This window comes from Bifidobacterium phasiani (assembly GCF_019331775.1).
GTDB lineage: Bacteria > Actinomycetota > Actinomycetes > Actinomycetales > Bifidobacteriaceae > Bifidobacterium > Bifidobacterium phasiani.
Genome location: NZ_JAHBBD010000007.1, coordinates 1 through 57671, shown reverse-complemented (window position 1 = coordinate 57671; position 57671 = coordinate 1). Strand labels below are relative to the sequence as shown.

Genomic DNA, 57671 nt, shown 5'->3' with positions numbered 1-57671 from the left:
ACTCGGTGGACGAGATCCCCTTCCGATGCCGCGGGCACTTCCTCGACTCGCTGTCGCGGCTGATCGCCAGCGGCGACTACGCCGTCGGCCGCTACGTCATCACCAGCCGTTCGCTGGGCGGCGCGGAGGAGGCGGCCGTCGACCGGCTGTGCGGCGAGGGCCCGCGCGCCGAGTTCGCGCCGTTCGACGAGACGCGGCAGCGCCGGCTGTTCTCCATCCTCAACGACGCGTACGGCGGCACCGCCGCCGCGGGCTTCGACGCGATCCGCCGCACGCCCGGCTTCGACGCGCTCATGGGCAACCCCGGCATGCTCGCCGCGATCGTGGAGGAGCTCAAGAAGCCGGGCGCCGACGCGTCCGGCGGCACGCTGGCCAATCAGTGCCTGGCCAACATCGAGCGCATCCTGCCCAAAACCGGCGGAGCGATCCCAAGCTGCGACCGCGTCGCCATCGCGCACCTCGCCTACGACGCGATCGTGGCCGACCGCATGCGCTTCGCCGACGGCGCCGAATGCCGCGCGGCGAACGGACAGGGCGAGTTCATGCGCCCGCGCTTCCTTGAGCTGTTCAACCGGTACCGCGAGCAGGACGGCGGCGACCGCGCGCAGTCCGAGGAGGCGCTCGACCGCACGATCTCGCGCTGCGGCATCTTCCGCGAAAGCGCCGACACGATCCGCTTCGAGTACGAGGGCATCAAGGCGTACTTCGCCGCGATCTGGCTGTGCCGGCAGCTCGACGGCGGCGCCGACCCCGCGGTCGTCGACCGCTTCCTGGCCGGCAACGGGCACGAGAGCGTGGCCGTGGTCGTCGCGGCGCTGTGCGTGTTCCAGCGCATCGAGGTGGCCGTCGGCGACAGCTCGGCCCTGCGCGGGTTCTACCGGCATGTGGTGTTCTCCGCGTTCGCGCGCGACGACTACCGGCACACGTCCGGCGTGGTGGGCGCGGCGAACGCCCAGCAGGTGCTGCGGCTCATGCCGGTGTTCGACTTTGGCGGCCCGGTGCGCCAGCCCGAGCCGGTGCGCACCTGGCGGGCAGGGCTCGACCGCTTCCTCGTCCTCGCGGCGCGCGGCGCGGGCGTCGGTGTCGGCGGCGTCGGAGCCGTGGCGGGTGGCGTCGGGACCACGGCGGCCGGGGCCGGCGGCATCGGCGTTGCGGGCGGCGGGATTACCGGCGTGCCCGACCCGATTACGGGCGTCGGTACTCCGGGAATCGCCACCAGGCTCGGCGCGCCCGGTCCCGCCACCGGATTCGGCGTGCTCGACGCCGCGATCGGCACCGGCGCGTCCGGTCCGGGCACGACGATCGGCGCATCTTCCGGCACGTCGGCGTTCGGCGCCCCGTACGGCGGCGGTTCCTACGGCGATGCCCCGTACGATCGCGGCGTCTATGGCAACGGTCCGTACGGCGACCCCCACGGCGGCTCCTATGCCGGCGGCCGCTACGGAAGCGACCCCGGCGCCGTCGGCCCCTACGGCGGCGACCCGCCCGATTCCCCGGACTTTCCCTACGACGGGCCGTCCTATTATGACGGCATGATCATCCGATGACGCGACCAAGGAGTGCCATGACCACCGCATACGCAGACTCCCCGCAGCCCGTCGCGGCCCCCGACGCCGACTCCGCCCGCGCCCGCGAGGTCTGGACCGCCATCAAGCGGCGCGTCAAGGCCGAATACCGTCGCGTGTTCGCCAGCGACGACGAGGGCGACGAGCCGTGGATGATGCAGTACGCCGTGCGCAACGGCGCCGACGCCGCCACGATCCGCGTGGTGTACGAGCCCGACGTGCACAGTGTGCAGATCCGCGTGATCTACCCGTTCGAGATCCCCGCCGACACGCTGCCGTTCGCGCAGGCGTACGTGTGCGCGCAGGCGTATGACGCGCGCTTCGTGGCGCCGCGGCTCGCCGACGACGGCGAGATCATCTGCGGTTGCGTGGTCCCCTTCCGCCCGCAGGACGAGTTCCCGCTGGAGCTGTTCTGCGAGCTGCTGCGCATGGCCGCGCACGTCGGCCTGCGCCACTACGGCCGGCTCCGGGCGTACGCGGAGGGCGAGCTTGGCGACGACGAGGTCGCGCGGTTCCTGGAATGGCTGCCGCAGGCGCGCGCGCTGCTCGAACGGCGGGCGAACGGGCAGCAGGAGGGCGGACGGCATACGGCTGGGCGGCATACGGACAGCCAGCATATAGCCAGCCAGCATATGGCCGAATGGGACTGACATGACGCGACTGTCGCAGCTCTACCGCCGCCTGGCCGTCGGCATACCCGAGATCGCGCGTCCACGCGCCGCCCGCCGCCTGGCCCGCGACGCCACGGTCCGCTGGTTCCCCGACCCCGACATCCGCTTCCCCGTCGCGCTGGTTCCGCAGTCGCCCGCCGCCGGGGCGCGCCCCCGCGGTACCTTGTCCGCTGACCAGGCCGCCCGTCTCTCGGCCATCGCCGACCTCATCGGCGCCATGCCGGCCTCCGCCCTGCCCGGCGACGATGCGCCGCACGCCGGGGTGCCGCATGCGCCTGCGTCGATCGGCGTTCCGCGCGCAGGGGGCGCCGGGCCGGCCGCGCTCGCCGACGGGTCCGTTCCGTCCGCCGGCGAGCCGACGCGGGAACCGCGCCGCAGCTGCACGGTCGTGGAGTTCCCCGACTCGCTGTCCGCGATGGTGCCGTTCCTCCGGCAGTCGCTGGTGTCGCTGCTGTGCGCCGAACCGGACGCCGACCTGGACGCGGCCGATCTGGCGCGCCTGCGCCGGAGGTTCTTCGCGCCGCTGCGGCTCGCCCCGCCGCCGGCCGACCCCGAGACCGAACCCGTGCTGTACGTCACCGGCGAGGCGCTGTGCCGCGAGGGCAGCGGACGGTGGGTCGTCGACGCCGACCTGCTGGCCCGCTCGGCCCGCACGCTGGCGGACGCGCCGCTGCAGCCCGCCGACCTCGACGACATCGAGGCGTCCGCCACGCGGGACTGCTCGGTCTGCATCGTGGACTGCACCGGACGCAATGCGCGGGTGCTGTCCCTGGCGACCGCGTTCGGCATGATGCAGTGGACGATGGCATACCGCGAGGGCTTCAAGAATCTGATCATCCTGGTGGACCGGCCCGACGGCGCCGCCGACGTGGGCCGCGATCTGGTCGACCGTATCCGGCGCGGCGGGTTCCCGGGCATGGAACACGCGGATGCGCGGGTGCTGGCGCTGGAGCCGATCGCCGACGCCACGGCGCTGGACCGCTTCGCCGACGTGTGGTGGCAGTGGTTCGGCATGGGCGGGGTCAGTGACGGATTCCGCCACGAACTCGACTATCTGGTGCGTCAGTTCGACCTCATGCCGTCGGCCGCCGCCACGGCCGGGCCTGATACGGACGGCGGGTCTGCCGGCGGTGCCGCCGCGGCGAACCGCATGACCGCCGTCGACGGCGCCGGCCGTGCGGACGGCGGAGCGGACGCGGCCCCGGGCCCGGACGACGGGGCGAGCCGCGCCGAACGTCGCGCGGCCGCGGCGGCGGGCGGCGACATCCTGCTCACGTTCGCGTCGCTGCTGTGCGACGGCGTCTACGTCGACGACCTGTACGAGTTCGTCGAGGCGATGGACGCGCGGCTGCTGCGCGGCGGGGAACGGCGTGAGCTGTACGCCGCGGTGACGCGGCTGCTGCACGGCTACCGCGCCGACAACGCCGCCGGACCGTCCGGCGCGCCCGGCTTCGGCCGCCGGTGGCGCGCCTGCCGCACCGAGGCCGAACGTTGGGCGCAGGCCGCCGACGAGCCGGCCGGAACCCCGGAACGCCGGCCGTTCCCGCGCTACCTCGACTGCCGCCTGCAGGAGCTGCCCCGGACCGCGCTGTACCGCGAACGCACGGTGCTGTCGCCGTTCTCGCTGTGCTTCCTCGCCAAGGCCGTGGTCGACGCGACGTACGAGACCGGCGACGGCGCCGCGGTGCCCGTCGACGTCGTCGCGATGCTCACCAACGACCTGTCGTCCGAGCAATGGCTCACGCTGGTGCGATACGTGCTGCGCATGATGCTCGGCGTCAAATCCCAGCAGCGCGAGGGGCAGGCCCGGCTGCTGCTCGAGGCCTGCTACCGGGCGCTGACCGCCGGAGACGGCCGCCGGCGCAACGGGTTCGACGAGGCCGAGCGCCGCGACGGCCGGCTCGTCGCGCCCGCGCTGGTCGAGCTGTCGCTGGAATGCGACATGAACCTGTCCGGGCGCTGGTTGGCGATGTGGCGGGACTTCTTTCTGCACGGGCTGACCGGCCGCCGCCAGCCGCGGACCATCGAGGCGGTGCGCCGCGAGGCCCGGCTGGTGCCCGGCAACCTGCGGGCGCTGCGGCGCATGGCGGAGGCGTGCTTCGCCGACGCCTGCGCGCGGTACGGGCGCAGCGGCGACGCGGCCGACCTGGCGGAGGTGCAGAACGCCGTGTGGATGGAGCTGGTCGCGCGCGACGGGGACGGAGCGGCGGCGGAGGTCGCCGACGAGCTGCGGCGGGCGCTGCGCGATGTGGACGCCGACGGGTGCGATGGTGGTGCCGGGGGCGTCGGCGGCGCGGAGAGCGATGGCGGCGCGGGTGCTGGGCTGGGCGGCTGGGGCCGACGGCTGCACGCGATCCATCTGATCGATTTGGCGGCGTGGAGCGCGCGCGAGGGCATCGACCTGCCGTATCGGATGCCGCGCGCCGTGGTGCGGGCGTGTCTGACGGACGCCCGCTACGTGGACGCCGTGCTCGCGGCGCTGGCGGTCGGCGGCAGTGGCGACGGTGAGGATGACGCCGCGCCCGATCCGTGGTCGCGCGCGCTGTATGCGGCCGCCGCCGGCCCGTTCCGGCAGCTGGTGCTGCGCGGCATGTTCGCGGCCGACCCTGGGCGGCTGGACGCCGTGCTCGCGGGCGCCTGCAACCGGCTCGCCGGTCTGCGCGTGGCCGACGGCGTCGTTGTCGAACCGACGGCCGCGCTGGCGGCGATGAGCGTGTTGGCCAGCGCGCTGTACGCGCAGGCCGACGCGGCGTCGGCGGGCGAGCCGTCGACGGGTGCGGCCGCGGTACCGGGCGGTGGCGCTCCGCAGTCGTCCGAAACGCTCGACCGCGTGCGCGCGGTGTGGCAGGCGTGCCTGGGGCGCGGCGCCGATGGGACAGGTCCGTCGGGCAAGCTGCGCATGTACTGCCTGGTCGTCGGCTACTATCTGGGGTTCATCCCCGAATCCGAGCGCGACCGGATGCTGGCGACGATGCCGTTCCGCCGGATCGGCGCCGACGAGCGGATGCTGTGCGCGGCGTTCCAGCGTCTCGAATGCAGCACGGACGTGACGGACGCGGCGGCTGCGGACGCGGCGGAAGCGGCGGCGTCATGCCCGCGGAATGCGCCGGACGCCATCCGCCCGACGGAAGCCGACGACGCGACCGATATGGCGGACGCCGCGGATGCCGCGGACGCCGCCGGCGTGCCGGGCGCAGGGATGTGACGGGCCTGTAGGCGTGCCGCCGGGCTGACAACTTCCCCCGACCCCGGTAATATGGAACAAGCCCCTAAACGGAACCCGACGACGCAGTGCGCCGATACGCAGTGGTGTCGGTTCGCATGACCAAGGAGTCGCCGTATGCACATCATGTTCGTCTGCACTGGCAACATCTGCCGTTCCCCGATGGGCGAGCTGCTGCTTGCCCGGTACCTGGCGAACACGACGGTGCGGGTGTCCAGCGCCGGCACGCGCGGCCTGCCGATGCACCAGATCGACCCGTCCAGCGCGCGTCTGATGGACAGCGTCGGCATCAACTCCAGCGGCTTCCGCTCCCGCCGCCTGACCCGGCAGATGGCCGAGGAGTCCGACCTGATCCTGTGCTTCGAGGCGAGCCAGCGCAAGGACATCGTCACGCTCGCGCCGGCCGCGGTGCGCTACACGTTCCTGCTCAACGACTTCGCCAACATGTGCGAGTACTGCGCCAAGAACGGCCTGGTCAAGGGCCTGACGATCCAGGAGCGCCTCCGGTCCGTCATCGACGCCTCGTCGATGATCCGCCCGATGCTGCCCGCCCCGGGCGACATCGAGGACCCGCATGGCAAGGAGTTCGCCAAGTTCCGCAAGGCCGCCGACCAGACGAACCAGGCCATCCGCACGATGCTGACCAGCATGCGCAAGCACTACCGCGTGGACGCGGCGCCGGTGCGCCAGCAGATCACCCGGCAGGACTTCGCCTCCGCCTGGTGAGGGCGCGGGGCGGACGGTCGGAGGCGCGGCCGCCGCGGTGTCGTGCGTGGCGAGTCGGTTCCAATCGGCTATTGGCCGTCACGGATACGGAGGCAGTGTGTCGCGGTCCAAGCGGGCGTCTGTGTGACGGCCGTACGTCAGTCGCCAGCCCGCCCGTTTATGCGGATTCTGTTCGGATGCGTTCCGGCGCGGCCCGGCTTGCGGCGCTTCCCCATGCCGGTGTGCAAGAATGACCCCGAACCATGGTGAGGGGGTTGTGGTGTACGACGATTTTGACCGCTTCCTGTCCGAGTTCGAGGAACCGGACGACGACGGCGCGCGCCCGCGTCCGCGCTCGCATGCGCGCGGCGGCGGGGTGTCCGAGTTCCCCGACACCGACGCCGTCGGCTCCGGTTCCGACGCCGCGTCCGCGCCCGCGCACGTCCCGGCCGCCGCGCCGCGCCGCACGCCGGCGCCGTACAACCGGGCGGTCCGCGCGCTGACGGCGCTGCTGTGGCTGGCCACGCTCGTCATCCTCGCCGTGATGGTGCTGCGGATGACCCCGAACTGGCTCGACGGCCGCCGATACATCCCGATCGCGGTCGCGTTCGTGCCGTGGATGGCCGTGCTGTCGGCCATCGTGCTCGCCATCGCGCTGGCGATCCGCAAGCGGGCGCTCGCCGTCGTCAGCGTCGTGTGCCTGCTGGTCCAGCTGTGCTGGCATGTCGGCTACCTGTATCCGCGCGAGGCGCTGTCGCCGGCCGCGCGCGCCGCGGTGCAGTCCGCGCAGGTCGACACCACCGACCGCTACGCCCGGATCATGACGCTCAACACCAAGAACGGCTGCGCCGACGCGGAGCAGATCGTGCGGACCGTGCGCGACGAGCATGTGGAGGTGCTGGCGTTGCAGGAGGTCAGCGCGGATCTGGTCGACCGGCTGAACGCGGCCGGCATCCGGGAGGTGCTGCCGTATGCGACGGTCGCCTCGCCGGCGGCGAACGACAACGGCGGCGTGAACGGGCTGTGGAGCGCCGCGCCGATGAGCGACGCGACCGGCGACCTGATCCCGATCGAGGCGTCCAGCATCCCGGCCGCGTCGATCGACTTCGGCGGCACTGCGATCAGGTTCGGCTCGGTGCATCCGTTCTCGCCGCGCCCCAGCAACCAGGGGCTGTGGGACCGCGGGCTGGGCGCGATCAGCCAGCTGCGCGGCGACGAGCACACCTTCGTGCTGATGGGCGACTTCAACGCGACCTGGGACCATGCGAGCTTCCGCTACCTGCTGGGCGACCGGTTCGTGGACTCGGGCGAGAACGCGGGGGAGTGGTTCCACATGACGTACCCCGCGAACAAGACGCTGTTCGGCGTGATCCCGGTGCCCGCGGCCGTGGAGATCGACCACATCGTGCACGACAGGGGCGTGGTCGTCGGGGATCTGGATACCGTGTCGATCGCCGGCTCGGACCACAAGGCGCTGCTGGGCACGCTGGAGGTGCCGGGGGAGTAGCGCGGGCGCACTGACGATTCCGGCAAGTTGTCTGAATTGGTTATTGGCGCTGGGCGGAATGGCCACGTTTACTTGATGCTGTGGCTGTTCGATTGATTGATGGGGTTCCTTTTGTTCGGATAATCGAACAAAATGGAATGTTCGATTTTTCGAACATGAGGGTGCGTGATTTTGCGGTCCGTTATTGGGTCCATTGGTTAAGGTCATCGTCGCAGTGGGGGCTTGCCGCGTTGACATGGTGGCTACATAATTCGTTATGCGGTGTGTGCTTGTTATGGTCTAATCCATGAAGCGGTACCACTGGTGGAGAAACGACTTTTCTGGTAGATTTGTCTTCGGTAAAAGCCACCATTGCCTCTCTTGGATGCACACCAGGGTGGCATTTTTTATCTGTTGTGCAATGCCGGATGATTTGTGCCTGGCCGGTAATATTTCGGGGCGACCGCGCCGGAAACGCGATCACCCCGGATGATTGTGCGTTGCGATTCCACGACGGGATACCGCCGCGTTTCGTCATTACTCGCCTTGATTCGCTTCGCCCTCGTTCTCGTTCGCGGCGGGAACCTCCGAGGCCTTGCGGCGGCCACGCTTCTTCATCGTGCCGGCCTTGGCGTCGTTGATGTCGAAGATGATGGCCTTGTCGTCCGGCTGGCTGACGCCCTGGATGGAGCGGTAGTCGATCTCGTCCTCGGAGGGGTTGTGCAGCTCGAAGAACGAGCAGATGGTGACGAGCACGGCCGGGGCCTTGATGCTGACGGAGCCGGTCTGCTTGTCGGCAGGCTTGCTGAACTTGATGGCGTTCTCCTCGTCCGCGGAGCAGGCCTGGATTGCGACCTGCTTGGCGGATTCGTTGACGAGCACGCGCACGTGCGAGGGGTAGCCGAGCTCGGCGGCGGTGGCCTTGTTGAAGCGGATCGCGGCGCTGGTGATGGTCATGACGGCCTTGCTGGCGGGTGCGGCCAGCGAAATCTCATGAAAACCCTGCAGGGAAGCCATGTGCAATTCCTTTCGATATTTGGATGGGTGTTATGTGTTGAATTATATGGCGCGTATTGGGCAAATTGCTGAAGCAATGATTCGGCAATAAGACAATAAATATTATGCGCTAGATTGATATGTGATGCAATTGCCGGTGGTATTGCCTGAATGAAATAACTCGAATTAATGTGATGTTGTTTGCCGATAGTGGTGACGTTTGTGTGGTCGACCAGTATTTTTGCTCGGGTTTGCGTCGAATATGGCGATTATGACATACGCGCCGTCGTATGTGTCGGGAATCTGAGGCGTAGTTGCATTACGTGCGGTAGATTCGGCGCGCTGCGGACATCGAATTGCCTTACGTGAGGTTGGGTATACGCGATGCGCCGGGTATGGATGGCGGTATTGCGCCGGATCTATCGCCGGTATCCCGGCAAAGTGACCGCACGTAATGCAGATGGATGTCCGCAGGCCCTCATATCCGCTACACATAGCCGACAACATGGCCCTCCTGTGCTCGCGTACCACCCAATACCGGTATTCCGTGCGGCCGATCGCTGTCGTGTTGTTCTCGTGTGGTTCCTCGTCCTAAGCGCCACGTCGTCCGCGGCGGCGTAGGCGCGGGGCGGTCTTCCGGTGAAAGGCATGGGGTGACGAGGGCATCGAAGTCAGGCGCAGGCATACGAGGGTATGCGCTGAATTGCAGCCCAATGCCGGCCGGTTTGTGAGAAAGCAGTGAAAAGTAAAGCGGCTGGAAGCGACGCCATTCCCCCTTACTGTGAACGCTGTGATTAACGTGAGTGGGTATGCCGGCTTGTTGCCGGGGGCAACATGAGGGACTGCCCTACGGGGTACCCCGTATGACCTGGGGGGTATGTATACTGAACCAAGCGTATGAATCGAAGGAAAGAAGGGCCTTGATGTGCGTATGTTCGTCTGATAAGCGCCGTTATGTTCCTTCTGTGGTGGGCCGTCGGGACGCGCAACTGTAGGCGCGGTCGGGCCTGGAGGGGAATGTCTGATGAAGGGTATCGTTCTTGCCGGCGGGTCGGGCACGCGGCTGTATCCGCTGACGTCGGTGACGAGCAAGCAGCTGCTGCCGGTGTATGACAAGCCGATGATCTACTACCCGTTGTCGGTGCTGATGATGGCGGGGATCCGGGACATCCTGATCATCTCGACGCCGTCGGATCTGCCGAATTTCGAGCGGCTGCTGGGGGACGGCTCGCAGTACGGGGTGAGCCTGTCGTATGCGGTGCAGCCGTCGCCGGACGGCCTGGCGCAGGCGTTCGTCATCGGCGAGGAATTCATCGGCGGCGACGCGTGCGCGCTGGTGCTGGGCGACAACATCTTCTACGGCAACGGGCTGAAGAAGCGTCTGCGCGCGGCGGTGGAGCGCGCGGAGCGTGAGGGCCGGGCGACGGTGTTCGGCTATCACGTGGACGATCCGGAGCGGTTCGGCGTGGTGGAGTTCGACGAGGCCGGCAACGCGGTGTCGATCGAGGAGAAGCCGGCGCAGCCGAAGAGCTCGTACGTGGTGACGGGCCTGTATTTCTACGATTCGCGCGTGTGCGAGTACGCAAAGCGGGTGAGGCCGTCGGCGCGTGGAGAGCTGGAGATCACCTCGCTGAACCAGATGTATCTGGATGACGGCAGCCTGTCGGTCATCACGTTGGGACGCGGGTTCGCGTGGCTGGACACGGGCACGATGGAGAGCCTGTACGAGGCGGGCGAGTTCGTGCGGTCGGTCGAGCGCAGCCAGGATCTGCCGGTGTGCGTGCCGGAGGAGATCGCGTACGAGAACGGCTGGGTCGGCGTGGACGAGCTGCTGGACGCGGCCGAACGGTACGGCAAGTCGCTGTATGGCAGGCATCTGCGCAACGTCGCCGAAGGCGGAATCGTGAAGGAGGAGCGGTAGCGATGGGTGAGGTGTTCGAGCCCCGGAACATTATTGTGACTGGTGGTTGTGGGTTCATCGGTTCGAATTTCGTGCATTACGTGGTCGACAACCATCCGGACGTGCATGTGACGGTGTTGGATAAGCTGACGTATGCGGGCAATGTCGAGAATATCGCGGGCCTGCCGTCGGATCGTGTGGAGCTGGTGGTGGGCGACATCTGCGACGCTGAATTGCTGGATCGTATTGTGCCTGGTCATGATGCGATCGTGCATTATGCGGCGGAGTCGCATAACGACAATTCGATTGCGGATCCGGAGCCGTTCCTGCGTACGAATGTGGAGGGCACGTTCCGCCTGCTGGAGGCGACCCGCAAGTATGGGGTCCGGTATCACCACATTTCCACGGATGAGGTGTATGGCGACCTGGCGTTGGATGATCCGGCCAGGTTCACGGAGTCCACCCCGTATCATCCCTCGTCGCCGTATTCGTCGACGAAGGCGGCGTCGGATCTGCTGGTGCGCGCCTGGACGCGCACCTACGGCCTGAGGACCACGATTTCGAATTGCAGCAACAATTATGGTCCGTTTCAGCATGTGGAGAAGTTCATCCCGCGTCAGATCACGAACATCCTGACGGGCGTGCGCCCGAAGCTGTATGGTGACGGCCGGAACGTGCGCGACTGGATCCACACCGAGGACCACAGTTCCGCGGTGTGGATGATCCTGACCAGGGGCCGTATCGGGGAGACGTATCTGATCGGCGCGGACGGGGAGCGGTCGAACATCGATGTGCTGCGCGCGATTCTAGTTGCGATGGGCAGGTCGGAGGATGATTTCGACTGGGTCAAGGACCGTCCGGGTCATGACCGCCGGTACGCGATCGACGCGACGAAGCTGCGCACGGAGCTGGGCTGGATGCCCAAGCACACGGATTTCGCGTCCGGTTTGGAGGACACGATCCGCTGGTACACGGACAACGAGGCGTGGTGGCGTCCGGCGAAGGCCGCCACCGAACGGAAGTACGCCGAGCAGGGACAGTGAGGCGCGTCATGGATTTTGAGAAGGATCTGAGGGTTTCGGAGACGAATATTCCCGGTGTGCTGGTGTTCGATCTGAGCGTGCATGGGGATAATCGTGGTTGGTTCAAGGAGAACTGGCAGCGCGCGAAGATGACGGCGTTGGGTCTGCCGGATTTCGGTCCGGTGCAGAACAACATCTCGTTCAATGCGAAGCGTGGTGTGACGCGCGGGATTCATGCGGAGCCGTGGGACAAGTTCATTTCCGTGGCGACGGGTTCAGTGTTCGGCGCGTGGGTGGATCTGCGGCCCGGAAGCAGCTTCGGCCAGGTGTTCACGACGGTGCTGGACCCGTCGAAGGCGATCTACATCCCGCGTGGTGTGGGCAACAGCTTCCAGGCGTTGGAGGACGGCACCGCGTACACGTATCTGGTCAACGCGCATTGGAGCGCGGAGCTGAAGAGGACGTACACGTTCGTGAACCTCGCCGACCCGGATTTGGGTATCGAGTGGCCGATCCCGCTTGACGAGTGCGAGCTGTCCGAGGCGGACAGGCACCACCCGATGCTCAAGGACGCGCTGCCGATGGCCCCGCGGCGCACGCTGGTCACCGGCTGCAACGGGCAGCTCGGCCGCGCCGTCCACGCGCTGGCGGACGAGCTGGGGCTGCCCGGGTTCGACTACTGCGACATCGACACGTTCGACATGTCCGATCCCGGGCAGTACGGCCAATTTGACTGGAGTCTGTACGGCACCGTCATCAACTGCGGCGCGTACACGGCCGTGGACAAGGCCGAGACCGACGAGGGGCGTGTGGCGGCGTGGAAGGCGAACGCGACCGGGCCGGCGCTGCTCGCCCGCGTCTGCGCGGAGCATAACATCACGCTCGTGCACGTGTCGAGCGATTATGTGTTCGATGGGACGCGGGAGACGCACGACGAGTCGGAGCCGTTCGGCCCGCTGGGCGTGTACGGGCAATCGAAGGCGGCGGGCGACCTGGCGGTGGCCGGCTGCCCGCGTCATTACATCCTGCGTTCCAGCTGGGTGATCGGCGAGGGGCATAACTTCGTGCGGACGATGAAGGCCCTGTCGGATCGGGTCGCGGACCCGGATGACCAGCTTTCCCAGGCGACGGTGGTCGACGACCAGGTCGGCAGGCTCACGTTCACCTCGGACATGGCGCGCGCGATCCTCCATCTGCTGGGCTACCGGCAGGGCGATATGGAGCCGACCGCCCCGGCGCCGTACGGCACGTACGACCTGACCGGTTCGGGCGAGCCCGCCTCTTGGTGCGAGATCGCCCGGATGGTGTTCGACCTGGCCAACGGCAACGGGGACAAGGTCAGGCCCGTGTCTACCGGCGAGTACTACGCGAGCGCCGCCGGCCCCATCGCGCCCCGGCCTGCGTACAGCACCCTCGACCTCAACAAGATCGAAACCACCGGCTACCAGCCCGCCGACTGGCGCGAATCGTTGAAAGCCTACATCGAAAAAGGAGCGACAGCATGAGTTGGGGATTGTGTGACCGCATACGGGAAAGAGGTCGTGTGCTGGCAAATTCCAGAATCGTGCAACGGCTGTGGCTTTTAGTGTTTTCGCGGTATATGTCAGGTTCATGCGTTAAGCAATCGAATACCCTTCCGAAGCATTCGGCACTTACATTTCTGACGTTTGCTATGCCGGCAACTCGAATGACGTCACCATTGGCGTTTCGCTGGTCAATGTTGCAGGAGTCCTGACCATGACGAATGCGGTGAATGTGGCGATGCCTATCTCATTATCGGTGGTTTTGTATCGGGACTATCGTACACCGGCGGCCATGATACGGTCGCTGATGCAATTCACTGATTCCCGATTGCAATTCCAGATTATTGCTGTCGACAATAGCAATCTCAGTTCCGGGGATCCCCTAATAGAGGAACGCAACCGATTCGTCAGCGAGTTTTCGAATGATGGCTTTGGACCTGGTTCTGCTCTCATCGCTCATCGATTTCTATATGTAGACGTGCACGAGAATCTTGGTTTTGGCCGGGCGAACAACGTGGCGCTGGACATGGTGAACTCACAGTACCATGCTTACGTCAACCCCGACATTCTTTTCATCGGCGACACCCTGACTGCGTTGAAGTCGTTTATGGATGCACACCCGGACGTGGGAATGTGTATTCCGCGAATGGTGGACGCCCAGGGACATCCTTTGAAGGTATACCGTCGTAACATCACCGTTCTCGACGCATTCAACCGCATGTTCCTTAAAAATCGGTTGCGCAAGCGTGATTACTGGCACACCATGAGCGACAAGGATTATTCCAAGCCATTCCAGGTTCCCTTCGGTCAAGGCAGCTTCCTGTTCGCCCGTACGAAATTGCTTAAACAACTTGGCGGCTTTGATGACTCCTATTTCATGTATTTGGAAGATGCCGATTTGTGCCGCCGCGTTAATCAGGTGTCTCAGCTCGTCTACTGCCCTGATGCAGTTGTAGTCCACAAGTGGGAGCAAGGATCGCACAAGAATCCGCGATTATTCAAGGAACATCTGAAATCGTATGCCATCTACTTCAGGAAGTGGGGACTGAGCCTTGCATAGCGATGTTGTCTCATCAAAACAGTCAACTTCACAGGATGCGATAGCTTCACGAGAACAAAGCACCATCGCTGTGCAGCCGGAGGGCGATCCGGCCATTAGCATCATCGTCCCGGTTTACAACGTCAAAGATTACCTACGTGCGTGCGTGGACTCGGTGCTTCGACAGACATTCGACGATTTCGAATTAATTCTTGTTGACGATGGCTCCACGGATGGGTCAGGAGATCTATGCGAGGATCTATGCGAGCTGGACGATAGAATCATTTGCCTGCATAAGAAGAACGGTGGTCTATCAGACGCGCGAAACTACGGCATTGAACGTATGCGCGGTACATATGTTACGTTCATCGACTCCGATGATTGGGTGGAGAGCACCTATCTGGAATATCTCCATACCAACATCCAACTCCAAGACTCAGATGTCTCCACTTGCATTTTTATGATGCAGTGTGGTGACATGGCAAAACCATGGAAACAACTGCCCAAGAAACCGGTAATGATGACAGGACATGACGCATTACTTTCGATGCTCTATGGGGAGTCTGTCAATGTTTCCGCACACGGCAAGCTTTATCGTTCTAAGCTGTTTAACGATGTGCGATATCCTGTCGGAAAACGCTATGAAGACGTAGGCACTACTTATAAACTGCTACATAAAGCTAAGTCAGTCGCTGTTGGCGGTGCACCACTTTATAACTATGTAATGAGACAAGGTTCCATCACACATGAGGGCAGCAAAGGGATTTTTGATCGCTACCAACTTGCTAGGCAAGCATATTCAAATTTGAAAAGATATGATTATGATATTGCTCATGCTGCAAGGCGTTATTTGACATTTCATGAACTTAGTGTATTGAAATCATTTGACCGTGACGATTTCCAACAGAAGGCACGAGCGATACAGATTAAACAAGATGTACTGAAGCACTGCAAAACAGTTTTTGGGGATGCGCGAACACCACGTAAGGATAAAATCGCTATATGTATTCTTTTCCTTGGATTTAGTATCTATCAATGGTCATGGAATGTATATACACGATTTGTGCAACGAGGACGGCAATGAATAATCGTATCTTCATAAGTATTATTATGCCAGCTTACAATACAGAGCAATATATTGGCAATGCCATCAGTAGTGTTCTTAAACAGAACTATGAAGATTACGAATTGATTATTATCGACGATGGATCGACAGATGGCACGTTTCAGCGGATTCAAGAGGCTATATGTAACCACCCGCAGTGCAAAGTATTTCACAAGGCCAACGAGGGAGTATCCAGTGCGCGTAATACTGGCCTTTCGCATTGTAAAGGACAATATGTTTATTTTATGGACTCAGATGATGCATTGCTTCCCGATGCTTTGCAAACACTTGCCGCGTGCGTTGCGGATTGTAAATGTGACGCATTGTTAGTACGAGGAATATTACAATTATCAAATCAAACCAAGAAACAAAAAGTACCTAATGTAACTAATGAAAATCTATCACAATATGGCCCCATTGCTTGCGGATGGCCCACTTTTGTGTGGAATATACTCTTTTCAAAGGAAATAATAGGAAACAACAAATTTAATGAAAGAATACATATTCAAGAAGACACAGATTTCATTTTTGCAACATGCAAACCAGGTCTGGTATATGGAAAATGTTCCAAACCCATTTATGCATACAGGACCGATAGACAGGAATCTGCTCTATCAACAATATCAAGAAATGATGCCATAAATTGTAAAAATATTCGTTACCTCATCATGGTGAATTCTGATATCACCGCGCCGCATTGTAAATTAGTAAAGGAGTATGGTGACGCATGTTTTGGTGTGTTGAGAAGAACTGCGTCTACGCCAGATTTATATTACAAGGAAGCGCATCTAACTCAAAAACAAAAGTTGTATCTTAAAAAAAGATTATCGATAAAAAATGCAATTGTATTACTTGCGAATAGATATAAATTCTTGATTAACATGTTTAAATTATTGAATTATTTCCTAAGTTGAGGATTCATGAGAACCAAGTATATAAATTTACTGTCTCTTGTATTTGGAATCTGTGCTTTCTCTTTGTTTTTTACGCCTCAATCATATGCCGTAGGTGTTTTAACTTATAGAATATTTGAAATTGGAATTGTACTTGTTTCGATTTCAATAACATTGTTGTATTTTCTTTGCTATAAGTTAGATAAACAATGGTTATTCTTTTCTTCTTTCTATGTTTTTTTCTATTTTACGTCATCAATATTATCTCAGTCGGATGGGAGCATATATGCTTATATATTCGGCACAGCAAAAGGCATTGGGTTTATAACATTAGTCAGATTTCTATTTAACTACAATAAAAAAATTATGCTGTTAGCCTTTTGTTGCGCTGGCTGCATGATGTGTTTTTTTCATTTTATCAGTATATTTAGATATTTTAATGTGGTGGGGGGGATGCGACATGGTTATATTCCTTATGCATATGGATCAACCCTCCCGACGACTCAAAACTGGTATTTTCTTACATATGATAATGAATCAATTTTCTATTTTCTTCCACTAATATGTGCATTAATTATATATGGCCTTGTGTATTCTAAATATGCCTTATATGTTGCAGTGATTTATGCAGCATTGATAGGTTTTAGCTACATTGCGAAGGGCGCAGCAACTGCTACAGTAGCTTTTCTTTGCTTTGTTATATTAGCCGCTCTCTTTCTTTTACTATATAAGCATAAATCAATCACAATTAGCTGTAATTTGGCCAGTATAATTGGCATAGCTGGTAGCGTTGCGCTCATACTAGGAATTGGGAGTGGGTTATTCTCAAGGATTGCTATTTTACTCGGCAAAGATCCAACATTTACAGGCAGGAGTTATATCTGGAGTAACTCTATTAAATATATATGCGAATCTCCCTTTTGGGGAAATGGCATTGAACAAACAACAACCATTATTGCAAAATTAAATCAAAATCATTGTCATAATATAATACTTCAGATTCTTTATACTGGAGGTATTTTTGCTCTCATTTTTTTCATTCTTGGAATTTTTTCAACTTCAGATAAGAACAAAAATGCTTTATCTTCTATAGTATCGGCCGCAGTTTTAGCTTTCTTTATTGCAGCAAGTTTGGATTGGTATCCAAGCATCCCCGTGCCCTTTATTATATTCTATCTATTTCCCTATTGCTCAAACAATAAGTAAAGGAGTTAATTACGATGAAATGTGGTATTTTGACTTTTATTCACACTCTAAATTATGGTGCTACCCTTCAGGCGTATGCACTATCTCAGTGTTTACAAATGTCTGCTTATGACGTGGAAATCGTCAATTATACATGCCCTGCTGTCAAAATGCGCGAAGAACCGCGTTTTCCTTCTTTTGTCGACATTAAAGACATTAAACATGCCATTGGAATGTTATTTAAATTTCCTGAACACTCTCTGCGAATGCGGAGATTTAGAAATTTTGAATCTAAATACATGTCTTTTGGGAATTGCTGCCATACGACTAACGATATTTTAAAATACTATAATGCCGTTATTGTCGGTAGCGACCAAGTATGGTGCCCGCAAATTACTGGCAACGACTTGACATATGTTCTTGGTGATAAGCTTTTTCCAAATCAAAAAATTATTTCATATGCGGCAAGCTTTGGCGACAAATCCTTCCCCGATACGCTCAAAAAGCATTTCGAGACCGCTCTTAAGCGCTTTGATGCATTGAGCGTGCGCGAAGAGAGAGGGGTGGAGATTCTTTGTTCAATGGGAATCAAGGATGCCGTTGTTTCCGTTGATCCAACACTTCTTTTGGAGAGTGGCCAGTGGAAACGAGTCGAAAAGCCCGTAAAGACACATGGAAAATACGTGTTTGCCTATGTTGTATCCGAGCGTAATCAAACTTTGGCTTTTGCGAAACGTGCAGCTGAACAATTAGATGCCGATCTTCTGTATATAGACGCATATAGTGGAAGACCGGTTTCAGGCGCACGGAACATGGGGGGCTGCGGACCGGACGAATTTTTGTGGCTTATTAATAATGCCGAATTGGTAGTGACGAGTTCATTTCATGGTCTGTGTTTCTCGGTTCTGTTTAATAAACAATTCCGCTATTCACTGTCTTCTAAGAAAAACAATTCACGTCTTTATAATCTGACTATGCAGCTCGGCCTTGAGAGGTTTGACGTAACCAATACTGATCTTAATGATCGTATCAGCTATGTTAAGCCTAACAATGAGCTTGCTCATTTACGTGAAGAGTCAATGGATTTTCTACGAAACGCATTGGCTTGATTATTTATATCATTGGGATTTCTCACTAAGGAAAAGTTATGAAAAAAATTATTAAAAAAATTATGCCGACAAGTTTATGGCTCATTCTCCGTACTTTAAAAGCCCGTTATCTGCTAGCATTGGGCTTACATTACCAGGGAAAACGTTTCTTTCGCTCATATGCTAAAGAGAGTTCAACTTCGCTTTCCTGCTTACAGACGAGAACCGTGTTCTATGCTCATCAAATCGAAAAGGGCCTCAGTCATAAGGACTTTCGGTACGGTTTTGGTCGGACAGCATTAACGAATCTTTCATTTGCCATGAAGCGACTCGAGAACGTTGTCCCTGATGCACGTCAGAATGATAACTCGTATCGCGTGGCTTTAGCCACCATCCACGAATACATTCAACGACATCGACAAGCCAAATATGATTTAACAAATATTAAATGCATATTTACCCCCGAGATTTGGTGTGAAGCAGAACAATATGAGGGAACACAGGGGGGCAGTTATGCTATCGATGTCGCAGTGAAAAAGGATAATAAGTTCAAGACATTTAAGCAGTTAGCTGAGAGCCGCCATGCAGTTCGTGAATATTCAGAGGAGCCTGTCACCGTTAGTCAAATTCATGAAGCTGTGAATCTGGCCCGTACCGCTCCGTCGGTATGTAATAGACAACCGGCTCGTGTTCATGTAACGTTTGACTCAAGAATTATTACTGAGGCCTTGAATATACAAGGAGGTTTCCGCGGTTATGCGACACCGCCGGCGTTGATTCTCGTCACGGCAGACAATCAGGCGTTCCTATACCCGTCGGAACGAAACGAGGGATTTGTCGATGGTGGCCTATTTGCTATGCAGTTACTTATGTCCTTGGAATCTGTAGGACTTGCCGCGTGCCCATTGAATACTATGATGGACGGCAAATCTGAACAGGCTACACGCGCTCTTATGCATGTTCCCGACACGGAGTTCCTTGTCATGTATATCGCGGTTGGTCACTTCCCGAACACAATCAATTTGTGCCGGTCCACCCGTCTGCCTGTCAATGCGATTATGAGCACAGTCGAGTAAATACAATATAGGTGGGAACAAGAAGATATGGTATGAACAAGTACAAGAATCTTTTAATTAACATCGCCGTATTCACAATCACCACAGTCGCCACAAAATTGACCACGTTCCTTTTGGTGCCTCTATATACGTACTATCTAACCGCAGCGGAATATGGTATCTCTGACATGACGACTTTAGTCATTGGCATTATCATGCCATTGGGAACGTTCGCGATAGGTGATGCTGTACTCCGTTTCATGATTGACAGCAAGCAGGATTCCAGAGAAATTGCCTCTATTGGAGTTGCTATAACCTGTCTGAGTTGTTTAGTCGTACTTCTTTTGCTGCCCCTTCTCGAGCTACCCATGTTCGGTGGCTTAGGGGAATATAGGTGGCTATTCCTATTGTCTTACATCGTCTATGCCTTTCAAGATCTGTTCAGTAGGATTGCACGCGGAGCCAATCAGCTCAGACTCATTACTGTGGCTTCGACTGCCTCCGCCTTCTGTACCGCCGCATGTGCTGTTCTCTTCATCGCATTCTTCGGTAAAGGGCTGGATGGTTTCTATTACTCCTACATCGCCGGCAGTCTTCTCGGTTCATTAATTTTTCTAAGTGTTGGCCGCCACTATCGGTACCTGCGCCTCGTCACTTGGGCTACTGCCAAACGTCTTCTGCGTCGTATGCTTCCTTACGCTCTACCACTCATCCCCAACAACGTGCTATGGATGTTTAATACGAGCGTCAACCGCTTGTTTATCACTAGCATGCTTGGTATAGCTGCTTCAGGGGTATTCGCCGCTAGTTACAAAATCCCCAATCTTCTCAACACGCTTTACAGCGTTTTTTTCCAAGCCTGGACCCTCTCTTCTTTTCAGGAATACCGCAAAAGCAACATTGATAGATTTTTCAGTATTGTCTTTACCCTTCTCAACGCGCTTCTTACGATTGCGGGCAGTTTAATTATTCTCCTGTCACCCTGGTTGGCATACTGGTTCTTGCAGAAAGACTTTTATCAAGGATGGGTTTACATGCCTATCCTTATTTTTGCTCTTTATTTTAACTCGCTTGCCTCATTTTATGGTAGTGCATATACCATGGTTATGAAAACTAGACTCATTCTTATATCCACTGTCGCGAGTGCGATAATTTGTTTAGCGGGTACATGGTTTCTTATACCCTATATCGGACTATATGGCGCAGCCATTGCAATGCTTCTCAGCAACATTACGCTTTTACTGATTCGCATAATCTGCTCACAACAATTTATCCATGTCACTATCCCCAAGTGGAAAACAGCACTTACACTTAGTATTTTTACAATACAGGTTCTCATGATGACATTACAGATTCCTCACTATATCGAGATATCTTCGTTATGTTTTGTTTTTATCATCGTAATACAGATTATCGTTACATTTCCATTAGGAAAAGAAGTAATACAGTATTGGAAAATGGTACGTTGAAATGCACATCTGGTAATATAAGAGTCATTCAGTTACTTGTCGCCAACTTGTGAATATTTGTACTCGGTGGCGTTGTCTTTGTACTTAAAGACCAGTAGAGCTTAGTGGTGTTATTAAGCTGGAGTCATGGGCATTGCAGTTGGGACGGCAAGGTTAGATTTCTTCTGCAATACGCAGGATATGTAGCGAAAGAAGTTATTTCATATGATATGCAGAATCAAGACGAAGAAGGTGTGTTTTAGTAAGTTTGTGTCCGCAGTTTGGGCATGTATTTTTCCGCAGGATGGGCAGCGGGTTTTCCGCAGGATGAGCATCCTCGGGTCCGCCCACCGTCCTTGTTCTGTTTTGGGTAGATTGTCGGTTATTTGGCCGTGAGGGCGTGTTGGCTGCGGTAGCTGTCGCCCTCGAAGCGGATGAGGCGTCCGTGGTGGACGATGCAGTCGATTGATAAGCGGCGTGCCGTGTTGGGGCTACCGAACACGCGGGTCCATCCGCCGGACTTGATGTTGGCGGTCGTGGATGATGCTCTGCCGTTCGTACGCGTTGGTGACGACCTGGAAGAGCAGCCTGCTGCCTTCCTCGTCGATGGGCACGTAGCCGAGCTCGTCGAGGATGATGAGACCGGCTTTGCCGATCGCCGTGAGCTCCCTGTCGAGCTTGTTGTCCGTGCTGGCGCGCAGCAGGCGCATGACCAGGCTCGCGGCGGTGAAGAACCGGACGGGAATCCCGCGCCGGCAGGCCTTGCGTCCCAAGGCGGTGGCGAGGTGGGTCTTGCCGGTGCCGGGCGGGCCGAACATGACCACGTCCTCGTCCCTGTCGATGAAGTCGAGGTCCTCGAGGGCCTGCCGCCCGTAGTCGACGGGGAACCGCAGGGGCGTCCAGTCGTAGCCGTCGTGCTCCTTGGGTTGGGGGAATCCGGCCTGTTTGAGCAGTCGCGCGCGTTTGGAGCGCTCCCGCGAGTCGAGTTCGGCGAGCATCGACGCGTGCATGAACTCCATCTGCGTGGGCGGAGCGGCCCCGAGCTGGTCGGCGAGGACCTGGCGGGTCAGGGGCAGTTGGCGGGCGAGCCGCATGATCTGGTCCATCATCGCGCCGGTCGATGCCCGGCGTCGTCTCGTGTCGGGCTGGGCGGTCTTCGGACGGGTCGTCTCATGCCTCCTTCCTGGCCGGTGTGGGCCGCATGAACCGGTCGTAGTCGTGCAGGTCGGGCGCGGGCTCGTCGTGCGGCGTCTCGCCGGAGGCGATGCGCCTGCTCATGGCCAGCAGGCTGCCTCGTCGATGCCGCGCCCCCGCTCGACGAGGTGCTCGGCGGCGGTCGTGGCGGCCTCGAACCCGCTGGCCTGCGCCGCCCTGGCGATCAGGCGGAACGTGCGTTGGCGTTGCTTGGAGTCCTGGGCGTCGATCGCCAGGCGCAGCTTCTTGGGGAAGTCGCCGCGGATCGGGCTCTCCGCCCCACGCGCGGGTCTTGCGCGCCAGCGCAGGCAGCAGGTAGGCCGGACCCGCACCGCCCCCGCGGCGTTCCCGTAGACGCGGGGAAGGCGGGCGACCATGCGCCCGTCCTGGGTGCGGATCTTCACGTCGAACGCGCGCAGGCCGACGTCCAGGGTCCACCCGTGCCAGGAGGGGCCGGCGAGGTACCGGTGCGAGTCGACCTCCACGACGCCTTCCTTGTCGGCCTTCCTCACCTCTCACCAGCACGCGGCCGGACGGCCGGGACGGCAGGCGCTGCATTAACGCGCGCTCGTCGGCGAATAGGTCTCTGACCGGTGTCTCCGACCGGTAGTGCGGCCACCGGGCGATCTCGTCGCACCGGGAGAGCGCGAAACGGGACAATTGCGCGTACGACTCCGGTCCGGCAGAGGGGACCATGATGTTCCCCTCAGGAAGCCGACCGCGTTCTCCACGCTGCCCTTCTCGTTGCCGGACTGCGGGTTGCAGAACCTCACCTCGATCCGGTAGCGCTCGATGAACCGCTGGAACACGTCCACCACCGTCACCCGGTCCCACGCGACCCGGTGCCCGGCGCCGGTGGCGTCGTGCGGACACCATGACCCGCGGGGCTACCCCGATATGGTCGAACACCAGGCGTAGCCCCCTCGCACACGCACTCCGCGTTCTCCCCGGGCAGGGCCACCGCGCAGCGCATGATCCGGATACGGGAACGAGATCACCAGACAATGCACGTCGACCCGGCCGCCGGCGATCGCGGCCTGCGCCGGGCCGAAATCCACCTGCATCACGCCCGGCGGCCACTCCAGCTCCAGGTTATCCCTCGCCCGGCAGGCGATGCTCCCGCCTCCAGACCTTCACGTACCGCTGCACGATCGAGTGCGAGCCGTCGAACCCCTGCTCGGCGACCAGCCGGCCGTACACGCGCTTGGCGGTATGACGCTGCCTGCATCGGCATGAACCGGTCCGCCTCCAGCCAGCCATCGACCAGCCGTTTGAACGGGTCCAGCTTCGACCTGGCTTCCACGTGCGAGGGTGGCTTGGGGAACAGTCCTCCAACTGCGCGTACTTGCGGACCGTCTGCCTGGACACCCCGACCTCCCTGGCGATCCGGCGCCAGGAAACACCCTGGGCGCCCGGGAATCCCGGTACGTTGTTGTATGGGCGTCGACACCGTCATATCTTTTTCCTTCCCGAGAGAAACCGCATTCACCTCGGGAATCCCGTCCGGACAGGACGGGCCGGCGCCTCCTCCATGCCAAAGGAGACGACGAAACGGATCAATCCTGACCAATCAACCGGTCAACTTTTCCACGGTCACCTGGCACACTCACCATTGTTCACAGACAGCCGGCAGCTACGAGAGAAGGAGCATCGTCCTCCGCCGCGAACATCGAGTCCAGGCGAATGGGGCACGATCTTCGCCGACGACAAACCCGCGTGCCGCTTGTCAATCGACCGCATCGACCCGCCACGGACGACTCATCGAGTTCACCGGGCAAAGCCACCGCATCAGCCAAGCACTCATGTTCGACAAACCCCAAACCCAATAAAACCACCCCGGCCGGCACACCCCGCCCAAACCCGAAAAAATACCTGACGAAAAACAAAACACCAACTTGACTAAAACACGCGACTTCAATCTGCCGGACTCGGCTGCGGCCATGGACTGTCTTTTCGGTCCCTCGGGAACCGGGCCGTGCCTGAGTTTTCTCTTCGACCGGGCACCAGCTCATCAATCCACGTAAAGGGCAGCTACCGGCTTCGGATACCCTAGCTGCCGTATGACGTTACTGAGCCTTCGCCCGTTCCCGACATACAAGTCGCCGTCTTGGCCCGCTGCTTTCTGCTGTGCTTCGCCTCAAGCAATCTCCGTTCAATCGCAAATCCTAGGAAACGTCACCGCTCCCGTCATACAACCTCCGATGCACCAGACAAAGCAACCACTAGAATGTGTCCGCGCAAATACCGCAAGCCGCTGCATTCGCTTTCGCGAAGAGCAAGCTATGCTTAGGTATATAAGATAATTACTGCGGAGGACTAAAATAATGAATGAAAATAATATTCAACAAAGTATAATTTCGATGAAAGTTTTTTATAAAAAATTTGGATTAAAAGAATATCCGTTTAATATATATACAGCAGAAAATGAAAAAGAATATGCGCGGAATATTTTTACAGACCCAGAAAATTATGATTCAATTAATGAAAGTTTCGAAGCTGGTCGCAGTTTAATAATTAGAGGCAATCGGGGGACAGGGAAAACGGCCTTACTTAACGATTTAATGTTAAATGATCATAGTTCAACATGTTTAACGTTATTGATTGACGATTTTTCAAGCCTGCAACTTCATCCAAGCATTACTGATTATTATAATCTTATAATCAAAAATATTGTTTTATCATTGTTTTTTAAACTGTTTGAAGAAAGAAAACGTCTCAAATCATTAAGCAAAGATGATAGATTGTTTTTATCTTTCTTGCTCGCTAAGTATACTGATACGATAACAAAAAATCAACTTGCGCGTAAAATTGAAGAAATACAATTGCCTTTTGTAAAAAGATGGATTAAATTACATGTCAACTCCATTACTACTTTTTTAAACTATGGAATTACTGCTGCGACAAATACAGTAAATACTATAATTAATAACTACTACGGGCTTCCATTGGTTCAAGAATCCCAGATTCACGCTATCTTGCCTAAAATTAATTTGGACGTAGACACCAATTTCAATTCCATTGAAACTTCATACAGCATGCTGCTGCAAATTTGCACGCTTGCCCATAAGTTGGGATATAAGAAAATAGTCGTCTTTTTTGATAAATTTGACGAAGATGGCCGGATGAATAATGATGCGGAAATTATTTCATCTTTCATTCTTCCGCTTCTATGTGACAATAAATTACTCGAAAATTCAGATATTCAATTAGTTGTTTCCGTCTGGGAAGTTCCTTTCAAGCGAATACTTGTTAAGGTTCGAAGTCAAAAACATTATTGTCCATTGCTGTCTTGGCCGACTACTTTCTTGACACAGGCCTTAAACAAAAGACTTTCTTTTTTTAGTGATAATAAGATAAATGATTATCGAGTATTATTTTCGGATGATGTAAGTCAAGATGATTTCGATAATATTTTTAATCTATGCAATGGTAATCCGCGTGATCTATGGCACATTTTTAATCAGATGTTTCAAGCTCAGTATTCTCTTAACCCTTATGTGGAAAAAATATGTCATGACGCTGTGAGTAAAGGTTTAAACTCATTTATTACTAATTTTAACTTTTACGAGTATTATCCCAAAAAACCAAACTCTAGGGCAAATACAATGGATGTATATAGTTATATCAAACACTTGTTAAAATTACATTCTGAGCGTTTTACGAAAAATCAATTAAAAGAATTTGCAAACACTGGTAGCTCAACTAATAATTATGTCGTTCAGATGGAAGCTATTGGATTGGTTGAAAATACACATGAAAAACAGAATAAAGGAGTCGTTTATCGAATTAGTGACCCTAAGGTAGTTTATGCAATGAAACACCAAATTGATATTTCAAAACTGTAGTATTCATTCTCACGCAAATGACTAAAAGGAACTTTATCAACTATTATGATGCCATACCTGTTGCGCGACTGATGTATAGCTAAATTGATTTTGAGTTACGAGTTAGAAAAGATCGCGGAGTCGTCGCACTAGTGTACGGCGATAGGCTATTGCCGTAATTGCGGCGGCAATTAGAATGATGTACCGGATGGCGGGGTGCCAGCCGTACATGATGGAGACGCCGATTGTCGCTAGCACAGTGCTGACAGATAATATCAGAATGAATCGGACATCGAATACGCGTACATCATTTAGCTCTTGGCGACATACCCTCCGCATAAATCGGTAATGCATGAACGCGAATAGCATGTAGCAGAGCATTGTGGTATATCCTGCGGAGACGAACCCAAACAGCGGAATACAAATAAGGTTGACCACCACATTGACAATGGCGCCCGTAGCCGTGGCTATCGAGAAGTAGAAGGGCTTCTCATAATACGATTCAAAATTTGCGAAGCACAGATACATGCAGTTGAAGAACACTCCGGCCGCAGTCGGCGGGAATGTGCCCAATGCGGAATGGTAAGAGCTTGGTGCCAGGATGGCCAGAATCTCTGGAGCGAACAGCGAGACTCCTACAGCAAATCCGGATGCCATGATGAGGAACGCATTTGTCTTGCGCCTGATGCTGTGATAGTCATGTGCCCTAATTCGTTCAAAGAACCAAGGCTGAATCGCTGAGCTGACACTTGTCATAACGATGTTGAGTACCATGGCCGCGCTGTAGGTTACACCGTAATAGGCAGCCTCGGCACGTCCACAGAGCTTGTCGATGAGGATTCTGGCGGAGGAATTCAAGATAATTTGGGAGAGCGCGTGCGGTACAACCGCCAGCGAATAGGAGAGAGAAAAACGCCAATATTCGCGATTAAACAGTCGCTTGCCTACGGCAAATACGATGATATAAATAATGCCATACAGGCTGACTCGCACGACGGTAGAAGACATGATCAGCACGGTGCCGCCGTCGGTTGGGAGTAACATGATGGCGGCGGTGGAAACAATCTGAATCGCTGCGGTGAACCCCACTGTCACGAACGCCAGTCGGCGGTAACGGTATTCGTATCGTTGCAGCCAAGTCCAGTTCGCCAAAGTGTTGTTCATCAACGAGACCACCAGCATCGCCAACACGATGGGTAACGGCAGTCCGATAAGGTCTGTGATAGGTCCGGGGAGCAAGCAGACCAATATAGCGCAAACGAGCACGGTAAGCGTCATCAATGCCTGTACTGATGATAAAAAACCGCGCCGGTCATTCTCGTACTTCATAAATCCGACGGTGATACACCGATCCATCGCTACAACGCTGATGATGGAAACAACCTGTTGCCATGACTGGTATACACTAAACATGCCGTACTGCTCATCGGAAAGAATACGTGTGTACACTGGCGTGAACAGGAAGAGGATACCGTTCTGAATAATCATGGCCGTCGTGTACCACAGGACGGATTTTTTGGTATCGGACAACTGGGCATAGAGTTGACGAAGGTTATGTAGGTGAGTATGCATGATTGTTATTTCCGAAAATGGATATTTCTATAATCAGTATTTACGTTCGATGTTGTGTTTGAGTTGATCTCTGTGTAGAGATATGTCGAATTGTAGATTTTTAAGTTTGGCCATGACAATCGGGAAAAGCCCTGTGGCAAAGTACTTTATCCTCTTGCTGAATCGCTTCTCGTCTACAACTACCGGCCAAAAATGCCGTCTGACATATGCTTTGCAATTATGCAACAGTTCGGCATTCTTGTTTTGGGTTCTAGTTCCAAAAATTTGACGTATGGTCCAGAACTCGTTCAGCCATATATGCTGATTAACGGCGGCGAGGACCGACCTCGTACGTATGGTAAGGTTGTTGTTTATTTCTCTTAGTACTCGTGTCGATTCTGTTCCCTGTTTGACATCGTATTGTGTTGTCGCACTTTGTGCATTGTTGAGACGGTAGTAATATGCTTTATGGCATCCCACTCCGATGCGATTTGCATATTGAACAGCTGTGTTGATAAAGAGCTCACCTTCTGCGGTGTAGCGATCTAAAAATCTTAGGTGGTTGTTTTCAATGAAATCCCTCCGATAAATCTTATTCCATACCCCTACCGGCAGATGAGGATATAGAAGTTCCGTAAGAGTTTTCTCTGCTGTCCACATCTGAATTGGTGCGTCAGGGACCTGTGATGTATCACGGGTGGTATAGTTCACCAGATTGATTGCTATATCTGCTTGAGTGACGGTAATTACATGAAGCATATACGATATGAAGTCTGATGCAAGCCAGTCGTCGCCGTCTACGAAGACGATGAAATCGCCGGTAGCCTCGTCTAAACCATCGTTTCGTGTTTTAGAATGTCGTTGATTTATGGTGTGGTGGATCACTGAGATGCGCGAATCTTGCTCGGCGTAGGCGTCACAAATCTGTTTGGAACCGTCAGTAGAGCAGTCGTCGACAAGAATGACTTCCAGATTCGCGTAATCTTGATTTATTATTGATTCAATACACTGCGGTAGATATGTTTTTATATTGTATATAGCGACGATGATTGAAACCAAAGGGTAATGATGGTGCATTACAAATAACTCCTTGCAGCTAGACGAATTGGTATGCTGTATATCCACTTGGTTCACCGTTGGTTAGGTAGTAGACAAACTGGTAAGAAAGACATATTATGATTGCGCAGTATTTAAAGAAAAGTTTATTGGTTGCGGGTAGAATATCGCTGCGTGCGAAAAAAGTGGGGGGAAGAAGTAATGTATAGAAAATAAAAAAATATGTGGTAACGCGACCAAACAAATAGGATCCAAATACAGTTAGCACCTGTGTCAATAGACAAAGAAAAGTCATATGATACAGCATATTATAAAATGCAGAGTTTGATTGAAAATCAATGCTAGAGGTTATCTTTTTCCTCATTTTAAAACAAAACAGTAGCAGTAAAACTCTGAATGCTAGATTAAAAATGGAATTCATGCTTAATGAAACATCAAGATCGTCCCTGCCAAAATATCTTTCGCCGTATACCGTATCTGATAGAAGAATTTCAATAAAGGGATACGATAGTGCTAACATGAGTGTTGCAAAACAGTAGATAGCAATGATACGTTTGGTGAATTGCATTCTAACGATGAAGATACAAGGCAACATTATCCATGCGGATGAGTGAAACAGTGCCGCAAGAATAATGAGTGGAATACTCTTGCGATATGCGTTAAGTCCATATGTGAAAGCGAGAAATATCAAACTTATCGCAAACATCTGCCGAAACTGATTCATCATTTGAAAATACAGGCATGAACAGTAAAAGAGATATAGTCCCCATGTGGCATGAGAACTATATCTCCATATTACAAAGAAAATGATGCTCAATGTTGCAATGCTGATGAAACCTATAACGACAAAAGGAATAATGTTACTTGGAATGCCCCAAAGAGAAAAGAAATGAATAAGTAGTCTGAACCCTAGTCCAAGCCAATCCTCATCATATGGATTAGGATTGTTATCACTGATTCGTAGTATTGCGTTGTAATATGTAACATAATCTGTTCCGACGGTCAAATCGCGAAATATAATGACACAACAGGGAATAATGAATGAGATAGCTAAGCATAGATATCTGACAAATCTTTTCCTTTTATAGAAGGATCCAAGACCAAAGAATCCAAGCGATAATACTTCAGTGATTGTGTATAATGCAATTGTCATTGTAGCTTCAACTATAATTTGAATCTATATGCCTAAAATTGTTTTTATATATTCTCTTCCGCGCTCACGTTCTTCTAACATTATTTTGTTAGCTGAACTAAAATCCTCAGATTGAAAAATTGATTCATACTGTGAATTGTCGTCGGTTATTAGCGACTGCGGAAGTGCATATGTGTCAAGTAAAGTTTTGATTCGAGAAATCTGTTTGACGTCGATGCGCTGAAAAACAATAAACGGAATGTTGAAAATTATGGAAAAAACCGCAGCGTGAAAAGAGTCAGTGAAAACATAGGTCGCATTGCGAATAAGGGCAACAAATTCGTCAGGTGACACTAAGTAATCATCTTTACTGATATGGTTTCCGGCAACGGATATGACATCAATATAAATGCTTGAGGCAAAAGTTTGAATAGAGTCATGAAGTGTTTTGTTATGTTCGCTCAAAAAATATTTAAGGACATATTTTTTTGACGTACATGGAGATTTATCATGTGGATAAACAGTCTGCCATTCTGTGCGACTGAGAAGGAAGGTTGGGTCAGGCATAATAACTGCCGATAACCCCGTAATTTGGTGAATTATATTCTGTCCTACTTGTTCTCTCGTCGATAAATTTACAAATCGCGTGAGAGCTTGTTGATACTCATTTGCCATATCGGCTGGCACTGAGGAAACACCGAAAGATGGGGCGTAAGAGTACCGTTGACTTTCAGGAAGAAAACTTAAAAAGAACAGTTCTTTGTCTTTTGGGTTATTCTTTAGATGAGTCGGGGACCATATTTGATCGCTCCCGGCAATTCCGCAGGCTTCTTTAAAGTCAATTGTAGACAATGCGTTTCTGCGAATTTTCGTTAGATTAAGCTTTTTGTTGAATTCGCCAAAAACTTTCTGCTTAGATAGTTCAGCTTGATATATCCGATGTTTCTTTGTATTGAGCGGAATTATTGCTATTACGTTCTTAACTATGTCTTTTATGGTGTCTATAGATGAATACGGAGATAATGTTTTGACTGTGAGGCCATATTCACGCAGAACTTGACACAGTGCATAGTTCTGTAATCTCGTTCCATAATTGTTATATTGATAAAATGTTGCAATATACACTGTCTTAATTTTGCTCATTTTTCTTTCCTAATTTGCATAGTATTTTTCCCCACATGTCCACTGGTCCGTAATGTTTGCCGTACGCCATAAGGGTGCTGACCATGTTGGCGCCAACTGATCCCAAACGGCTATACTTCATGCGTAATTGACGACGTTCCTGATCGGCCAGCGAATTCCATGAGCCGGCATAGTAGTGGATGCTATGAGTCTGCGGAGTAAGAATCCTTTCTCCGGTGTACTGATTAATTGGACAGAAGTACTCAGTGGGAAGCACAGTCAGTCCGTTAATCGTCTGACGAGTGCCATCTAGACGTAGGCCATATTCGCGCAGAACCCGTGTCTGGATGGTGGGGCAGGGGGTTAGATCGTATGTGCCGTCAGGCTTGAGAAAATGTTTGTCGTGATAATCGTCGCGCAGAATTATTCCCATGGGGGCGTTCTCGGCCAAGCCTAGTGCCAGACCGAGATTCACTTCATCTGGTACGGGTCTTTTGCCGATTTCGAATCCGCAGAATCCTTCGAGGTCGAGCAGGTCATCAAATGGTGCGACAGCCTCAACATCGACATCCAAGTAGATACCTCCGTATCGGGTGCAGATATCGAGTCGGGCGTAATCGGAGACGAATGCCCAATAGCCGGCCCTGTATGCTTCACGTACGTAATCGCAGGTCTCATCGATGGTGTAGTTGTTTTCGTCCCAGCGTTGAATCTCATAGTCAGGCATGACACGGTGCCAGCTATCGATACAGCGAGCAAAACGTTCTGGCAGAGGGTTGCCGCCAAACCAGCAATAATGGATGATTTTGGGAATCATCCGATGATCTCCTTTCTCAGGAAGGTTTTGTAAAACCATGCCCTGAATGAGCCTGGCATGAGACCGACGAATGTTTGGCCTAAGCAGCTGACCAGGAAATCAGGCAGTGAAGAGAATCCCATGACGAGGAACCGCCACTTCGTCCGGACCATACAAGCCACGAAGCGCGGGCCGCCGCGACGTGCATAGAAGTCAGGGCTGACTCGCATGGATACTAGCGGCTCCTGAACGTTGTACAGCCGCAGTCCACGGTGCAGCATGCGGACGATGAGGTCGTAATCTTCAAAGGTGTACAGAGGTCTATAGTTGCCGGCCGCCAGCACATCGTCTTTACGGTAGAGTAGAGCCGGATGACGCATTGGACAACGTCGTTTGGCAAACCGTAACGCATCCGCCGGCAATTCAGGCAACACGACATGCGAAACTGGTTCGGTAACGTCGTCCATGAATTCGTCGACATTGCACCCAACAATGTCTACGTCATCTCTCTGATCGAGTATGGCGAACTGTTTGGATAACCGTTCCGGTGAGGAGTAGTCGTCGGCGTCCATGCGGGCGATGTACGTGTTGCGGCAGAGCGGCACCGCCTTGCGCAGCAAGGCTCCTAATCCCCCTTGATTCGGAGCTTGGTAGAGTGAAAACAAGTCGGGTTGTGCTACACGATACTGGTTAATGACAGTCATCAGATTGCTACCGATTGGTCCGTCTACAGCGATGAGGATTTCGTCGGGCGGGAGAGTCTGCGCCAGCATACTGTCGATGGCAATACGCAGATATGCGGGGGAATCTTTGCCATAGACGGGAAGCAGAACGCTATAGCGATGATCAGGCATTCCCTTCACACCTCTGTATCCCGTTGGCAAACATAACTGCCATAACGGCGCTTATCAGTGGGCCGCATGCGCTGACGCTAAAACAGACTCACGGTTTGCGTGTCTAGGGCCGCAGGGGAACGGAGCAAAATCTGAACTCGAGTAGATGAATGGATCGGTGCACGTTGGCGAATGGGGTATTGGAAGCGGCGACTCTGCTGCCTATTCATGCACAATGAATGTTGATGCTTGGAAAGCAAGAATTTCTCTGTCTTGTCCGTGCAACACGCTGGTGAAGATGACGCGTTCCGGTAATTGTGCGAGAGTTTATAGTCAACGGCAGCCCCCTAAGCCTACTTGCAGTGCTCAACCCTGGGGGGTTCTTCATTTACGAAAGAGGGTTACAGCCCTAAGTTCACTCGGAGGGCTCGGCCTGGGATTCTTATTCTTATCCGGAATGCGCAGGAGCCGGCCCCCATGATGCACAGGGAATCCGGCTCCTACTTCCATTTCCTCCTCGGAGGTTGGCTCTATGAAAAAGTATAGAATATGTGATCGGTCCGGTGCCGAGCTGGACTCCGATGTCCGAGGCATGTTCAAAGATTCACTTCTTGCTTATGGGATTTTTTGCGGTGCTTCGCTTGTGCTCAATGTTTTGGCGGGCTTAAGCTGGAGTCCTTCCGCAGTCGGGACTTCATCGGTGTCGTCATCGGTGGATGCAATGATTGACTGGATGAGTGCTTGTTCTGGTATCGGGATGGATGAATCAAGCTCGGATACGGCACCCGCGTCACACGGCGAAGACGTGAGCTCGGGCTCATGACATAATCAGGGAACAAAGACAAGGGGCTGCGGACGTTTTCTTGGAGTTATTTTCCTATACGGTTAGCCTCTGTCTTGTTCTACCGGGCTTTCTCAACCCAGCGACTGTTTGATCCTCGTATGGTTTACCAGTGGATGTACTCGCCGGCGAGGTCGATGACCTCCTCGCATGTACGGTCCTCCCAATGCTCGGGATACACGGACTCGACCTTCATGCGACCGAAGAACTCCCCTCGGCCGCGGCGTTGTCCGGGCTGTATCCCTTCGCGCTCATGGATCGGACCAAGGCCGTACCGGCCCAGCCGGTCCAGCCGTCCCGGCCACCGGTAATGGTATCTGCGGTCGTTGTGGACTACGGGACGCTCGTTGGGACGCAGCGTGGCGGCGGCTTGGACCAGCATGGTGTTGGTCATTTCCGCGTTCGGCGGCGTCCCGGCCGACCAGATTGTCCGGCGCGGGCATGACCTCTCCTGTAGCGTCTCCGTCCGGGAACATGGGCGACTGGCCCGTCCTCGCGCATGATTCTGCGGATGATCTTCTCCGACGTCCCAGTGCTCAGCGCCGCCTTGACCCGCCGATACTCGTATCGGCCCCTCGATTCGCGGAACACGTCCGCGAATCGGCGGTGCAGGGCCCAGTACTTATCGACCCCTTTCTCGTGTGACGGTAATGGTAGCTGCTGGGCGCGATGCGTGGCAAGGAGACCATCGACTTCAGTGAATACCTCGACCTCAGCTGGTTGACCGGCATCGACTTCTCCCTGTTCGGCAGGCGCAGCTCATCCGGATTGTCGCCCAACGGCTCGCTATCGGTTCCGGCCTGCAGCATGGCGTCCCTCCGTTTCGGCTCCAGCGCCGCTATTCCGCCGGCGCGGTATGGTCTCATCCAATGATGCACCGCGCTTGTGCTGACGCCAAGTTCTGCGGCCGCCTGCTTCTGCTGCATGCCGAACAGGCACCGCTCCACCGCGCGACGTCGCGTCTCCAACGGTATGGGAGATTTGGGAACGTCGTCGGTATACCGTGGATTGGCACGCAGCCACCGCTCCAGACACTGTCTGGTCGGATCCCCCAAGTGCTCCACAACCTGTTTCGTGGACATCGACGTCGTAAAATACGGCTCGACCGCCCGCTCGCATTTCTCGCGACTGAACACAGCAACAATCCTCCCGCTCAGTCTCTAAGAAAACGTCAGCAGCCCCCAACCCCATCCCGGATAACACAAACCTCTGCGACTTACTGCCATGCACGACAATCCTAAATAGCATTAAGACCATTTCCTCAACGAGTTGTTACAGGTTCATCGAGGAAACGAATTGTCGAATCGGTGTATATATCGCATCTTCTAGATCGGGATAAGCTTCGAGCACCTTGTTGACCCAGTCGGGGCCATGACCGCCTACCTCTTTTATGAAACACTCGAGTTCACCAACGGGAACAATATATATCCCATGTTGTCTTAGATTCGAATCAATGTTGTTAAAACCTTGCGTTGCGGCTCCCGAAGGGAGAGCTTGTGCACCGCCATTTTTAATGGAGGTCCATTTTGAAGTTGTACTAATTATGGTGCGTATTCTGTCAATCTCAGATTTAGTTAAATATTTCGATCTGTTGTCATCAAAAATGGCATTGACATTTGTCCTAGCTGAAGATCGGTCAATTGATTCGTTTGGACTGTGGAGATTGGAAACGATTTTATTGTAGTCTGATTCGATATCGTTCCAATCGATTCCGAAAGAGTGAAGGATTCCTTGCAATACCTGCTTGTTATTGAGCACGTCAATGTCAACGATAGCTTTTACGTCTATATCAAGGGATCGCAATGCAGACACCACCTTTGCAATGCGGTGCTTCCCTCCACAGTGTATGAACAGCGTTTCAGAGTATGAGCCTCCTTCTTTTTTGAGTTGATTTTCGACGAGAGAGTACATTTTACAATCTGAGTCGCTCTCGCAAAGTACTACCGACTTGTGGAAGAGGCTGGACATTATGTTCGAGTGTCTCAGAAGAGAGTCATTCCAAATGTCTTGAAGATTTTGACTGCTGAGGATAGAGAAATGATTCGTGTTTCCGCTTCGGGTGATACGAACTATTGAGACCCTGTCGGGGCATGTTTCGACAAGGCCTTGAATTATATCTTCACTATGTGTTGAGATAAAAGCTTGTTGATTGTCGGCAAGAGACTCGCCGATGATTTGGCCCATGATTCGAGCTTGAGGCGGATGGAGAAAAGATTCGGGCTCGTCAATCAAAAAAGTGCAGAAGTAATCGAGCATCAAGTAAAGTAGTATCCCGGTGAAACTCTTTACGCCGTCGCCTTGGTTCTGAACTTGATCGCAAAGGGCGAGACGCTCAGCGTATTCCTCCTGACGTTCTTGTTCGTCTTCATATGTGCCATTGAGTCGGATTGGTTCTCCGACGCAAAGGGGAATCGACGCTCCGTACAGTATATTGGGGGTTATTCCCACTCCAAAAGCTTTCTTGAAATTATCCGAAAGCCATTTCCGGTATTTACTCTCAAAAGCCGCATAGTGAATCGGATGTCTTTTCGGGTCGCGCCTGGTGATGCTCCCTGCTGCGTTGCAGATGGTTAATCGCGCCGAGGTATCTAAATTGGCGACAAGCAGATCGCGGAAATCTCTGAAATATTCTGACTCTTGAAAATGTCTATCAGTGTACTTATCTACGTTCACCGTACCATTGAGAATATCGTAAGTTGCATACGATCCATGTTCAATTCTTGTCGATATCGAATCTAAAAGATCTTCGATTGGTTGCGTGTTTTTGATAATTTCAATGTCGGAAACAACAATGCTTGGGACTTTGTTTTTGCAGATGGCGAAGATATCTCGTAGAGCTTGGCTTTTGCCTGCATTGTTCGGACCGACAAAAACCACGATGCTGTTTCTTTGTGTATCTAGAATTGTGTCATCATTGAAATGAACTTTCGAGATGTAGCCGCCGGCTTTCTCTTCTATTATTTCTTTCTCCATTATGGACCGCCTATAGTAGATTTGTTGATTTAAGTCTAACGCGTCCGATGGTTTGTGTACTTTGATTGGGCTTGGGCAGAGCATAGCCCGTCACCGCGGTGTGATTCAGCCGTCAAACTCAAAATCGCGAGTGCGGAAGGCGACGAACCATGCCAAGACAGATTCTACAGGTCGACAACCGACTAAGCTGACTGATCGACGTGCTTCACGTTTTTGAGTGCAATTGCGTAGTGGCGCCTCATCAAGAGTGAGCGTGAAACCGGGTTGGTTTGTTTTGGCTGGTCTCGTGGGAAACGGAATCAGCATGGCAGTGAAGCGGCAGATCACCCTGAGGTTCAGGGACGAGTGCGTGAAAGCGTCGAAGAAGCAGAGGGACGTCATCCTGGACAGGATGTGCGAGACGCTCGGGGTCGGCAGGAGCGCGGCCCGCCGCCTGCTCGCCCAAGCGGGGCGGAGTCGGGACGAGGGGCGCGGAGAGCGTGTTTTTAGTCGAGTTGTTGTTTTAGGCCGGCTCGCGCAGCAGTTGACGTTTCCGGTTTCTCACGGCCGACGCCTCCACGCCCATCCCGCTGCGACCTCGCGCGACGTCACGCCGCCCACGGCCAGCTGCGCCACCGCCGTACGCTTGACCTCGTCCGCCACCGGACTTCGTTTGATCACGCGCTCACCCGGAGCCAGCTCGTCGATCCGTACCGCCAGCACCTCGCGGCTGAGATACCCCAGTTCGCGGATCACGTCCGCGGCACCCTGCCCGTACTGCTCGTACAACTCCGCCGCACACCTGCGCTGCTCCCTCGAATACCTCGCCACAACGATTTCTTCCCACTCAAGGGGTCCAACATTCTGTTACTACCCCGTCGCCTCTTTCCAACTGCGATTGATCGTTCGGCGACTGAAATCGCACTCAGACGACGGAGCATGCCTCTTATGCCTTTTTCACGCCTCAGCCCCAACGCGCAACCATTCGGTGCTTATCGGCAGGCGGAAGAGGCATAAAACGCTACGGCAAACGCGTTATCGAAACACTTGGTGTCAATCGTGTCGGAGAATTCGGGTTATTCCCGATAGCCGGGATGAGGGAGCGATATGGGCAGCACTGCTTATCGTGACGCAGTCGAAACGATACGGGAATGCTGGGCATCCATTGAGCGTGCTGATTATCTAGACATTCGCCATGTAACCAAGGACATACGAATCGCTGAGGTCTCAATATGCTGCTTGCCGGTGTTTGCTTTTGACCGGGCAACGGGAATCGTCCCGGCTATCGCGGCAGCAGAAGCGTCAGAGGGACGCGAGGATGCGTCATTGCATAGGAAGCCGGCCGACGATGTCGTCGATCGCGCTCTGGTCGGTGACGCCGATGGCCTTGAACATTTGGCAGTACTGGTCCGGCAACGCGATTGCCATTCGCCGCAACAGCTCGTAGAACTGATGCCGGAACGCAATGTATGACTCTTGGTCAAGCAGGTATGACAAGTCATTGACCGCCTGGAACACGGACTCGTTGAAGCGTTCGTTGGCATGGGCGCAATAGCAGCGTTCATCATGTGCGCATAGGTTTCTGAAGAACACCAATCGGCTATAGATGGTATTGAGTCGTTTAATGGTGATTTTGCGGGGTGTGTCGTGTGTATCCGCATATAAGTCCGTAAAGCTTTCGGCCACTGCCAAACGTACCTGCGGCGCCGAGATTTGGAAGAGCCATACGATTTGGCCAAGCGACAGATCGTTGGCCAGCACCCATAGCGGAACCTGCCCATTGTGGTCGTTGATGCAATGCCGGATATACGCTTTTCCGGCGTGCCTGCCATTATGTTCGGTCCTGTTGGATTCAAGAACTCATCTAATGCAATGATTCTTTTTGCAGCCATTTCGTTGCATCTGGAGTGATGACAAGAATGTCTACGGCCCCTCCAACTGTTTCAATAACATTTTTAAACCGCATGGTTTGAATGGTTGTTTCAACAGCGAATCTGGCAAAGTCAACGGCATCTTGCAACGTAAAGTAATTCCACAGTATTTCTTCATTGGGTAAATCTTGATATATTCCAGAATCTGATTTTATAGCAAGAGGTTGAATCAGCCGTGTTAATGTAGATACTTCACCGTCCCAGACGGCTCCAGGGGCTGATGTGTCAATGCTTGCTACTTCGTTTGTTGATAAATTTAATTTGTAAATTAATTGTTGTTCTGATGAATATCCTGCAATAAGGAACGTTGTGTTAGGTGTATCACTTTCTTTAAAGTAATCTATTATTGTTTGTGGAATATCTGAAACTTTGGTCTCAGATTTTATTTTTGTTCGAATCATATCTTGGATAAAACCTGTAATTGGCTTGTTTAAAAAAGAGGCATCTCCGCAAATTGATATGCCTGCACCATTTGGACATAAAAAAGTCTTATCCGTAGAATTTGTTACGTGTATTCCTACGTAGTTTTCAATCGTGCTGTCGTGTGTGATATATCGAGAATATGTTGTACGCCGATCGCTTGCCAAGACAATTCCTTCATTGACATGTACGGCAATGATAAAAGTCATTTGATTTCCTTAACTTTGATGGGAACTTTCGCGAAGAAGATTAGCGTTGAGCGTATTGTGTATTACTCATCATCTTCGAAATCAATGTTGACATCCGCTTCGCGATACAACTCGACATTGGTGTTCATATCGATTTCCTCAACGATCCAAGGCTCTTCCTGCAGTTGGCAGTTTCGCTTGAATTCATCGAAACGATTGCGACCGTCCATGCCTCGCAGGGTCACTACGATGCCAAAGTGCAATCCGTCGCCCGCGTTTGGCTCCGCGACGCCGTTTTCGTCAATCCTCGGGTCGAATCGTTCGACTTTGCGGATTTTGAATCCCCAATACGGTATGCTCTGAACGATACGGGGGCGGAAACGACTTTTTTCGACGTCGCTGACATGCTTGATGTTGTCCCATTTGCGATAGAGACGACGGCCATCTTCTTCGTAGGTATAGGCTGCTGGATCACCTTGTACGTTGTTGTCCAGAGAATTGATGCCGCCCTTCTTCATACGGCCGAAGTGGAAATCCAGTTCCGTGCTGGTGTAATCAACGCCTTGGTTCTTGTCACATTGCGGGAAATAACAGAGCGTCGCTCGCACCATATACGGGTATTTTCCGTTCGTGAACGGAACCGGAATGCGGTAGTTGGATGTTTCGAAGGCGTTGATGGTGCCTTCGAGAATGAAACGTATCTCGTTGGACGGCGTGGTCAGTATGTCCTCGATACGTGTCGGCACGATGCCATAGCCAAGTTTGGTATCGTTCGCGGTTGCCGCCGTCCATCCTGACGCTGCGTCAATAAGCAAAGCCTTGGCGGTTTCCCTGGAAAGATTCATGATGTGAATCAAGTATGCCATTTTCCGTGCGATCCATGGAGCGGCGAACGATGTCCCATCACTAAGCGCGATTCCGTTCGGGCCATATACCGCCATGCGCCCGTTGGTATCGCCTCCGAAGCAGGAGATATCCGGTTTACGGAAGAAACGCAGTGCCGGACCTTCCCTTGTGTAGCGTGCGGGTTCGTTCAATATCGAAGTGGCGTTGACGACCAGCGAGTTGATGGAGTCCGCCGGAGCTCCGATTCGTTTGGGTTTGTTCGGATTATCCGTTGCTGTTTTGTTGGTGCCTGCGACGATGAAAATGACACCGTAGTCGTTCTGCAGTTTGTCCAGTATCGCGGCTTCAGGAGAAATGGTATTCTCCGAGGTTTCTAACGCTGAACCAAGGCTCAAGTTCCAAACCGTGATGTCGCGGTGCGTGGTGACGATATCCCGTATTGATTTGATGATGGCGAAGGAGCTGTTCCGGCCGTTGCGGGCGACAGCGAAATGACGGACGCGGAACCGTCCGCAACCGTCATCAAGTGAAGGATTCAGTGTGGGGCCATCGACGATAATCGACGTGACCTCCGTGCCGTGCACATAATCTTCAGGCTCATCACCCAGCTCTGGATCGATTTCGTCGTGATAGTCGACCCAGTCGGTGAAGTAGGCGTTGCGCTTGTCGAACCGTGTGTCTATGACGCCGATGATCGGTTCGCTGCCTGGGGCAGGGATGGTCGGGGTGTATTCGTCTGTGGGGAAATCGCTTTCGAGGGCCAACTGTGAGATATCGCTCAGCGACATGGCAATCAGATAGGGAGCGGACTGGGAGAGTTTACGGTACTGGTCCGGGGTCATATTGATTGTGGTGGAGTCAAGCAGGCTTGCGGAAATCACGTCCACCCCTAGGGAATTCAGCAACGCCACAGTTTCCGTGCTATTGCGTCCGGTGTCATATATGGTGACCAGAGAGCGTTCTGTTTCGTCTTTAACATGGGTCTTGACGTCGAATCGTGCGACATAGTGCACGTCACGAAGAATCTGAGCAAAGGACGTTTTGCTGAGCCCGGCACGAGCGTCGGCCTTGTCGAGCCCTTTTCCCGTCAATGCAGACAATTCTTCGGAGTTGATGGCACCTCCATGGCGTTCCAATATTGTTTTGCACGCGTTGAGGTCGGCGATGGCAGATTCAATGGCTGACATGGTCACATAGTGGGTGATGACATGACGCTGACGTCCGTCGATCGTCTCGAAATCGGCGCCGACGATGGAATCGTTTGGCATGCGTCCGTGTTCCGACAGCAAACGCTTAATGCGGTTGCTCTTTGCTACTACGGTGATGTAATGCACTTCGACCAATGGGTTGACCGGCATGTTTTGCTTGTTCCAGAAATCCCGTACTTGTTGAAGTTGCGAGATTTTGGCCTCCACGTCGTCGGTAGTGACGCGCGCGTGCGCTGGTAACGTGGGCGCGCCGGGGCGTTGGGCTTTTGCGGTCTGGAACTTGCCCTTGAGTCGTAGCGTGTTATTCATTGTTGCCTGCCTTTACTTCCCGAGCGATGGTGCTGCGTGACACGCCGGTAAGGATTTCCACCTCGCGTAGCGTAAAGCCCTGTCCATAAAGCGTGTGGATGTTCTGGACGGCCGATGCCCCATCGGGGACCAGCGCAATGTAGAGCCGTCGCAGATAGTCGTACTCGTCGTTCGGCTTGCTGAACGCGATGGACGAGCGGATGAGGTTTTTCATCTCGCCGGGGTAGGGTAACCGTTCCGCGATGTTCAGGATTTTTCTGAACAAACGTATGTTTTTACCGATGAATGAGAATTGCCCCGCGTAGTCGTTCATGATGCTTTCCGCCACGTCGGCAAGGTCGTCGTACGTATATCTGCCGAAATCGATAATCGCATCGAATCGTCGAACAAACGCTTTGTCGAATTTGGCGAACAGGTTGGTTGTAGCAAACAGGATGATCTGTTCCGACAGATCATCCAGTTGACGCAACATCGCGGATGTGGCCCTGCCCATTTCCCGAACGTCATGGGAATCGACGCGGTCCAATGCAAGGGCGTCGATTTCGTCGAACAGCACCACCACGCGATCCGGTTGCGTAAAGCTGTTGATTTCGTCGAACAGTTTTGCGATGTTCTTTGCGGTTTGCCCGAGACGACTGTCGACGACCGAACTGAAATCGACAACGTAGAGTTCTCGTTGCAATATAGCCGCAATTTGCTTGACCGATTCGGTTTTCCCGGTGCCGGCCGGGCCGTGGAACAGGAATCGGTGAATGCCGACGTTGCGCCCGACTGCATTCAGAACGCCCTGGATGTCGTTCGTAATGACTTCCGGTAACGGCAGTGCCGACTTCACGACGGGGCGTTTGACGAGGAAATCGGATTGGGGCGATGAGCCCATGGATTGCGGCACGAATGTATTGGCGTCCGACAGCAGGGCAATGACGTAGGCCGCGAGTTGTTCGTCTCCGGAGCGATCGAAGTCTTTGGCAATGTTGTATGCCTCGTTACGGAAAGCCGCATCATTGTTTTCGGTGTGGTAGCGGATGAGGTTTATTACATCCCGTTTCTTCATGGCCGCGATGCCTCCTGGCGTTGTCGTGTTTCGCGTTGGTTCAACGCTACACCTATGTTGCGACAACTGTGTCTCAATTTCAGTAAAACTTGTCTCATATCGTTTCTTGTGATAGATTCTGTGTCTGGACCCGAAAGAGGGCAAAATAAAAAACTCCGACCTGCGGCAACAGGCCGGAGTCCGGCGCGAGCTCCGAGACTCGCGAGTCATTCATGGGAACGACATCGCAAGTCTACCGCAGAAGCGGCCAGAAGGCCGTCTGATGCTGGAAGGGGCTCCTTAACAGGAAGGAGTCGCTGATGAACGGCGATATTTATAAGCCCGGCGAAGACAATCGTCGTAGCGGAGTATATGTGGAAGTCGGTCCGCGTGGAGGCGCGGTTCGTGATGCACGCAGCGTGCACATTGATCCCGGTGACAGGCTTCCGTCCACGCAGGAAAACGGACATCGGTGGCAGTATCGCGGTCCGTTGAGGTGAGATAGACCGATTCTCCTGGCTGTGCGACGGCTGTATGAGCGATGGCAACGCTCGTTACGCTTCCGCGCTTATTCCCGCTTCGTGTATCGGCGATGCCACGCAACGAGATCGGTCAGCCGACGTGGGGCACCGCAATGTGCGCTTCGGGGCAAACCTCGAGGCGCACATGCATGTTGAGCGCTGCTCGCGCTCGAATAATTGACGCCAGACACCCTCACCCCCTGAAATCATCATGCAGCCCCACCCGCGTGAACACCACCGACCCGTCGGCCCTGCGCACATAGTGCAGCCGCCGCGCGCTCGGCGTGTTGGTCTGCAGGTACACGCGCCAATACGTGTCGCCGGCGGCCGTGCGGCGCTTGGGGTCGCCGCCGCCCTCGCCGGTGCGCAGCTGGTGCAGGCCGCGGCTGGCCAGCTCGCGGTCGAGCCCGAGCACCACCTCGAGCATCACGTGCGCCACCTTCTCGCGGTCCACGCCCTGCACCGCCTCCAGGCTCGCGAAGAAGTCCGGCCCGTACGCCCAGTCCCGCTTGAACGGCTTGTCCGCCTTCTCTGCGGCCGGGATGCGCGTCACCCACGCCATATACACCTCGAAGTCGAGCTGCTGGCGCGGGTCGGCGAAGCGCCCCTGCAGGTCCACGCCCGCCGCGCTCCGGTGCCTGGACTGCTGCCGCATGCTGCGCCGCTGCTCCAGCGCGCGCTGCTTGGCCCGCTCGAGCTGCGCCGCGGTGACGTCGCGCTGGCGTTCCGCGGCCACGAGCTCCTGCCGGGTCTGCACGAGCTGGGCGTACAGGTCGCGGATGCGCTGGGCCGACGCGGTGTCGGCGCTGTCGGGGATCAGCGCGGCCAGCTGCCGCTCGTCGACGGTCGCCAGCTCGCGCTGCTCCGGCTGGCGCACGGCCGCCTCGGAGGCGTCCGGTATCGCGATCCACGCCGGACCGCCCGGGAAGTAGCTCGGCGCGGGGCTGACCGTGCCGTCCGCGTCGAGCAGCGACATCAGCCAGTGCAGCCGGACGTTCCCCTTCGTATCGACGTCGGACCACGCGTCCTCGCCGTCGTCGCGCTCGATGACGGCGACCGGCACCACGGCGCCCACGGTCAGCTCCCAGCGCAGGTCGGCGCCGAGCCCGGCGTCCTCGGCCGGCACCTCCACCACGGCCCCGGGGAACAGCTCCAGCGTGCACGAGTCCCTGCGCACCGCCGTCACCCGCGCCGGCACGACCATGCCGCTGGCGTATCCGGCCAGCGCCTCGCGCGCCTCACGCGGCCGCGGCGCGGTCAGGTCCAGGCGCCGGGAGTCCTCGTCGAACAGGCCGGTCACCGCCATGCCCTTGGTGAACAGCCGGTCGCCGGGCACGTCCTTGGTCACCAGCGTGGTCAGGATCGTGGCGTACAGCCCCCGCCCCAGGCTGACCAGCACGCGCCCCTCGGCCGGGCTGCCCATCACCGTGCCCGACACGGCGCGTTTGGAGCCGGCGGCCATGTTGGTGGAATACGAGTTGCTGAAGCTCAGCCGCGCGGCCTCCTGCAGCACCGCGTCGGTGATCCGCCCGCGGTCGCCCATCGTCCAGCCCCAGAACAGCTTCACGCCGCCGTGCTTGACCCAGTCCGCCCCGGCGGGGATCACGCGGCAGGCGTTGCCGAAGGTCTGCACGCCCTTGGGCATGCGGGCGTTGAGCTCGGACGTCGCGTCGGAGCCGATCACGTCGACCACGTGGGCCGCGCCGCGCAGCATCTTCGCCAGCTCCTCGGTGTCCGCCAGCGCCGTGGCCATGCCCACGTTGCGGGTGGCGATGACGACCGGCATCGACGACTGCGGGGAGCACAGGTACCCGGCCAGCGTGGCCGCGCGGGCCGCGGTGTCCGCGATGAACACGCCGGCGCCGTTTTGCGGCAGGCCCAGCTGGATGGGGGCGCCCGCGGGGACGGTGGCGGGGGAGGTCTTTCCGATCCTGTCGGCGGCCTTCCGCGCCTTTCGGGAGATCTTGGCCCTGCCTTTGCCCTTGCCCTTGCCGGTTCCGGCGGTTCCGGCCTCTGTGGTTCCCGTGTTTGCGGCCCCGGTTTCGGCGGGCATCGTTTCGGCGGCTCCCGTCCCGGCGTCCTCCGCTCCGCCGGCTCCCGTGATCCCGGTCCCGGCGGGAGCGGGGCGTGCCGTCGACGACTGTGCGGTCGCCTGCGTATGGGCGGCGGATGACACGCTCGCCGGAACAGTATGCGCCGATGCCGTCGTCGCCTTGCGACGCCGCCGTTCGCGCTCGTCCATGCGACGCAGCTCGTGGGCCACGGCCTGCTCGATCGCGCCGAGCATCGAGTTCGGCGAGCCCTTCGGCTGGATCAGCTCGGTCCGGTACCGGTCCGCCAGCCATCCGTCGTCGCACGGGTACATGCGGGCCGCGCCGCCGAACACCGACCCTGTACGGCCCAGGGCGTCGGTCAGCTTGTACGTCAGCGCGGTCGGAACGACCACCACGTCGGCCCTGGCGCCCAGCCGTCGCTTGAGCTCGTCGGCGTCGACGGGCGGTTTGGCCTGCCGCTGCGGCACGGAGACCACCACCGTGATGCGGCTGCGCTGCGACCGGCGCAGGTACGAGGCCAGGTCGTTGACGTCCCAGTCGTCCCGCAGCGTCACCGCCGATTCGCTAGGCAACTGCATGATGGCCCTTTCCGCACAGGTCGATCGATGTCGAATGGTTATTCGCTCATTGATTCAACGATACAACGGACAGGGAAAGGGGGTCGGCGAAGGGGTGCGCGCAAGCGCCCATATGCACAATGTGCGCGACGGGTCGAGGCAGGGCATGGGGGAGTGCGGCCTCCCGACCGCCGCGCCGCGCCGGGCGGCCCGGTCGCCGCGCCCGTAGCCGGACCATATATAGAGGTGGGCACCCCGTCTCGCCGCCGGGCCCATCCCCACATCCTGCCCCCCTGCTAGCATGCTTTCCATATTGTGTCATGTCGTATGACGAGAGATTGGATTCTTGATGGATCAGAATCAGATGGAACAAGAAGAGGGGATCACCTTAGGGGAACTGCTGCAGATGATCCGGAAGCACATCGTCTCCGCGATCGTCGTGTGCGTGGTGGTGTTCGCCGCCGTGGCGGCCTATACGTTCCTGGCGCCGAAGAAGTATGAGGCGACGGCCGAGCTGCTGGCCATGTCCGGCCAGGGCGCGATCAGCGACAACGCCAACGCCTCGCAGTACAGCTCGATCGGCTCCTACATCAATACGCAGATCGCCACCTACCCGCAGCTGGTCAAGACCGAAGCCGTGCTGGAGCCGGTCATCGACGACCTCGGCCTGGACACCACGGTCGCCGAGACCGCCGAGCTGATCACCGCGAGCAACCCGGACGGCACCTTCATGGTCGACATCACCGCCGAAACCGAGGACCCCGCGCTCTCCCAGCAGCTCGCCAACGCCGTGGCGGACAGCCTGAGCGAGCAGGTCTCCACCTCGATGAACACGGTGAGCGAGGACCAGGCGCCGGTGTCGCTGTCCGTCGTGCAGCAGGCCGCGCTGCCGGAGGGCCAGAGCTCGCCGAACGTGCCGCTCTACCTGGCCGCCGGCCTGGTCGTCGGCATCATCCTGGGCATCGGCTTCGCGATCGTCCGCGAGATGCTCAACACCCGCATCGACACGACCTCCGACGTCCGCGGCATCCTCGGATCCTCCGCGATCGGCAGCATCCCGGACGACCAGATCCTGCTGGAGCAGCAGCCGGTCGTCATCGCCCAGCCGGGCGGTCCGATCGCCGAGGAATACCGCCGCGTGCGCACCAACATCTCGTTCCTGAAGACCGACCGCGTCGCCGGCGAGGGCCAGCTGATCGTCATCAGCTCGGTCTCCCCGTCCGAGGGCAAGACGACCACCTCCGTGAACGTGGCCGCCGCGCTGGCCGAGGACGGCGCGAAGGTGCTGCTCATCGACGCCGACCTGCGCCACCCGTCCGTCGCGCACCACCTGGGCATCGAGGGCCACGCCGGCCTCGCGCACGTGCTCTCCGGGCAGATGACCCCGAAGGACGTGGTGCAGAGCTACTGGAAGCCGAACTTCCACATCCTGCCCGCCGGCAAGCGCCCGGCGAACGCGAGCATCCTGCTCAACTCCGACACGATGGAGGCGCTGATCCGCCAGGCGCTCACCCAGTACGACTACGTGATCGTCGACACCGCGCCGATGAGCGTGTCGAACGACGGCGTCGTGTTCGGCCGCCTCGCCAACGGCATCGTGCTGGTCACCGGCAAGGGCATCACCGAGAAGAAGGACCTGCAGGAGACCGCCGAGACGCTGAAGACCGCAAGCGTCCCCGTGCTCGGCTTCATCTTCACCTTCGCGGACCCGAAGAAGAGCCACGCCGGCAACTATTACTACTACTATTACGAGGACGGCACCAAGCGCAGCAACACCAAGCGCAAGGGCGGCAAGAACAACAAGCGCCGCCAGTAGCCGAACGGCGTATGACGGCATGCGATGCGGTGCCCGGGCGAGCAATGCCCGGGCACCGCATTGTTGTTTGGGGCCGAGGGCGTCAATGAGGTGGCCGATGGCGCAGTCGAGGGACGGGCAATAGGCCAATCGAGGGACGTCGGAGGAGCGGTCGATAAGGCATCGGAGGAGATGGCCGATAGAACGATCGGGGTATGGTCGATAGGGCGTTGGGGATGACCAATAGGGCAATCGAGGGAGATGGACGATAGGGCAATTGAGGGACGGTCCGCGGGCAGTCGAGGCGACGGTCGATAGAGCATCGGAGGGGCGATCAATTCGGGCGCTAGGGGTTGCGGGTCGCTGTAACCCTGCGCACATTGTGCGTATCGTGCCGGTGTCCATTCCGCGCCACTGGCGCGGAATGGTGCGGTTCGGTACGGTACGGTTCGCTGTCGCATGGCGCACATTGTGTATGTCGCGCTGACGTCGATGGGCGTGGAGTGCTGCGGCCCGACGCGGTATAGTCCGACGCTGCGCAATGCACATTGTGCGCGTCGTGTCGGTGTCAATGGGTGCGGCATGATGCGGGTTGGTACGGTACGGTTCGCTGTTGTCAACGCACATTGTGTGCTGGGTGATGGGGCAATTTGCTTTGGGACGGCGTATCTGGCTTGGGTGGGATGGGATGGGCGATTTGATGCATTCCGCGGTCTGAGGGCGTTCTGTGATTTAGCTGGGTGCTCTGCGCTTTGGATGGCGGTCGGTGCTTTCGGTGGGCATTCTGTGGCCCGGACGTGGAGCGCTTCCGCTCGCGGGGCTTCAGAGGCAGCCGGGAGGCGCGCGGCGCTGCCCGTTGCTGCCTGTGGGAGGTGTTCCTTGATTAGCTGTAGCGGATTTAGGGGCCTGCAGACACCTATCTCCATTACGTGGGGCATCCGGGGCGCCATAGCCCGAGTATCGGGCGCGGAATACCGCCATTCATACTCGCGGTCTTCCGGGAAAGATGCCTCACCTAGCGCAGATGGGTGTCTGCAAGTCTTCGAATCCGCTACATATAAGCCATATAGCGTGGTTCGTGATTACGCGGTGTGGGTCGAGCCCGCCTGAACTCGGTCCAGTCCTCGGGCCGTGAACGTCCCCGTACCGGGCCGTGACCATCACCTCGTTGCGGCCCTGGTCGGGGTGCGAATGATGCCTCGCGCCGCGCCGGAGCGGTCACCGAATCGGCGGCAGACGCCCCCTCCGGGATGTGAATATTTCATATGAATATGCCCCCATGGGCACTGTAACGCGGCATCGGATGGGGGTTCGTCGCCGAAATTATTACACTATTCCTCAGAGAGCATGTAAGACGCGTATGAGAGGGACGGTCTGACGATGAGCGATGGCAGCCACTCCGATATCGATATGGATTTGAGCTTTCCAATGCCGCCGAATCAGCCGATGACGGCCGGCGCTCGATCCGCTTCCGACCCATCGGCGGACTCCGCCGGCAAGAACGGCGAGCCGGCGCAATCGGCGACCACCGCCGCCGGCGATACGGGGGCCGCGGGGTTCCCGGGGGTTTCTGACACGTCGGGGGCGGCGGAGGCAGCGAACGCCAACGCCCCCTCGGGCGTACCGGCATTCCCGAGCATGCCCGATTCCTCCGATGGCGCGGAACCGGTTGCCGAGCCGAGCGTGGATGCATTCCCGAGCGCACCGAACACCGCGGAACCGATTGCGCCTTCGAATGCGACGGTATTCCCGGATACGTCCGGCGCTGCGGATACGGTGAGCGCGGCGGGCGCGCCGAGCGTCGCGTCGCCCGCGGCATCGACCTCCTCGGCGACCGGCACGAACGCCGACGCCGACACCCCCGCGGAATCCGCCGCGCCCAAGCCTCCGCTGTTCCCGTCCGCGTCAGACACATCGGATACATCGGCCACGTCAGCCGCATCGGACGAACCGGCCGAAGCAACGGTCGACATCCTGCAGCGCGCGGCGGCCAACGCCGGCAAGCCGCCGAAACCGCCGGTCCCCAGGGTCAAGAACGGCGACGTTGTCGACACGTTCTGGGACATCCCGCCCATCGAATTCCCCGCGCCCGACCCCAGCGACGAGCCCACGGATGGCCCGCGCCACGCGGCGCCCAAGGGCGTACCCTCAAGCGCGCAGACCCGGGTGATCGCCTCCCGGAACGCGTCGAACCTCGCCGATCAGACCTCGGACGCCGACGCCGACGTGGGCACCGCGGTGCTCGGCACGCCGCTGCCGTCCGCCGGCGAGACGACCATGGCGATGACCGACGCCTCCGCGGCGGGGGAACGCACCGCGATCATCGGCGCCGGTGGCGTGACCGACGGCGCAACTGGCGGCGCAGCTGGCAGCGTGGCCGGTGCCGCGCTCGGCGGAGCGTCCGGCGCCGACGCAGCCGTCGCCGCAACCGGCAGCGGCACCGCCTCCGACATCAGCACTGCAATCGACACTGGCACCGGCACGCCCGGCCCCGACCAGACCACATCCGCCACAATCCCCATCGCGCCGACCGAACCCGCGCAGGAGACCTCGGTGCTCGACGGCACGCGACTCTTCCCGGAAAGCGGCCCCGCCGCGCAGGAGACCGTCGCCTTCGCGCCCATGCCGGCGCTGGACTTCGACAGCGTCATCAGCGGCGAGGCGCCCACCGAGGCCATGCCGGCCGCCGCGCAGGGCGCCCAGGGCGCCGAACCGCAGACCAAGGAATCGGGCGAGCCCGGGAAGTCCGGGGAATCCGAAACGTCCGAGGAATCCGGGCAGCCCAAGAAGCGGTCGCTCAAACCCGTGGCCATCGCGATCGTCGTCGTGGTGCTGGTCGCGGCCGTGGCCGTCGGCGGCGTGCTGCTGTGGCGCAACCGCGAAAGCGACGCGGACCGTACCGCGGCGCTGTCCGCGTGCACCGGCGCGTCCGAGGAGTACAACACGGCCCGGGACGCGCTCGACCAGGCGCTCGCCGACACGCAGGACGAGCAGGCGATCACCGTCGACCAGGTCGCGGACGCCGCCACCGTAAGCGCGCTGAGCGACGCCGTCGACGAGGCGAACGCCATCGACGAGGCCGCCGCCTGCGGCACGTCGCTGTCCGCCGCGGACCTGCAGCGCCACGCCGAGACGAACCGGGACCTGGCGCAGCAGCTCACCGACAGCGCCGATAAGGTCGTCGCCGCCGCCAAGGCCGTGGCCGACAGCCGCGACGCGAAGACCGCCGCCGACACGACCAGCGCCCGTGACGCGCTGCAGACCGCCGTCAACGACGCGCAGACCCTGCTGAATAACAGCCTGTGGGCCGTGGCCGACAACGCCACCCGCGTCACGTTGGAGGAGGCGATCAACGCGGCGAACGAGCTGCTGCAGCAGGACAACCCCGATCTGACGGCCCTGCAGAACGCGCAGACCGCGTTGCAGACGGCCAGCGACGGCGTGAACGCGTCGATGGAGGAACTGTCGGCGCAGAACGCGCAGCAGAACACGACCACCGACAACGGGTACTACGACTACGGGTACGGCTACAACTACGGCAACACCGGCGGCGGGGCGGGCACCGGCGGCACCGGGACGGGCGGCACCGGAACCGGGACTGGCACGGGCACCGGTACCGGTAACGGTACCAACACGGGCACCGGCGGCGACAACGGTGGCGCGGGTGTCGATACCGGCACCGTCCCGCCGTCGGACGGCGGCGCGGACACCCCGGCGGATCCGAACGCCGGCGGCCAGACCGGTACCGGCGAAAGCTCGCAGGGCGACGCGGGGGTACTGTCGGAAGGCGAGTAAACCCGCGATATCGCATGCCGCGTCCGCCGGACCGCCCGGTGGGGCGGCATCGTCGTATCCGCCCCGCGCCCGTCGTGCGCGGCGCTCCGGGCAGATGGCCCGTCCGCAGCGTTGGCGGCGTTCCGGACCGGGATGATTCGTCCGTCGTGCGCGGCGCTCCGGACGGAGGCGGCCTGCCCGGCATGCGGCGTCGTCTTGGACGAAGGATGTCCGCCGCCGCGCGTCGGCACTCCGGATCAAGGATGTCCGGGCGGCGTGCATGCCCTCGTATGTGGCGGATTCTCGCCGTTTTATGACATGGGCGACGCCGCTTGAAGTGGGCAGTATGGGGTTGTCGCGCCGCGAGGGGGTATAGTAAGTGAACGTAGGAACCGCTGCAAAAATTTGACAGCCCCCCCCCCCTATTCGTTTTATGCTGGTGCGGGTAAAGCTTGGGGAGGGAGGGCGGAGGGGTTATGGGTACTGAGAGAGAAGGGCAGGAGCTCCGCACGCAGGAGCTTCCTGTTGGCGTCCGTATGACGTCGTCGGCGCGCGAGCGGCGCGTGCGCGAGCGTAGGGGGCTGCTGCATGCGCAGGGCGCCGGCGACGTCGCTATGGGGGACGCGGGTGACGCAAATAAACCGTCTGCCGTAGAGGGGGTTACGGGGGTATCGCCTGCGGGGGTTTCCGGCGCCGCCGGGGCCGCCGGGGTTGCCGACGGAGCCGCTGAAACCGCCGACCGCCACGAGCCGATGACGTTCGCGAACACGCCGTTCCCGGAGACCGATCAGTCGGTGTTCCGGTCCATCCGCCGCCGGCCGCTGTGGCGGTACCTGTACGTCGCCGCCCTGGTGGCGGTGGACGTGCTGGTGATGCTGGTGTCGCTGGCGATCTGCTTCGCGTTCAACCCGGGGGCCTACGACACGGTGACGCAGGTCATGCCGGTCTGGCTGTTCCTGCTGTCGTACTGCGTGGTCGGGCTGCTGTGCCTGGTCTTCGCCGGCGCGTACCACCGGCATGTGATGGCCGAGGGTTACGAGCTGTACACCAAGCTCATCAACGCGGCGATCTTCACGATCGTGCTGGCGAGCTGCGTGGCGTTCATGCTGGACCTGCGGCTGCCGCGCACCGCGCTGATCGTCGCGCCGCTGGTCGGGCTGGTATGCGAGCTGCTCGCCCGCTGGATGATGCGCTGCCTGCTGCACCGCCATCGCCGCCGCGGCGAATGCAAGTACACGACCGTGGTCGTCGGCTCGTCGGAGGGCATCAACAAGACGCTGCGGCTGATGCGGCGCAACAGCTCGCTCGGCTACGTGCCGGTCGCCGTGTGCCCGATCGCCCCGGACCCCAGCGAGGACGACGCCTACGTCGTCACGAACTTCGTGCCGGACCCGGACATCGAGGGCGCCGACGAGCTGCGCGTGCTGAACTTCGGCTCCCGGTTCGCGCGCACCATCGAACGCATGGGCGTGCAGGAGGTGTACATCGCCGATGTGCTCACCCGCGACTCGAAGCTGCTGCACGCCATGTCGCTGGCCATCGAGTCGCTGGGCATCGAGCTGGCGATCTCGGTGTCGCTGGCCGACATCGGCGGCCACCGGCTGTATCTGCGCAACTCGGTCGAGCAGCCGGTGCTGATCGCCAGCCTGCCGCAGTACCGCGCGACCACGTACGCGATCAAGCGGGTCGTCGACGTGGTGCTGTCGGCCGTGGCGCTGGTCGTCAGCTCGCCGATCATGCTCGGCGTCGCCATAGCCATCAAGCTCGACGACGGCGGTCCGGTGCTGTTCAAGCAGACGCGCGTGGGCATCCACGGCAAGCCGTTCACGATGTACAAGTTCCGCTCGATGGTCACGAACGCCGAGGAGATCAAGGCGAAGCTCGCCGCGGAGCGCGGCCAGACCGACCGCTTCATCTTCAAGCTCAAGGACGACCCGCGCATCACCAAGGTCGGCAAGTTCATCCGCAAGACCTCGCTGGACGAGTTCCCGCAGTTCTTCAACGTGTTCAAGGGCGACATGTCGCTGGTCGGCCCGCGCCCGGCGCTGCCCGACGAGGTGGCGCGCTACGGCTCTCTGTACTCGACGCGCCTGCTCGTCAAGCCCGGCATCACCGGCCCGTGGCAGGTCTCCGGACGCTCCGACCTGTCGCAGGAACAGAGCGAGTTCCTCGACGTCTCGTACATCGAGAACTGGTCGATCACCGGCGACCTGGCGATTCTGGCGAAGACCGTGATGGTGGTGTTCCGCGGGACCGGGTCGTACTGACCGGTTTTGCGTGCGGCGGAGCCTGTCGATGCGCGCCGTCCCGCCGTCGGTGCGTTTCCGTCGGTGCGCTCCTGCCTGCGTGTCGTCGGGGTTGGGCTGGTCCATGTGCGGCGCCGCCGGCATGCCTGCGCGGCGACGGGGGTAGGACGCGGCGGCCGCCGGCGGTGGGCAAGAGTGTGTGGAGAAATCGGTCGTTCGCTTGCGGCGGCACGGTTCGCTGTGCCACCATGGAAAGTCGGCAACACGGTCGTCCGCGCGTCGGTACGTGGGGGTGTCCGGAAGGCGCGGCGTGCGGTCCGTAGACAGATGGGATGCGCCGCTTGGGGTGAACAGGAGATGTCATGGCGAGACATATGCACGGCGCACGCAGGCGATCCCATGCGGTGCGCAACGTCGTTCTGGCGGTGCTCGGCGTGCTGGTGGTGTTCGGCGCCGTCGGCGGGTTCTGCGCGTGGCGGTTCTACCGGCAGGCGATGGACGTGCGCGACCACGAGCTCGCCGCCGTCGAGGCCGTCTCCGGTCTGCAGGACATCAGCCAGCTGCGCGACGCCGACACGATGAACGCCGCGATCGGGCAGGCGCAGACCCACGCCTCCGCAGCCAAGGAGATCACCGACGGCACGCTGTGGCAGGTGGCCTCCTACGTGCCGGTGCTCGGCGACGACGTCACCGCCGTGCGCGGCATGGTCGACGTGGTCGACGGCCTGGTCGGCGAGACGCTCCCGTCGCTGGCGGGCACCGTGCAGACGCTGATGAACTCCGGCCTGAGCGGCGAGGGGGAGGGCCAGCTCAACCTGCAGCCGATCGTGGACGCGCAGAGCGGGTTCGCGCAGGCCAACGAGCTGGTGCAGCAGCAGGCGGACACGATCAACGCGCTGCCGCAGCCGCACATCGGCATGGTGCGTTCCGCCTACGAGCAGGGCAAGGAACAGATCAACAAGGTCGCCGACATGCTCGACCAGGTCAGCGGCATGGTGCAGGCGATGCCGAAGCTGCTGGGGCAGGACGGCCCGCGGACCTACCTGCTGGTCGCGCAGACGACCTCCGAGCAGCGCTCCGGCGGCGGTCTGGTCGGTTCGCTGGGTACGATGCAGGTGGATAACGGGACGATTTCGGTGGGGGAGTTCCATTCGAACACTGAATTTATTCCGCTCGGTGAAAGCGCCACTGCCGAGGAGCATGACGTATTCAGCAGCCCGCTGAGATTCTCGATGGACGTCCGCGATTTGTTCGCGGCGCCGGATTTTTCCCGTGTCGCCGAGATGCTGAATACCGTATGGCAGCGCTCGCAGTACGCCTGCGACATCGACGGCGTCATCGCCATCGATCCGGTCTTCATCCAGGAGATGGTGCGCATCAACGGCGACATCACGCTTGACAACGGGAGCGTGCTGACCGGCGACAACACCGCCGAATTTATGCTGAACACCATCTACAAGGAGTTCGCTCCCGCGTATCAGGACGCCTACTTCGAATATGTCGCCTCCGCGGTGATGGACGGCGCGTTCTCGAACATGACGATGGACAAGATGATGCAGATCGCGCAGACGATGGGCTCCTTGGCCGAAAGCCGGCACTTCTACGCCTACACGTTCCACGAGGACGAGGCCGAGTACTTCCAGGGCGCCGGATTCGCGAAGAACGCGCCCGAAAGCGAGGAGGAACCGGAGGTCGGCATCTACCTGAACGAGCAGCACGGCTCCAAGATGGGCTGGTATCTGCAGCGCGGCGGAACCGTCACCCGCACGTCCTGCAACGATGATGGATCGCAGACCTACCACGTGACGTATACCATCACCAACACGATGACGTCGGAAGAACTGTGGAGCGCTACGGAATACATTCTGGGGCCCGAGCAGGCGTCGGTCGGCAGCGATTACGTCATGGAGCCCGGAACCTCGGTGCAGCGCATGCTGTTCTACGCTCCGGCCGGCGGATCGATCTCGAATTTCCAGTCGACGGGCGATGTTCGCGACCAGTCGGAGAAAACCATGGACGGCAAGTCTCTGCTGACCAACGTTGCCTATTTGGAGCCCGGAGCGACTGTGACGTTCGATTTCGATGTCACGACATCCGCCAATGCTCAAAACGATCTGAAGGTCGACCAGACTCCCGCCGGATGGCTTGATACGGGCATCACGTACAATACCGATGCCTGCGCCATCGCGCAGTGATTCGGGCGGAGCGGCGTCGGCGCAAACATGCTTCGGCATCCCGATGCGTACGACAGAAAGGATTGTCCGATGAACAATATTCCTGGAAACATTATTGTGACTGGTGGCTGTGGGTTCATCGGCAGTAATTTCGTGCATTACGTGGTCGACAACCATCCGGGTGTGCATGTGACGGTGTTGGATAAGCTTACGTATGCGGGCAATCCGGAGAATATCGCGGGTCTGCCGTCGGATCGGGTGGAGCTGGTGGTGGGCGACGTCTGCGACGCGGACCTGCTGGATCGGTTGGTGCCGGGTCATGATGCGATCGTGCATTATGCGGCGGAGTCGCATAACGACAATTCGATCGCGGATCCGGAGCCGTTCCTGCGGACGAACGTGGAGGGCACGTTCCGCCTGCTCGAGGCGACCCGCAAGTACGGGGTCCGGTATCATCACATCAGCACGGACGAGGTGTACGGTGACCTGGCGTTGGACGATCCGGCCAGGTTCACCGAGTCCACCCCGTATCATCCCTCGTCGCCGTATTCGTCGACGAAGGCGGCATCTGACCTGCTGGTGCGCGCCTGGACCCGCACCTACGGTCTCAGGACCACGATTTCGAACTGCAGCAACAACTACGGTCCGTTCCAGCATGTGGAGAAGTTCATCCCGCGTCAGATCACGAACATCCTGACGGGCGTGCGCCCGAAGCTGTACGGGGAGGGGTTGAACGTGCGCGACTGGATCCACACCGAGGACCATTCCAGCGCCGTGTGGACGATCCTGACCCGGGGGCGCATCGGGGAGACCTACCTGATCGGCGCGGACGGGGAGAGGAACAACATCGCCGTATTGCGGATGATCCTCGAGATGATGGGCCGGGATCCCGATGACTTCGACCATGTGAATGATCGTCCGGGTCATGACCGCCGGTACGCGATCGACGCGACGAAACTACGCACCGAGCTGGGCTGGACCCCGTCGCACACGGACTTCGCATCCGGCCTGCGGGACACTATCCGCTGGTACACGGAGAACCGTGGCTGGTGGGAGACGGCCAAGGAAGCCACCGAGGCCCGCTACAAAGCCCAAGGACAGTGACCTTAGAGGTTGGCGCCGTCGGTGATGTTGTGCCACACTGTACGTACCGTATCGGAAGGCGGGTGGCATCATGTCGGATTTGTTGCGTGAGAAGGCGCTGGTAATCGGTGTGGCGTCGAGCGCCCTGTTCGACCTGGCCCAGAGCGACGAGATCTTCCGTCAACAGGGCGTGGCGGCGTACGAGGCGTACCAGAACGACCGTGTGGACGAGCCGCTGCGGCCGGGTGTCGCGTTCCCGTTCATTTCGCGGCTGTTGCGGTTCAACACGTTGTTCGACGACGGACGGTATGGCGTCGAGGTCATTGTGCTTTCCCGGAACAGTCCGAAGACCGGTCTGCGGGTGATGAACAGCATCGAACACTACGGCTTGGATATCACCCGCGCCGTGTTCCGCAGCGGCATGTCGACGTTCGCCTATATGGACGTGTTCAACATGTCGTTGTTCCTCACCGCCAATGTGGACGACGTCAATGCCGCCGTGTCGGAGGGGCTGCCCGCCGGGTGCGTGCTGCCGTATGCCCAGGATTTCGAGGACGACGGCAATGAGCTGAGGGTCGCATTCGATTTCGATGGGGTGCTTGCCGGGGATTCCTCGGAACGCGTGTACCGGGAGATGGAGGAAGAGGACTCGGCGACCGCGTTGAGCCGTTATGCCGAATATGAGCGTCTACACGCGGACCAGCCGCTGGAAAGCGGCCCGCTGCGGCGTCTTCTGGCCGGCATCAACCAGTTGCAGGAGGCGGAGCGGCGCAGCGATATGGCGGAGAAGCCGTCGTTGCGGGTCTCATTGGTGACGGCGAGGAATGCGCCGGCTCATAAGCGGGCGATCCGCACTCTGGAACAGTGGGGGTTGACGGTCGACGATGCGTTCTTTTTGGGCGGGTTGGACAAGGCGCCTGTGCTGAACAAGCTGCGGCCGCATATTTTCTTCGACGACCAGATGGCGAACCTCGACGGATTCAAGTTGCATATCCCGTCGGTGCATATTCCGTTTGGGGTTGCGGATCTGCGGTAGCGGCAATATTGCAGAGACACGGAGGGTGCGTTGTGATTTCAGATATTGTTCCGCATAGTGGAAGCGATGCCTTCGTGGAACGTGCGAGCGATGGGTGTGCCCGTGCATACCTTGACAGTTGCTATACACGAACGCACCAAAGGGTATGAGTGCGAGTCGTATGCCGGCTCTTCCGGTTTTCGTGTGTGTCGGGTTCATGGTTGTGAGATTCGTTCCCGTATGGTTTGTCTGAATCCTCCGGCGTGCAGGAGGCTTCTGGTGATGTAGTTGCCGAGGTTGGTGAAGCCGAGG

Annotated in this window: 40 protein-coding genes and 3 pseudogenes (1 of these 43 running past the window's edge); 24 read left to right on the top strand and 19 right to left on the bottom strand. The window is 57.4% G+C overall.

The window, feature by feature from the left end:
- The 5 genes from KIH73_RS04390 to KIH73_RS04370 all read left to right on the top strand — a co-directional run.
- A protein-coding gene (locus KIH73_RS04390; protein WP_219080992.1) for an NACHT domain-containing protein crosses the window boundary here: on the top strand, nucleotides 1-1547 show its end. It extends 2314 nt beyond the left edge of the window; only the last 1547 of its 3861 coding nucleotides appear in the window; its start codon lies off the left edge, out of view; it ends in the stop codon at nucleotides 1545-1547.
- A 17-nt stretch (nucleotides 1548-1564) separates the two neighbouring features.
- Nucleotides 1565-2215 (top strand): hypothetical protein, encoded by a 651-nt coding sequence (locus tag KIH73_RS04385; RefSeq protein WP_219080990.1) that lies wholly within the window; start codon nucleotides 1565-1567, stop codon nucleotides 2213-2215.
- Between the two features lies 1 nt (nucleotide 2216).
- Nucleotides 2217-5441 carry a hypothetical protein gene (locus KIH73_RS04380; protein WP_219080987.1) on the top strand — a complete coding sequence of 1075 codons (3225 nt, stop codon included), beginning with the start codon at nucleotides 2217-2219 and terminating at the stop codon, nucleotides 5439-5441.
- A gap of 135 nt (nucleotides 5442-5576) precedes the next feature.
- Nucleotides 5577-6185 carry an arsenate reductase/protein-tyrosine-phosphatase family protein gene (locus KIH73_RS04375; RefSeq protein WP_219080985.1) on the top strand — a complete coding sequence of 203 codons (609 nt, stop codon included), beginning with the start codon at nucleotides 5577-5579 and terminating at the stop codon, nucleotides 6183-6185.
- A 256-nt stretch (nucleotides 6186-6441) separates the two neighbouring features.
- Nucleotides 6442-7671 carry an endonuclease/exonuclease/phosphatase family protein gene (locus KIH73_RS04370; protein WP_338023953.1) on the top strand — a complete coding sequence of 410 codons (1230 nt, stop codon included), beginning with the start codon at nucleotides 6442-6444 and terminating at the stop codon, nucleotides 7669-7671.
- 516 nt (nucleotides 7672-8187) lie between these two features.
- Here KIH73_RS04370 and KIH73_RS04365 read toward each other — a convergent pair.
- Complete coding sequence (locus KIH73_RS04365; protein ID WP_219080981.1) at nucleotides 8188-8667, bottom strand: hypothetical protein; 480 nt, start codon at nucleotides 8665-8667, stop codon at nucleotides 8188-8190.
- Nucleotides 8668-9670: 1003 nt separating this feature from the next.
- Here KIH73_RS04365 and rfbA point away from each other — a divergent pair.
- The 10 genes from rfbA to KIH73_RS04315 all read left to right on the top strand — a co-directional run bounded on the left by rfbA (nucleotide 9671) and on the right by KIH73_RS04315 (nucleotide 20925).
- Nucleotides 9671-10567 carry a glucose-1-phosphate thymidylyltransferase RfbA gene (gene rfbA, locus KIH73_RS04360; RefSeq protein WP_219080979.1) on the top strand — a complete coding sequence of 299 codons (897 nt, stop codon included), beginning with the start codon at nucleotides 9671-9673 and terminating at the stop codon, nucleotides 10565-10567.
- A gap of 2 nt (nucleotides 10568-10569) precedes the next feature.
- Nucleotides 10570-11589, top strand: a complete 1020-nt coding sequence (rfbB, locus tag KIH73_RS04355) for a dTDP-glucose 4,6-dehydratase (RefSeq protein ID WP_219080977.1) — start codon at nucleotides 10570-10572, stop codon at nucleotides 11587-11589.
- Between the two features lie 8 nt (nucleotides 11590-11597).
- Nucleotides 11598-13073 (top strand): sugar nucleotide-binding protein, encoded by a 1476-nt coding sequence (locus KIH73_RS04350; RefSeq protein WP_219080975.1) that lies wholly within the window; start codon nucleotides 11598-11600, stop codon nucleotides 13071-13073.
- A 232-nt stretch (nucleotides 13074-13305) separates the two neighbouring features.
- Nucleotides 13306-14151 (top strand): glycosyltransferase, encoded by an 846-nt coding sequence (locus KIH73_RS04345; RefSeq protein WP_219080973.1) that lies wholly within the window; start codon nucleotides 13306-13308, stop codon nucleotides 14149-14151.
- A 70-nt stretch (nucleotides 14152-14221) separates the two neighbouring features.
- Entirely contained in the window at nucleotides 14222-15214 is a 993-nt protein-coding gene (locus KIH73_RS04340) for a glycosyltransferase family 2 protein (RefSeq protein ID WP_420830217.1), read from the top strand.
- Nucleotides 15211-16149 (top strand): glycosyltransferase family 2 protein, encoded by a 939-nt coding sequence (locus tag KIH73_RS04335; RefSeq protein WP_219080969.1) that lies wholly within the window; start codon nucleotides 15211-15213, stop codon nucleotides 16147-16149. The genes KIH73_RS04340 and KIH73_RS04335 overlap by 4 nt, the downstream gene beginning before the upstream one ends.
- Nucleotides 16150-16155: 6 nt before the next feature.
- The gene (locus KIH73_RS04330; RefSeq protein WP_219080967.1) at nucleotides 16156-17334 is read left to right on the top strand and encodes an O-antigen ligase family protein; all 1179 of its coding nucleotides are present in this window, start codon (nucleotides 16156-16158) and stop codon (nucleotides 17332-17334) included.
- Nucleotides 17335-17348: 14 nt separating this feature from the next.
- The gene (locus KIH73_RS04325) at nucleotides 17349-18422 is read left to right on the top strand and encodes a polysaccharide pyruvyl transferase family protein (RefSeq protein ID WP_219080965.1); all 1074 of its coding nucleotides are present in this window, start codon (nucleotides 17349-17351) and stop codon (nucleotides 18420-18422) included.
- A gap of 38 nt (nucleotides 18423-18460) precedes the next feature.
- Nucleotides 18461-19477 (top strand): nitroreductase family protein, encoded by a 1017-nt coding sequence (locus KIH73_RS04320; protein WP_219080963.1) that lies wholly within the window; start codon nucleotides 18461-18463, stop codon nucleotides 19475-19477.
- A gap of 32 nt (nucleotides 19478-19509) precedes the next feature.
- On the top strand, nucleotides 19510-20925 hold the full coding sequence (locus KIH73_RS04315) for an oligosaccharide flippase family protein (RefSeq protein WP_219080960.1): 1416 nt from the start codon (nucleotides 19510-19512) through the stop codon (nucleotides 20923-20925).
- A 361-nt stretch (nucleotides 20926-21286) separates the two neighbouring features.
- Here the strand turns inward: KIH73_RS04315 and istB are convergent.
- Together istB and istA are read right to left on the bottom strand one after the other, a co-directional pair.
- A pseudogene (gene istB / locus KIH73_RS04310) lies at nucleotides 21287-22013 on the bottom strand (IS21-like element helper ATPase IstB).
- Nucleotides 22014-22074: 61 nt separating this feature from the next.
- Nucleotides 22075-23505 (bottom strand): annotated as a pseudogene (istA, locus tag KIH73_RS11190) (IS21 family transposase); the annotation flags it as partial.
- A gap of 917 nt (nucleotides 23506-24422) precedes the next feature.
- On the opposite strand from istA, the gene KIH73_RS04300 reads away from it, so the two are divergent.
- Nucleotides 24423-25943 (top strand): P-loop ATPase, Sll1717 family, encoded by a 1521-nt coding sequence (locus tag KIH73_RS04300; protein WP_219080958.1) that lies wholly within the window; start codon nucleotides 24423-24425, stop codon nucleotides 25941-25943.
- 102 nt (nucleotides 25944-26045) lie between these two features.
- On the opposite strand, the gene KIH73_RS04295 is transcribed toward KIH73_RS04300, so the two are convergent.
- The 7 genes from KIH73_RS04295 to KIH73_RS10860 form a co-directional block, all read right to left on the bottom strand.
- Nucleotides 26046-27494, bottom strand: coding sequence for a lipopolysaccharide biosynthesis protein (locus KIH73_RS04295; RefSeq protein WP_274608150.1), 1449 nt, complete (start codon nucleotides 27492-27494; stop codon nucleotides 26046-26048).
- 33 nt (nucleotides 27495-27527) lie between these two features.
- Nucleotides 27528-28607, bottom strand: coding sequence for a glycosyltransferase family 2 protein (locus KIH73_RS04290; protein ID WP_219080954.1), 1080 nt, complete (start codon nucleotides 28605-28607; stop codon nucleotides 27528-27530).
- Nucleotides 28570-29682 carry an EpsG family protein gene (locus tag KIH73_RS11185; protein ID WP_219080952.1) on the bottom strand — a complete coding sequence of 371 codons (1113 nt, stop codon included), beginning with the start codon at nucleotides 29680-29682 and terminating at the stop codon, nucleotides 28570-28572. The genes KIH73_RS04290 and KIH73_RS11185 overlap by 38 nt, the downstream gene beginning before the upstream one ends.
- Nucleotides 29683-29706: 24 nt before the next feature.
- On the bottom strand, nucleotides 29707-30804 hold the full coding sequence (locus KIH73_RS04280) for a polysaccharide pyruvyl transferase family protein (protein ID WP_219080950.1): 1098 nt from the start codon (nucleotides 30802-30804) through the stop codon (nucleotides 29707-29709).
- Nucleotides 30791-31600, bottom strand: a complete 810-nt coding sequence (locus tag KIH73_RS04275; RefSeq protein WP_219080948.1) for a glycosyltransferase family 32 protein — start codon at nucleotides 31598-31600, stop codon at nucleotides 30791-30793. Before KIH73_RS04275 ends, KIH73_RS04280 begins: the two co-directional genes overlap by 14 nt.
- A complete protein-coding gene (locus KIH73_RS04270) occupies nucleotides 31597-32433 on the bottom strand; it encodes a glycosyltransferase (protein ID WP_219080946.1) in 837 nt (278 codons plus the stop codon). Before KIH73_RS04270 ends, KIH73_RS04275 begins: the two co-directional genes overlap by 4 nt.
- 926 nt (nucleotides 32434-33359) lie before the next feature.
- Nucleotides 33360-33647 carry an integrase core domain-containing protein gene (locus KIH73_RS10860; protein WP_236022576.1) on the bottom strand — a complete coding sequence of 96 codons (288 nt, stop codon included), beginning with the start codon at nucleotides 33645-33647 and terminating at the stop codon, nucleotides 33360-33362.
- A 275-nt stretch (nucleotides 33648-33922) separates the two neighbouring features.
- On the opposite strand from KIH73_RS10860, the gene KIH73_RS10855 reads away from it, so the two are divergent.
- A complete protein-coding gene (locus KIH73_RS10855) occupies nucleotides 33923-34126 on the top strand; it encodes a hypothetical protein (RefSeq protein ID WP_236022588.1) in 204 nt (67 codons plus the stop codon).
- A gap of 2 nt (nucleotides 34127-34128) precedes the next feature.
- On the opposite strand, the pseudogene KIH73_RS10850 reads toward KIH73_RS10855, so the two are convergent.
- The 7 genes and pseudogenes from KIH73_RS10850 to KIH73_RS04235 all read right to left on the bottom strand — a co-directional run.
- Nucleotides 34129-34179, bottom strand: a pseudogene (locus KIH73_RS10850) (hypothetical protein); the annotation flags it as partial.
- Nucleotides 34180-34525: 346 nt separating this feature from the next.
- Nucleotides 34526-36226 (bottom strand): ATP-dependent nuclease, encoded by a 1701-nt coding sequence (locus KIH73_RS04260; protein ID WP_219080944.1) that lies wholly within the window; start codon nucleotides 36224-36226, stop codon nucleotides 34526-34528.
- A gap of 540 nt (nucleotides 36227-36766) precedes the next feature.
- Complete coding sequence (locus KIH73_RS04255; protein ID WP_219080942.1) at nucleotides 36767-37036, bottom strand: hypothetical protein; 270 nt, start codon at nucleotides 37034-37036, stop codon at nucleotides 36767-36769.
- A gap of 492 nt (nucleotides 37037-37528) precedes the next feature.
- Nucleotides 37529-37999, bottom strand: coding sequence for an Abi family protein (locus KIH73_RS04250; protein WP_338023955.1), 471 nt, complete (start codon nucleotides 37997-37999; stop codon nucleotides 37529-37531).
- Nucleotides 38000-38069: 70 nt separating this feature from the next.
- Entirely contained in the window at nucleotides 38070-38765 is a 696-nt protein-coding gene (locus KIH73_RS04245; protein WP_219080940.1) for an Ntn hydrolase family protein, read from the bottom strand.
- Nucleotides 38766-38827: 62 nt separating this feature from the next.
- The gene (locus KIH73_RS04240) at nucleotides 38828-41107 is read right to left on the bottom strand and encodes a S8 family peptidase (RefSeq protein ID WP_219080938.1); all 2280 of its coding nucleotides are present in this window, start codon (nucleotides 41105-41107) and stop codon (nucleotides 38828-38830) included.
- Entirely contained in the window at nucleotides 41100-42161 is a 1062-nt protein-coding gene (locus KIH73_RS04235; protein ID WP_219080935.1) for an AAA family ATPase, read from the bottom strand. Before KIH73_RS04235 ends, KIH73_RS04240 begins: the two co-directional genes overlap by 8 nt.
- 299 nt (nucleotides 42162-42460) lie before the next feature.
- Here KIH73_RS04235 and KIH73_RS04230 point away from each other — a divergent pair, with 299 nt between their 5' ends.
- Nucleotides 42461-42640, top strand: coding sequence for a YjzC family protein (locus KIH73_RS04230; RefSeq protein ID WP_219080933.1), 180 nt, complete (start codon nucleotides 42461-42463; stop codon nucleotides 42638-42640).
- Between the two features lie 214 nt (nucleotides 42641-42854).
- Here the strand turns inward: KIH73_RS04230 and KIH73_RS04225 are convergent, their stop codons facing one another.
- On the bottom strand, nucleotides 42855-45293 hold the full coding sequence (locus KIH73_RS04225; protein WP_219080931.1) for a hypothetical protein: 2439 nt from the start codon (nucleotides 45291-45293) through the stop codon (nucleotides 42855-42857).
- A gap of 361 nt (nucleotides 45294-45654) precedes the next feature.
- On the opposite strand from KIH73_RS04225, the gene KIH73_RS04220 reads away from it, so the two are divergent.
- The gene (locus KIH73_RS04220; protein WP_219081051.1) at nucleotides 45655-47088 is read left to right on the top strand and encodes a tyrosine-protein kinase domain-containing protein; all 1434 of its coding nucleotides are present in this window, start codon (nucleotides 45655-45657) and stop codon (nucleotides 47086-47088) included.
- 1418 nt (nucleotides 47089-48506) lie between these two features.
- Here KIH73_RS04220 and KIH73_RS04215 read toward each other — a convergent pair.
- Nucleotides 48507-49133: a hypothetical protein gene (locus KIH73_RS04215; RefSeq protein WP_219080929.1), complete on the bottom strand. Its 627-nt coding sequence runs from the start codon at nucleotides 49131-49133 to the stop codon at nucleotides 48507-48509.
- Between the two features lie 100 nt (nucleotides 49134-49233).
- Here KIH73_RS04215 and KIH73_RS04210 point away from each other — a divergent pair, with 100 nt between their 5' ends.
- The 5 genes from KIH73_RS04210 (at nucleotide 49234) to KIH73_RS04190 (ending at nucleotide 57380) form a co-directional block, all read left to right on the top strand.
- On the top strand, nucleotides 49234-50862 hold the full coding sequence (locus tag KIH73_RS04210; RefSeq protein WP_219080927.1) for a hypothetical protein: 1629 nt from the start codon (nucleotides 49234-49236) through the stop codon (nucleotides 50860-50862).
- A gap of 731 nt (nucleotides 50863-51593) precedes the next feature.
- Nucleotides 51594-53108: a sugar transferase gene (locus tag KIH73_RS04205; RefSeq protein ID WP_236022574.1), complete on the top strand. Its 1515-nt coding sequence runs from the start codon at nucleotides 51594-51596 to the stop codon at nucleotides 53106-53108.
- 341 nt (nucleotides 53109-53449) lie between these two features.
- Nucleotides 53450-55282: a DUF4012 domain-containing protein gene (locus KIH73_RS04200; RefSeq protein WP_219080925.1), complete on the top strand. Its 1833-nt coding sequence runs from the start codon at nucleotides 53450-53452 to the stop codon at nucleotides 55280-55282.
- Nucleotides 55283-55351: 69 nt separating this feature from the next.
- Nucleotides 55352-56365 (top strand): dTDP-glucose 4,6-dehydratase, encoded by a 1014-nt coding sequence (gene rfbB, locus KIH73_RS04195; RefSeq protein ID WP_219080923.1) that lies wholly within the window; start codon nucleotides 55352-55354, stop codon nucleotides 56363-56365.
- A gap of 70 nt (nucleotides 56366-56435) precedes the next feature.
- Nucleotides 56436-57380, top strand: coding sequence for a 5'-nucleotidase (locus KIH73_RS04190; protein WP_219080921.1), 945 nt, complete (start codon nucleotides 56436-56438; stop codon nucleotides 57378-57380).
- Nucleotides 57381-57671: the final 291 nt, after the last annotated feature.

Excerpts from the sequence above, each read along its gene's own strand:
- KIH73_RS04280 (WP_219080950.1), bottom strand. The coding sequence starts at position 30,804 with ATGAGCAAAATTAAGACAGTGTATATTGCAACATTTTATCAATATAAC.
- KIH73_RS04300 (WP_219080958.1), top strand. The coding sequence starts at position 24,423 with ATGAATGAAAATAATATTCAACAAAGTATAATTTCGATGAAAGTTTTT.
- KIH73_RS04230 (WP_219080933.1), top strand. The coding sequence starts at position 42,461 with ATGAACGGCGATATTTATAAGCCCGGCGAAGACAATCGTCGTAGCGGA.
- KIH73_RS04380 (WP_219080987.1), top strand. The coding sequence starts at position 2,217 with ATGACGCGACTGTCGCAGCTCTACCGCCGCCTGGCCGTCGGCATACCC.
- KIH73_RS04215 (WP_219080929.1), bottom strand. The coding sequence starts at position 49,133 with ATGTCCCAGAACGTGTCGACAACGTCGCCGTTCTTGACCCTGGGGACC.
- KIH73_RS04375 (WP_219080985.1), top strand. The coding sequence starts at position 5,577 with ATGCACATCATGTTCGTCTGCACTGGCAACATCTGCCGTTCCCCGATG.
- KIH73_RS04315 (WP_219080960.1), top strand. The coding sequence starts at position 19,510 with ATGAACAAGTACAAGAATCTTTTAATTAACATCGCCGTATTCACAATC.
- KIH73_RS04190 (WP_219080921.1), top strand. The coding sequence starts at position 56,436 with ATGTCGGATTTGTTGCGTGAGAAGGCGCTGGTAATCGGTGTGGCGTCG.
- KIH73_RS04205 (WP_236022574.1), top strand. The coding sequence starts at position 51,594 with ATGACGTTCGCGAACACGCCGTTCCCGGAGACCGATCAGTCGGTGTTC.
- KIH73_RS11185 (WP_219080952.1), bottom strand. The coding sequence starts at position 29,682 with ATGACAATTGCATTATACACAATCACTGAAGTATTATCGCTTGGATTC.
- KIH73_RS04330 (WP_219080967.1), top strand. The coding sequence starts at position 16,156 with ATGAGAACCAAGTATATAAATTTACTGTCTCTTGTATTTGGAATCTGT.
- KIH73_RS04365 (WP_219080981.1), bottom strand. The coding sequence starts at position 8,667 with ATGGCTTCCCTGCAGGGTTTTCATGAGATTTCGCTGGCCGCACCCGCC.
- KIH73_RS04335 (WP_219080969.1), top strand. The coding sequence starts at position 15,211 with ATGAATAATCGTATCTTCATAAGTATTATTATGCCAGCTTACAATACA.
- rfbB (WP_219080923.1), top strand. The coding sequence starts at position 55,352 with ATGAACAATATTCCTGGAAACATTATTGTGACTGGTGGCTGTGGGTTC.
- KIH73_RS04275 (WP_219080948.1), bottom strand. The coding sequence starts at position 31,600 with ATGATTCCCAAAATCATCCATTATTGCTGGTTTGGCGGCAACCCTCTG.
- KIH73_RS04295 (WP_274608150.1), bottom strand. The coding sequence starts at position 27,494 with ATGCATACTCACCTACATAACCTTCGTCAACTCTATGCCCAGTTGTCC.
- KIH73_RS04260 (WP_219080944.1), bottom strand. The coding sequence starts at position 36,226 with ATGGAGAAAGAAATAATAGAAGAGAAAGCCGGCGGCTACATCTCGAAA.
- KIH73_RS04200 (WP_219080925.1), top strand. The coding sequence starts at position 53,450 with ATGGCGAGACATATGCACGGCGCACGCAGGCGATCCCATGCGGTGCGC.
- KIH73_RS04350 (WP_219080975.1), top strand. The coding sequence starts at position 11,598 with ATGGATTTTGAGAAGGATCTGAGGGTTTCGGAGACGAATATTCCCGGT.
- KIH73_RS04385 (WP_219080990.1), top strand. The coding sequence starts at position 1,565 with ATGACCACCGCATACGCAGACTCCCCGCAGCCCGTCGCGGCCCCCGAC.
- KIH73_RS04270 (WP_219080946.1), bottom strand. The coding sequence starts at position 32,433 with ATGCCTGATCATCGCTATAGCGTTCTGCTTCCCGTCTATGGCAAAGAT.
- KIH73_RS04325 (WP_219080965.1), top strand. The coding sequence starts at position 17,349 with ATGAAATGTGGTATTTTGACTTTTATTCACACTCTAAATTATGGTGCT.
- rfbA (WP_219080979.1), top strand. The coding sequence starts at position 9,671 with ATGAAGGGTATCGTTCTTGCCGGCGGGTCGGGCACGCGGCTGTATCCG.
- KIH73_RS10860 (WP_236022576.1), bottom strand. The coding sequence starts at position 33,647 with ATGACCAACACCATGCTGGTCCAAGCCGCCGCCACGCTGCGTCCCAAC.
- KIH73_RS04235 (WP_219080935.1), bottom strand. The coding sequence starts at position 42,161 with ATGAAGAAACGGGATGTAATAAACCTCATCCGCTACCACACCGAAAAC.
- KIH73_RS10855 (WP_236022588.1), top strand. The coding sequence starts at position 33,923 with ATGCGTGGCAAGGAGACCATCGACTTCAGTGAATACCTCGACCTCAGC.
- KIH73_RS04345 (WP_219080973.1), top strand. The coding sequence starts at position 13,306 with ATGACGAATGCGGTGAATGTGGCGATGCCTATCTCATTATCGGTGGTT.
- rfbB (WP_219080977.1), top strand. The coding sequence starts at position 10,570 with ATGGGTGAGGTGTTCGAGCCCCGGAACATTATTGTGACTGGTGGTTGT.
- KIH73_RS04240 (WP_219080938.1), bottom strand. The coding sequence starts at position 41,107 with ATGAATAACACGCTACGACTCAAGGGCAAGTTCCAGACCGCAAAAGCC.
- KIH73_RS04320 (WP_219080963.1), top strand. The coding sequence starts at position 18,461 with ATGAAAAAAATTATTAAAAAAATTATGCCGACAAGTTTATGGCTCATT.
- KIH73_RS04245 (WP_219080940.1), bottom strand. The coding sequence starts at position 38,765 with ATGACTTTTATCATTGCCGTACATGTCAATGAAGGAATTGTCTTGGCA.
- KIH73_RS04225 (WP_219080931.1), bottom strand. The coding sequence starts at position 45,293 with ATGCAGTTGCCTAGCGAATCGGCGGTGACGCTGCGGGACGACTGGGAC.